This window comes from Clostridium drakei, from assembly GCF_000633595.2.
In the GTDB taxonomy this organism is placed as follows: Bacteria; Bacillota; Clostridia; order Clostridiales; family Clostridiaceae; genus Clostridium_AM; species Clostridium_AM drakei.
Window position 1 is genome coordinate 1 of record NZ_JIBU02000021.1, and the last position, 57671, is coordinate 57671.

General features: G+C 28.2%; 50 protein-coding genes, 2 tRNA genes, 1 other RNA gene and 1 riboswitch (1 of these 54 running past the window's edge). Of the genes, 51 read left to right on the forward strand and 2 right to left on the reverse strand.

From position 1 onward, the window contains the following. Positions 1-383: 383 nt before the first annotated feature. The 3 genes from EG57_RS0211160 to EG57_RS0211170 all read left to right on the forward strand — a co-directional run bounded on the left by EG57_RS0211160 (position 384) and on the right by EG57_RS0211170 (position 4455). Complete coding sequence (locus tag EG57_RS0211160) at positions 384-1118, forward strand: Fic family protein (protein WP_032077295.1); 735 nt, start codon at positions 384-386, stop codon at positions 1116-1118. 198 nt (positions 1119-1316) lie between these two features. After that, positions 1317-1505 (forward strand): hypothetical protein, encoded by a 189-nt coding sequence (locus EG57_RS0211165; protein WP_032077296.1) that lies wholly within the window; start codon positions 1317-1319, stop codon positions 1503-1505. Positions 1506-1548: 43 nt separating this feature from the next. Beyond that, positions 1549-4455, forward strand: coding sequence for a TOTE conflict system archaeo-eukaryotic primase domain-containing protein (locus EG57_RS0211170; protein WP_032077297.1), 2907 nt, complete (start codon positions 1549-1551; stop codon positions 4453-4455). 176 nt (positions 4456-4631) lie between these two features. Here EG57_RS0211170 and EG57_RS0211175 read toward each other — a convergent pair. After that, positions 4632-4718, reverse strand: a tRNA-Leu gene (locus EG57_RS0211175). A gap of 389 nt (positions 4719-5107) precedes the next feature. Between EG57_RS0211175 and EG57_RS0211180 the strand changes: the two genes are divergently transcribed. The 30 genes from EG57_RS0211180 (at position 5108) to EG57_RS0211310 (ending at position 35114) form a co-directional block, all read left to right on the forward strand. Continuing rightward, positions 5108-5800: an iron-sulfur cluster assembly scaffold protein gene (locus EG57_RS0211180; RefSeq protein ID WP_032077298.1), complete on the forward strand. Its 693-nt coding sequence runs from the start codon at positions 5108-5110 to the stop codon at positions 5798-5800. Between the two features lie 21 nt (positions 5801-5821). Continuing rightward, entirely contained in the window at positions 5822-6823 is a 1002-nt protein-coding gene (locus tag EG57_RS0211185) for a GGGtGRT protein (protein ID WP_032077299.1), read from the forward strand. A gap of 542 nt (positions 6824-7365) precedes the next feature. Continuing rightward, on the forward strand, positions 7366-7854 hold the full coding sequence (locus EG57_RS0211190) for a hypothetical protein (protein WP_032077300.1): 489 nt from the start codon (positions 7366-7368) through the stop codon (positions 7852-7854). Between the two features lie 119 nt (positions 7855-7973). Then, the gene (locus EG57_RS0211195; RefSeq protein ID WP_032077301.1) at positions 7974-8234 is read left to right on the forward strand and encodes a hypothetical protein; all 261 of its coding nucleotides are present in this window, start codon (positions 7974-7976) and stop codon (positions 8232-8234) included. 273 nt (positions 8235-8507) lie between these two features. Continuing rightward, on the forward strand, positions 8508-9695 hold the full coding sequence (locus EG57_RS0211200) for an anaerobic nitric oxide reductase flavorubredoxin (RefSeq protein WP_032077302.1): 1188 nt from the start codon (positions 8508-8510) through the stop codon (positions 9693-9695). 115 nt (positions 9696-9810) lie between these two features. Beyond that, a riboswitch (ZMP/ZTP riboswitch) is annotated at positions 9811-9896 on the forward strand. A gap of 146 nt (positions 9897-10042) precedes the next feature. Then, the gene (locus EG57_RS0211205) at positions 10043-11719 is read left to right on the forward strand and encodes a formate--tetrahydrofolate ligase (RefSeq protein WP_032077303.1); all 1677 of its coding nucleotides are present in this window, start codon (positions 10043-10045) and stop codon (positions 11717-11719) included. Positions 11720-12064: 345 nt separating this feature from the next. Next, entirely contained in the window at positions 12065-12202 is a 138-nt protein-coding gene (locus EG57_RS26525) for a hypothetical protein (RefSeq protein WP_161782708.1), read from the forward strand. A gap of 167 nt (positions 12203-12369) precedes the next feature. Beyond that, positions 12370-12699, forward strand: a complete 330-nt coding sequence (locus tag EG57_RS0211210) for a YbjQ family protein (RefSeq protein ID WP_032077304.1) — start codon at positions 12370-12372, stop codon at positions 12697-12699. A gap of 202 nt (positions 12700-12901) precedes the next feature. Further along, on the forward strand, positions 12902-15544 hold the full coding sequence (polA, locus tag EG57_RS0211215; protein WP_032077305.1) for a DNA polymerase I: 2643 nt from the start codon (positions 12902-12904) through the stop codon (positions 15542-15544). A 30-nt stretch (positions 15545-15574) separates the two neighbouring features. Then, on the forward strand, positions 15575-16210 hold the full coding sequence (gene coaE / locus EG57_RS0211220; RefSeq protein ID WP_032077306.1) for a dephospho-CoA kinase: 636 nt from the start codon (positions 15575-15577) through the stop codon (positions 16208-16210). 52 nt (positions 16211-16262) lie between these two features. Next, the gene (locus tag EG57_RS0211225) at positions 16263-16787 is read left to right on the forward strand and encodes a lytic transglycosylase domain-containing protein (protein WP_414629345.1); all 525 of its coding nucleotides are present in this window, start codon (positions 16263-16265) and stop codon (positions 16785-16787) included. A 311-nt stretch (positions 16788-17098) separates the two neighbouring features. After that, positions 17099-17182 (forward strand) — tRNA-Leu (locus EG57_RS0211230). An 11-nt stretch (positions 17183-17193) separates the two neighbouring features. After that, positions 17194-17388, forward strand: a non-coding RNA gene (ssrS, locus tag EG57_RS25845) — 6S RNA. Between the two features lie 804 nt (positions 17389-18192). Beyond that, positions 18193-18924, forward strand: a complete 732-nt coding sequence (locus tag EG57_RS0211235) for an N-formylglutamate amidohydrolase (protein ID WP_052037859.1) — start codon at positions 18193-18195, stop codon at positions 18922-18924. Between the two features lie 509 nt (positions 18925-19433). Beyond that, positions 19434-20651 (forward strand): hypothetical protein, encoded by a 1218-nt coding sequence (locus tag EG57_RS0211240; RefSeq protein ID WP_032077308.1) that lies wholly within the window; start codon positions 19434-19436, stop codon positions 20649-20651. 116 nt (positions 20652-20767) lie between these two features. Continuing rightward, positions 20768-21241 (forward strand): hypothetical protein, encoded by a 474-nt coding sequence (locus EG57_RS0211245; RefSeq protein WP_032077309.1) that lies wholly within the window; start codon positions 20768-20770, stop codon positions 21239-21241. A gap of 108 nt (positions 21242-21349) precedes the next feature. Further along, entirely contained in the window at positions 21350-22162 is an 813-nt protein-coding gene (locus EG57_RS0211250) for a hypothetical protein (protein WP_032077310.1), read from the forward strand. A 9-nt stretch (positions 22163-22171) separates the two neighbouring features. After that, entirely contained in the window at positions 22172-23347 is a 1176-nt protein-coding gene (locus EG57_RS0211255) for an AAA family ATPase (RefSeq protein WP_052037866.1), read from the forward strand. A gap of 173 nt (positions 23348-23520) precedes the next feature. Then, positions 23521-24588 carry a phospholipase D-like domain-containing protein gene (locus EG57_RS0211260; RefSeq protein WP_032077311.1) on the forward strand — a complete coding sequence of 356 codons (1068 nt, stop codon included), beginning with the start codon at positions 23521-23523 and terminating at the stop codon, positions 24586-24588. A gap of 504 nt (positions 24589-25092) precedes the next feature. Continuing rightward, the gene (locus tag EG57_RS0211265; RefSeq protein ID WP_032077312.1) at positions 25093-26220 is read left to right on the forward strand and encodes a hypothetical protein; all 1128 of its coding nucleotides are present in this window, start codon (positions 25093-25095) and stop codon (positions 26218-26220) included. Next, complete coding sequence (locus EG57_RS0211270; RefSeq protein WP_032077313.1) at positions 26213-26677, forward strand: three component ABC system middle component; 465 nt, start codon at positions 26213-26215, stop codon at positions 26675-26677. Before EG57_RS0211265 ends, EG57_RS0211270 begins: the two co-directional genes overlap by 8 nt. Beyond that, on the forward strand, positions 26674-28668 hold the full coding sequence (locus EG57_RS0211275; RefSeq protein WP_032077314.1) for a DUF3732 domain-containing protein: 1995 nt from the start codon (positions 26674-26676) through the stop codon (positions 28666-28668). Before EG57_RS0211270 ends, EG57_RS0211275 begins: the two co-directional genes overlap by 4 nt. A 247-nt stretch (positions 28669-28915) precedes the next feature. Beyond that, entirely contained in the window at positions 28916-29128 is a 213-nt protein-coding gene (locus EG57_RS0211280; protein WP_032077315.1) for a hypothetical protein, read from the forward strand. Continuing rightward, on the forward strand, positions 29106-29261 hold the full coding sequence (locus EG57_RS26530) for a hypothetical protein (RefSeq protein ID WP_161782709.1): 156 nt from the start codon (positions 29106-29108) through the stop codon (positions 29259-29261). Before EG57_RS0211280 ends, EG57_RS26530 begins: the two co-directional genes overlap by 23 nt. Before the next feature lie 38 nt (positions 29262-29299). Then, positions 29300-29920, forward strand: a complete 621-nt coding sequence (locus EG57_RS0211285) for a DUF3841 domain-containing protein (RefSeq protein WP_032077316.1) — start codon at positions 29300-29302, stop codon at positions 29918-29920. Positions 29921-30781: 861 nt separating this feature from the next. Beyond that, positions 30782-31858 carry a hypothetical protein gene (locus EG57_RS0211290; protein WP_152563677.1) on the forward strand — a complete coding sequence of 359 codons (1077 nt, stop codon included), beginning with the start codon at positions 30782-30784 and terminating at the stop codon, positions 31856-31858. A gap of 111 nt (positions 31859-31969) precedes the next feature. Continuing rightward, on the forward strand, positions 31970-32968 hold the full coding sequence (locus tag EG57_RS0211295) for a hypothetical protein (RefSeq protein ID WP_032077318.1): 999 nt from the start codon (positions 31970-31972) through the stop codon (positions 32966-32968). A gap of 297 nt (positions 32969-33265) precedes the next feature. Continuing rightward, complete coding sequence (locus tag EG57_RS0211300) at positions 33266-33802, forward strand: hypothetical protein (protein WP_032077319.1); 537 nt, start codon at positions 33266-33268, stop codon at positions 33800-33802. 286 nt (positions 33803-34088) lie between these two features. Next, complete coding sequence (locus EG57_RS0211305; protein ID WP_032077320.1) at positions 34089-34847, forward strand: ParA family protein; 759 nt, start codon at positions 34089-34091, stop codon at positions 34845-34847. A gap of 3 nt (positions 34848-34850) precedes the next feature. Continuing rightward, positions 34851-35114 (forward strand): hypothetical protein, encoded by a 264-nt coding sequence (locus tag EG57_RS0211310; RefSeq protein WP_032077321.1) that lies wholly within the window; start codon positions 34851-34853, stop codon positions 35112-35114. Positions 35115-35336: 222 nt separating this feature from the next. Here EG57_RS0211310 and EG57_RS0211315 read toward each other — a convergent pair whose 3' ends face one another. After that, on the reverse strand, positions 35337-35657 hold the full coding sequence (locus EG57_RS0211315; protein WP_032077322.1) for a helix-turn-helix domain-containing protein: 321 nt from the start codon (positions 35655-35657) through the stop codon (positions 35337-35339). Between the two features lie 262 nt (positions 35658-35919). Here EG57_RS0211315 and EG57_RS0211320 point away from each other — a divergent pair, with 262 nt between their 5' ends. From EG57_RS0211320 to EG57_RS0211400, 18 genes are all read left to right on the forward strand, one after another. Then, positions 35920-37491, forward strand: coding sequence for a hypothetical protein (locus tag EG57_RS0211320; RefSeq protein ID WP_032077323.1), 1572 nt, complete (start codon positions 35920-35922; stop codon positions 37489-37491). 71 nt (positions 37492-37562) lie between these two features. Then, entirely contained in the window at positions 37563-38423 is an 861-nt protein-coding gene (locus EG57_RS0211325; protein ID WP_032077324.1) for an RCC1 domain-containing protein, read from the forward strand. A gap of 243 nt (positions 38424-38666) precedes the next feature. Beyond that, positions 38667-41096, forward strand: a complete 2430-nt coding sequence (locus EG57_RS25430; protein ID WP_052037868.1) for a cell wall-binding repeat-containing protein — start codon at positions 38667-38669, stop codon at positions 41094-41096. A gap of 915 nt (positions 41097-42011) precedes the next feature. Then, positions 42012-43535 (forward strand): hypothetical protein, encoded by a 1524-nt coding sequence (locus EG57_RS0211335; RefSeq protein WP_032077325.1) that lies wholly within the window; start codon positions 42012-42014, stop codon positions 43533-43535. An 835-nt stretch (positions 43536-44370) separates the two neighbouring features. Next, positions 44371-44895 carry a hypothetical protein gene (locus EG57_RS0211340; RefSeq protein ID WP_032077326.1) on the forward strand — a complete coding sequence of 175 codons (525 nt, stop codon included), beginning with the start codon at positions 44371-44373 and terminating at the stop codon, positions 44893-44895. A 308-nt stretch (positions 44896-45203) separates the two neighbouring features. Then, the gene (locus EG57_RS0211345; protein WP_032077327.1) at positions 45204-46040 is read left to right on the forward strand and encodes a hypothetical protein; all 837 of its coding nucleotides are present in this window, start codon (positions 45204-45206) and stop codon (positions 46038-46040) included. Between the two features lie 2 nt (positions 46041-46042). After that, positions 46043-46906: a DNA adenine methylase gene (locus tag EG57_RS0211350; RefSeq protein WP_032077328.1), complete on the forward strand. Its 864-nt coding sequence runs from the start codon at positions 46043-46045 to the stop codon at positions 46904-46906. Between the two features lie 144 nt (positions 46907-47050). Continuing rightward, positions 47051-47179: a hypothetical protein gene (locus tag EG57_RS27290; protein ID WP_278246465.1), complete on the forward strand. Its 129-nt coding sequence runs from the start codon at positions 47051-47053 to the stop codon at positions 47177-47179. Between the two features lie 354 nt (positions 47180-47533). Next, entirely contained in the window at positions 47534-48664 is a 1131-nt protein-coding gene (locus EG57_RS0211355; RefSeq protein ID WP_032077329.1) for a hypothetical protein, read from the forward strand. A 265-nt stretch (positions 48665-48929) separates the two neighbouring features. Further along, entirely contained in the window at positions 48930-49460 is a 531-nt protein-coding gene (locus tag EG57_RS25435) for a WG repeat-containing protein (RefSeq protein ID WP_052037870.1), read from the forward strand. 1165 nt (positions 49461-50625) lie between these two features. Continuing rightward, positions 50626-51168, forward strand: a complete 543-nt coding sequence (locus EG57_RS0211365) for a recombinase family protein (protein WP_032077330.1) — start codon at positions 50626-50628, stop codon at positions 51166-51168. A 492-nt stretch (positions 51169-51660) separates the two neighbouring features. Further along, positions 51661-52191, forward strand: coding sequence for a recombinase family protein (locus tag EG57_RS0211370; protein WP_032077331.1), 531 nt, complete (start codon positions 51661-51663; stop codon positions 52189-52191). Positions 52192-52263: 72 nt separating this feature from the next. Then, entirely contained in the window at positions 52264-52863 is a 600-nt protein-coding gene (locus EG57_RS0211375; protein ID WP_032077332.1) for a hypothetical protein, read from the forward strand. A gap of 472 nt (positions 52864-53335) precedes the next feature. Continuing rightward, positions 53336-54067 carry a metallophosphoesterase gene (locus EG57_RS0211380; RefSeq protein WP_032077333.1) on the forward strand — a complete coding sequence of 244 codons (732 nt, stop codon included), beginning with the start codon at positions 53336-53338 and terminating at the stop codon, positions 54065-54067. Between the two features lie 153 nt (positions 54068-54220). Further along, complete coding sequence (locus tag EG57_RS0211385) at positions 54221-54802, forward strand: hypothetical protein (protein WP_032077334.1); 582 nt, start codon at positions 54221-54223, stop codon at positions 54800-54802. A gap of 1122 nt (positions 54803-55924) precedes the next feature. Further along, on the forward strand, positions 55925-56854 hold the full coding sequence (locus tag EG57_RS0211390) for a hypothetical protein (protein WP_032077335.1): 930 nt from the start codon (positions 55925-55927) through the stop codon (positions 56852-56854). Between the two features lie 64 nt (positions 56855-56918). Further along, entirely contained in the window at positions 56919-57614 is a 696-nt protein-coding gene (locus EG57_RS0211395) for a hypothetical protein (RefSeq protein WP_032077336.1), read from the forward strand. Between the two features lie 35 nt (positions 57615-57649). Further along, positions 57650-57671, forward strand: partial view of a hypothetical protein gene (locus EG57_RS0211400; RefSeq protein WP_032077337.1) — the beginning only. It continues 647 nt past the right edge of the window; 22 of the gene's 669 nt are visible here — the first part of the coding sequence; its start codon is at positions 57650-57652; the stop codon falls past the right edge of the window.

Sequence of the window (57671 nt, forward strand, 5' to 3'; positions counted from 1 at the left end):
CTTATTACATAGAAATTTTGTCAATAGGATTTTCAATCCATTAATTAAACACTAGTGATATATTATATATATTTGATTGAAACAGATAGCTGTTAATTATAAAAAAGTAAATAAACCTTATCAGAGAAAGTTTGATTTTAACATTTTGGAGACACTGTGTCTGCAAAATTGGATGAAAGTGGGGGTGAAACTTATTAGCAATTCTGGAATTTCAAAAGTTTTGTTTTTATCATTAATATAGTCTTATGTGGTATAATGTGGTTAAAGATATTTATATACACTAGAATTTTATAGAGAATGATAAGTTGGGTTTATTTAGGTATCTTTAAGAAAAAACATTTATTTAAATATATATATAATTTTAATTTATAAAAGGTGATTATATGATTAAAGAAATAGATAGAAAGAAAAAAATACTTGATAGTAAAAGGCCATTTAATAAAGCTGCTGTCAAAAATTTAAAGCAATATTTTGATGTAGACCTTACATACAATTCAAATGCTATTGAAGGAAATACACTTACAATTACAGAAACAAAAGTTATTCTTGAAGATGGTATCACTATAGGAAAAGGTAAATCGTTAAAGGAGCATCTTGAAGTTATAAATCATAAAGAGGCCATTGACTATGTTGAAGATATAGTAAATAGAAATATAGATATTGATCAAAATGTTATAAAAGATCTTCATTATATTATTTTAAAAAGTATAAATAATGAAAATGCAGGAAGATATAGAAGTGTTAATGTTCTCATAAGCGGTAGTAATCACAGACCACCAGAACATTTTTTAGTTCCACAAGAAATGGAGGACTTAATTAAGTGGTATGATGAAAATAAAAATAAACTACATCCTATAGCGCTTGCAGCTGAGTTCCATCATAAATTTACATTTATACATCCTTTTATAGATGGCAATGGAAGATGTGGAAGATTGCTTATGAATTTAATCCTTATGAGAAATGGGTATCCAATTACTGTTATAAGAATGGAAGAGAGAAATGAATATATGAGTGCTCTTGAAAAAGCAAGTGTTGAAAATGATCTTGAAGATTTTATTAATATTATAACTGAAGCTGTAAATAGAAGTTTAGATAAATATATATATATACTTGGATAGAAGAATTTATTCTAAAATAAGTGAAATTGTAGATAAAAATTATATTAGTTAATAACACTTAAATGAAAGCTGTATTTTCGTGTTGATGGATTACTATAAAATAAGTCGTAAATGGCCTGTACTCTTGAAAAAAGAATACAGGCTATTTTAATAAAATCAGTATTTAAACACAAGTGAATAGAGAGGATAGATAAGTAAATGTCAAAAAAGAATTATAATGCTGTGTACGAGGACTATGATTCGGAAAGTGATGAATACTTTTATTATATAGCTGGATATACTTCTAATGGAGTATCGTTTGGAATTACATGGGGAGAAGCTATAAGGGATGGCTTAGTTGAAAAAACTCAATTAATCGAAGAGTCATTTGACGACTTACCATTTTAAAACATATAGTTTTTAATAAAACTAGAGAATCAAGGAGTAAAAAATGAAGTATTATGAACTTTATAATGAATATATAAAGTTGCTAGAGGAAAATAAAGTTTTAAAAATAGAAATAGAGGACTTAAGAAAACGTCTTAGAATAGAGAATTCTGAAGTATGTATGGATAATGAGGATATAACATTAAATGAGAGTGACAATGATGTAGAGATTCCTCAAAGTGAGTGTATACAAATGAATAATAACAGTTCGCCAGAATGCAAAATAAAGTTGTTTATGTCATTATTTAAAGGAAGAGAAGATGTATATGCTAAACGGTGGGAAAATAAAGAAGGTAAATCTGGTTATTCTCCTGTATGCATGAATGAATGGAGGAAAGGAATTTGTTATAAACCTAAAATAAAGTGCTCGGATTGTAAAAATAGAAGATATGGAGTATTAGATATTAGTGCAATTAATAAGCATTTAAGAGGAATAGAAGTTTTAGGAATTTATCCAATACTTAAAGATGATACATGTCATTTTCTTGCTATTGATTTTGATGATGATGGATGGGAAAAGGATATAAATATTTTAAGAGAAGTATGTGAAGAAAAGAAAATACCTTTTGCAATTGAAAGGTCAAGGTCTGGTGCTGGAGCACACATATGGTTCTTTTTTAAAGAAAGTATAAGTGCTGCATCTGCTAGGAAATTTGGAACAGGGCTTCTTACTTATGCAATGACAAAAAGACATCAAATCAAATTTGAATCTTATGATAGATTATTTCCGAATCAGGACACTATGCCAAAAGGAGGATTTGGAAATCTTATAGCTTTGCCAATGCAGCGAAATGTTAGAAGAAATAAAAATAGTGTTTTTATAGATAAAAATTTAGAACCCTATAAAGATCAATGGGATTTTCTAAGTTCTGTTGGTAAGCTCACAAAAGATGAGATTGAGTTTTATATTTCTGAATTTTGTTCTGGCGATGAATTAGGAGAGCTAAAGGAAGATGCAGAGGAAGAAAATAAACCATGGAAAAGAATTAGAAAAAGCTATAAATTGAGTAATGCAGATTTTCCAACTGATGTTCATATTATAAAAGCTAATATGATTTTTATAAACAAAAAGGGATTTTCAAGTAAAACTCTAAACTCTATTAAAAGAATGGCAGCATTTAAAAATCCAGAATTCTATAAAGCTCAGGCCATGAGACTACCAACCTTTGATAAACCAAGAGTTATTTCTTTATCAGAGGAAACATCAGAATATTTATGTCTTCCAAGAGGTACAGAACTTGACCTTTATAAGCTATTTAATAAAAATAAAGTTAACTTTAAGTGTGATGATGAAAGATATATTGGTAAAACAATTTCAGTTACGTTTAATGGAGAGCTTAGAGAAGAACAGGCAGTGGCTGCAGAGGCTATGTTAAAACATGATAATGGAGTGTTATCTGCAACTACTGGTTTTGGTAAAACTGTTATTGGAGCTAAGTTAATAGCTGAAAGAAGGGTAAATACCCTAATAATTGTACATACGCAGCAATTATTAGATCAATGGAAAGAAAGATTAGGTCAATTTTTAGTAATAAATGAAGTTTTAGAGACTGAAAATGTTATTAAAAGAGGACGGAAAAAGAAATCTAGTATCATAGGACAGATAGGAGCAGGTAAAAATAGTTTGAATGGTATTATTGATATTGCTATTATGCAATCGTTGGTAAGAAAAGGTGAAGTTAAAGAATTAGTTAAAGATTATGGAATGGTTTTAGTGGATGAGTGTCATCATGTTTCAGCATTTAATTTTGAACAAATATTAAAAAATGTAGCAGCTAAGTATGTTTATGGATTAACAGCAACTCCAATAAGAAAGGATGGTCATCATCCTATAATATTTATGCAATGTGGTCCGATTAGATATAAAGTGGATGCACGTAAGCAAGCTGAAAAACAGCCTTTTGAACATTATGTTATCCCAAGATTCACTTCTTTCAGAAAGCCTATTTGTCAGGATAAAAAAGAATGGTCAATAGCAGAAATGTATTCTGAAATAAGTACAAGTGAAATTAGAAACGAATTAATTGTTAATGATGTTATAAGCTGTGTAAAAGAAGGGCGAAATCCAATAGTTTTAACAGAAAGAACTTCGCATGTTGAAACTCTTGCTGATGCTTTAAAAGAAAAAGTTCCTAACGTTATTATACTTACTGGAAGAATGTCATCAAAAGATAAAAAAGCTGAAATAAATAAACTTTTAAGTATACCTAAAGAAAGTAATGTGGTGATAGTAGCTACAGGTAAATTTGTTGGAGAAGGTTTTGATGAACCAAGACTAGACACACTTTTTCTTGCAATGCCTATATCATGGAAAGGAACACTACAGCAATATGCTGGAAGGCTTCATAGAATATATGAAAATAAAAATGAAGTTCAAATTTATGATTATGTTGATATTCATGTTAATGTATTAGAAAGAATGTATGAGAAAAGATTAAAGGGGTATGCCTCAATAGGATATTCTGCTAAAAGTGATAGTAAACCCTTTGAAAGAATAAATTCAATCTATAACAATAATAATTTTTTAACTGTATTTAGTAATGATATTTTCTCTGCAAAACATGAGATTATTATATTTAGTCCTTTTATAAGTAAAAGAAGGCTTTTACAAATGCTAAAACTTTTGATGATTGCGATAAAAAACGGTAGTAATGTTAAGGTTGTCACTCGTCCAGAGACAGACTTTAAAGAAAGTGACAAAGAAGCATTAAAAGAAATGCATGAGCTCATAAGAGGATTAGGAGTAGATATTATTTTTAAAACGAATATACATCAGAAATTTGCAATAGTTGATAAAAAGATTGTATGGTATGGGAGTATTAATTTATTAAGTTTTGGAAGAGCTGAGGAAAGTATCATGAGGTTAGAAAGCATAAATATTGCAAATGAGTTATTGGGGACTTTTGAATAAAATAAAAGCTAAGCTAATCTCTTATGCTAGTTAATTATTTTTGACATAATTTACAGATAGAAAAGCCCCAATATAATATGTTAACCTTTCATTAGATTAAATCAAGTATGTGTCTGTATTAAAATAATGAATCAAAAAATAAATAATCCGCACTTTGAAAAAAGTGCGGATACTGATGGTGCCGAAGGCGGGACTTGAACCCGCACGAGTGTGACCTCGACGGATTTTGAGTCCGTTGCGTCTGCCAATTCCACCACTCCGGCAAGCGACAAAATTATAATATCATATAAGTGAGGCATAGTCAAGAAAAATTAAAAAAAGTATAAATGGTTCATGAATTTCATTTGATTATTTTGAGATATATAATATTTATTTAATTTTATGTATTTTTCATACAGGATAATTTTAAAATAGTGTGATCAGATTAAATAAAGAAAGTTTTTTATATTATCATATAAATTTTTATACATAAATGTATTGTTATATTAAGGCATCTTTGCTACAATAGAATTGTTCAATATGAACTGTATTGTACTTGGTGGGAACACAAAAAACCCACTGGGATATAAAAGGTACTAGCAAGGGCAAAATTATAAATTAAGTTTTGGCTCTTATAAAAATAATTTTATCAGTAAGGGAAGGAGAATAAAATATGATTTATTCAACAGAAGTTGACAGAATGTGTTGCGTAGCTAAAGGAGCAAACCACCAATCAGCTCCAATTCCAGAAGAAGGAAAATGGGTGCGTGCTAAAGAGATAAAAGATATATCAGGATTAACACATGGTATAGGTTGGTGTGCTCCACAACAAGGTGCTTGCAAGCTTACTTTAAATGTTAAAGATGGAATAATTCAAGAAGCTTTAGTTGAAACAATAGGATGTTCAGGAATGACTCATTCAGCAGCTATGGCATCAGAAATACTTCCAGGAAAGACTATACTTGAAGCATTAAACACAGATTTAGTTTGTGATGCTATAAATACAGCAATGAGAGAATTATTCTTACAAATAGTATATGGAAGAACTCAAACTGCTTTCTCAGAAGGTGGACTACCTATAGGAGCAGGTCTTGAAGATTTAGGAAAAGGATTAAGAAGCCAGGTTGGTACTATGTATGGTACAAAAGCTAAAGGAACTAGATACCTAGAAATGGCTGAAGGATATGTTACAAATGTAGCTTTAGATGAAAATAACGAAGTTATAGGATATAAATTCGTTCACCTTGGAAAAATGATGGAAATGATAGGAAAAGGAATGGACGCTAACGAAGCTAAAGAAAAGGCTACTGGACAATATGGTAGATTTGATGAAGCTACAAAAGTTATTGATCCAAGACATGAATAATATATAAGGAGGACGTTTGAAATGGCATTATTTGAAAGTTATGAAAGAAGAATTGATCAAATTAAACCAGTGCTTGAAAAGTATGGCATGAAGACTATAGAAGAAGCTAAGGCTGTTTGTGATGAAAAGGGAATAGATGTTTATAACATAGTTAAATCAACTCAGCCAATATGTTTTGAAAATGCTTGCTGGGCTTACATATTAGGTGCTGCAATAGCTATAAAAAAAGGATGTAAAAAGGCTGCTGAAGCTGGAGAAGCTTTAGGAGAAGGCTTACAAGCTTTCTGTATTCCAGGATCAGTTGCAGACGATAGAAAAGTTGGAATAGGACATGGAAATTTAGCAGCTATGCTTTTGAGAGAAGAAACTAAATGTTTTGCTTTCTTAGCAGGACATGAATCATTTGCAGCTGCTGAAGGTGCTATAAAAATAGCTGAAAAAGCTAACAGAGTTAGAAAAGAGCCATTAAGAGTTATATTAAATGGTCTTGGAAAAGATGCTGCTTACGTAATTTCAAGAATTAATGGATTTACATATGTTGAAACTAAATTTGACTACTATACAGGAAAATTAGAAGTAGTTAGAGAAGTTGCTTTCTCAAAAGGCGAAAGAGCTAAAGTTAAATGCTATGGTTCAGACGATGTTAGAGAAGGTGTTGCTATAATGCACAAAGAGGGAGTTGACGTATCAATAACTGGTAACTCAACTAACCCAACAAGATTCCAACATCCAGTTGCAGGAACATACAAAAAAGAATGTTATGAACAAGGTAAGAAATACTTCTCAGTTGCATCAGGTGGTGGTACTGGAAGAACTCTTCACCCAGATAACATGGGAGCAGGTCCAGCTTCTTACGGTATGACAGATACTATGGGAAGAATGCATTCAGATGCTCAATTCGCAGGATCTTCATCAGTTCCAGCTCATGTTGAAATGATGGGATTAATCGGAATGGGTAACAACCCAATGGTTGGAGCTTCTGTTGCAGTTGCAGTTGCTATTGAAGAAGCCATGAATAAGTAATGGAAAATTTGAATAGTTAAAATAAAAGTCCCAACATAATAAAAAAACATCCCAAACTCATAAAAAATTCCGTAAAAAATATATAGATATTAAATAAATGAACGATTAAAGAGCATGAAGGAAATGCAAGAGAAAATCTTGTAAAACCCTTCATGCTTTTTATTTTTTCGTACCTTGCTAAGCCTTGATAATATATTGATTTAATATTTGTAGGTTAATTGGAAATGTTGGTATTAAGTTTATAATTAAAGTATAATAATAATGAATATTTCAAAAATTTCAGAAACAATTTTAATGGGGTATTATGTTGAATTTTAACAATAACAAAATTATATAAATACAAATTATTGTAAGGTGAAAATTAGAAACTTGAAATAAGCAGTAACTATTATATAGAAATGAATGAGAGCAGAACAATTCAACTACCAAAAGAAAAAGGAAATTACATTTATAAAATAGAAGGAATATGGGATGATACCCATTCAACATCAAATATTTTTAAAATAAGTGTTAAGTAAGTAAAAGGGATAGGATGTGATTACATGAGTGCATATTCATTTATAGCAACTGACTACGAAATACAAGAGGTTCATAATTCAAAGGAAAAAATTATTACTGTTCAGGAGGCCATTAAATTAGGATTAAAAGCACATGAATTTATGCCCTGGGAGAATATGAATCCAAATGATACGATATCGCTCTTTGAAAAAGAAGATGATTTATATGAATTGGTTATTACAAAGGGAACTGAATATGAAAAAAATGTAAGGTGGTATACTGACAAACCATTTATTTACTCTGTAAATTTTAAGTATACAGAATTAAGAGCAAAGCAATTGTTAGAATACATAAAGGAAAAACTTAGAAAAGGACATCAATTGGAAATATGGTCAATATGGCTTGATGATAGGCAGAATATTAAACCTACTATATGCAATTATGAACAAGTTTCAATAGATAACTTAAAACAAATGTATGATTGGAATGATGAAAAGCATGTAACTCATGGTTGCATAATAATAAAAAGGTAAAAACTTTAAACATACTGAATAGTAAAAAAATAGACTTCATTATTTCTGCTGATAACATTACCTTCATACATTAGTAATATATTATGGAGTACTAAAAACGAATTAAAGGTGGTGTGATTTTGAAAAACAAATATTTAGTAATCAGATTTATGTGTGGAATAGCAGCAATTGTATTGGCTATGTGTCATTTTATAGGAAAGATAGATAATGAAAAATTAATGCCATTTATTATCATTGATTTATTTCTTTTGCAGATTTTTGATTATAGATCAAGTAAGAAATTTCAATCATATACAAAATATGATGGTTTAAAAATAATTTTATCTTGTATATTGTTTTTTTGGATCATAGTAATAGCAATTTCAATATTCCATACATAAATTATAAACAAGTTTTAATACATATAAAATTTAATATTTTATGTGAAAAATGTGAGAACATGTACAAAAGTGATTGCTGATAAAAAATCAGTAAAATTACCTAGAGTATATGGTTTTTTATTTTGTTTATTTTAGTAGAGGTGAGGTATGTATATTTTAAAGGTAAGTAAATTCTTCTTATAGTGATAGATAAAATATCAATTATAAGCACATAATACTTAAAAAAGTAATTATGCAGTAAAACATGGAAGTAAGAAAGATGGAGGTTTTTATATGAGCTTTAAAATAAATGATACTGTTACTTGGGTTGGAAAGATTGATTGGGAGCTAAGAACTTTCCATGGTGAAGAATACTCTACACATAAAGGTTCTTCATATAATTCATATTTGATTAGAGATGAAAAGACAGTACTTATTGATACTGTTTGGCATCCATTTGCTAAAGAATTTGTAGCTAATTTAAAAAAGGAAATTGATTTAAACAAAATAGATTATATAATCATGAACCATTCTGAAAGTGACCATAGTGGTGCGCTTTTAGAGCTAATGAAGGAAATACCTAATACCCCGATTTATTGTACTAAAAGTGGTGTGAAAATATTAAAGGGACATTATCATAAGGATTGGAATTTTATAGAGGTAAAGACTGGGGATAGTCTAAATATAGGTAGAAATAAACTTACATTTGTAGAAGCAAGGATGCTTCATTGGCCTGATTCAATGTTTACATATTTATGCGGCGAAAATATTTTATTTAGCAATGATGCCTTTGGGCAGCACTATGCTTCTGAATTGATGTATAACGATAAGGTTGATCAAGGTGAATTATTTCAGGAGGCAATAAAATACTATGCTAATATTTTAACGCCCTTCAGCAAATTTGTTGTAAAAAAAATAGAAGAAGTAATAAGTCTTAATTTACCTGTCAATATGATTTGCACTAGTCACGGAATAATGTGGAGGGATAATCCGCTTCAAATAGTCAATAAGTATATGGAATGGGCAAAGGATTACCAAGAAGATCAGATTACAATAATTTATGATACAATGTGGAATGGCACAAGAAAGATGGCTGAAGCCATAGCAGAAGGAATAAAAAATTCGAACAAAGATGTTGTTATAAAGATCTTTAATTCATCTAAAAATGATAAAAATGATATTATTACCGAAGTATTTAAATCAAAGATGGTACTTGTTGGTTCATCAACAATAAATAACGGAATATTATCTTCTATATCTGCAATATTGGAGATGATTAAAGGACTTAGTTTCAAGGGAAAGAAAGGGGCAGCCTTTGGTAGTTATGGTTGGAGTGGCGAATCAGTAAAAATTATTAGTGAAGAATTAAATGAGGCTGGTTTCGAAATAGTAAGTGAAGGAATAAAAGAATTATGGAATCCAGATGAAGAGGGATTAAGTAAATGCAGAGAGTTCGGAAGTAATGTTTTAAAAAAAATATAGGAAAATATTTATATTTATTAATTGACATAATTAACATTATCATTTAATATTAAGATACAGTGATAAAATTTATAATTACATGTTTATTTAAGCAGTAATTTTTATTTTGAAAATTTAAGAGTCGCACGACTGGCGGAAGTGGAGTTTACCACAGGGAGTGTGATTTATAAACTATAAATGTCGACCGCCTGGGCAAATTTGTCCAGGCGGTTTTACGTTTTTCGTTAACTGTTGGACATCTTTAATTAAATTGGAAGAGAAACTTTTTATAAAGTTAAACTATCTTCTTAATGTTTAATACAAAGGAGATAAAAATAAATAAAAATTAGAGATGGGGGTAATTTAAAATGGGTTTTAAATCAGACATTGAAATAGCACAGGAGTGTAAGCCACAAGACATAAGAAATATAGCTGCAAAAATAGGTATTTCTGAAGATGACATCGAGCTTTATGGAAAATATAAGGCTAAAGTAGATTACAACTTATTAAAGAAAACTCCAGGAAAAAATGGTAAGCTAATTCTTTGCACAGCAATTAATCCAACACCAGCAGGAGAAGGAAAAACTACTACATCAATAGGTGTAGCTGATGCTTTATCAAAATTAGGTAAAAATACAATAGTTGCATTAAGAGAACCATCACTAGGACCAGTATTTGGAGTAAAAGGTGGAGCAGCAGGTGGCGGATATGCACAAGTTGTTCCAATGGAAGATATTAATTTGCATTTTACTGGTGATTTCCATGCAATAGGGGCAGCTAACAATTTATTAGCAGCAATGTTGGATAACCACATATATCAAGGAAATGTGTTAGATATTGATCCAAGAAGAATAGTTTGGAGAAGATGTGTTGACATGAATGACAGACAATTAAGATTTGTTGTTGATGGTATGGGTGGAAAAGTTAATGGAGTACCAAGAGAAGATGGCTTTGATATTACTGTTGCTTCAGAAATAATGGCTATATTCTGTTTAGCTAGTGATATAGAAGACTTAAAAGCTAGACTTGCTAGAATAGTCGTAGCATATACAAGAAGTGGAGAACCTGTAACAGCTGGACAGATAAATGCTCAAGGTGCTATGACTGCATTACTTAAAGATGCATTAAAACCAAATCTGGTTCAAACTCTTGAAGGAACACCGGCATTTGTTCATGGTGGACCATTTGCAAATATAGCCCATGGATGTAACTCAATAATGGCTACAAGAATGGCTACTCATTTTGCAGATTATGTAGTTACAGAGGCAGGTTTTGGAGCTGATCTTGGAGCTGAAAAATTCTTGGATATTAAATGTAGAATGGCTGGATTAAAGCCAGATGCAGTTGTAATAGTTGCTACAGTAAGAGCATTAAAATACAACGGTGGAGTACCAAAAGCTGATTTAAATAATGAAAATTTAGAAGCTCTTGAAAAAGGACTTCCAAATTTATTAAAGCATGTTGAAAATATAACTAAGGTATTTAAATTACCAGCAGTAGTTGCAATAAATGCATTTCCAACTGATACTCAAGCTGAACTGAAATTGGTTGAAGATAGATGTAAAGCTCTTGGAGTAAATGTTAAACTATCAGAAGTTTGGGCAAAAGGCGGAGAAGGTGGAGTTGAAGTTGCCAAAGAAGTAATAAAATTAATAGAAACAGAAGAAAACAACTTCCAATTTGCTTATGATGCAGAAATTCCAATAAGAGAAAAAATAAAAGCTATAGCTCAAAAGATTTATGGTGCTGATGATGCAGTATTTACAGCACAAGCTGAAAAAGAAATTGATGAATTAGAGAAAAATGGATTTGGTAAAACACCAGTATGTATGGCGAAAACTCAGTATTCTTTAACGGATGATCAGACTAAACTTGGAAGACCAACAGGCTTTAAAATAACCGTAAGACAAGTAACAATTTCAGCAGGAGCAGGATTTGTTGTTGCTTTAACTGGAGCAATAATGAAAATGCCAGGACTTCCTAAAGTTCCAGCAGCTGAAAAAATTGATGTTAATAATGATGGAGTAATAAGTGGATTATTCTAATAATCATGTTGTTTTATAACTTGAAGAGTTAATATAAAAAGTGAGAAGCCAATGTTTTAGTAATATTTTGTGTACTGAAGCATTGGCTTCAATTTATGATAAAGATATAAAAAAGCAATATAATGTCAATAAAAAATATTGCATTTAAAATAATATTCTAAATATTTTCAATATTCTTTTAAAAAGGTAGTGACATTTCTTTATAAAAATATTATAATGATATTATAAAATAACAAAAAACATATGTAATTTAAATATTAAACAAAAGGGGAAACCTTATACTATGATTTTTTGGAACTAAACTATTTGAAATGCATATTAATGGGTAAAAGGGGAGTGGTTTTCATGAAGAATATTATTAATGAAAATAAAAAAGATATTCAAGTTACTAAAAGAGATAAAAAAGCAGCTAAAAAAATAAGGAGAAGAGAATCACATAGATTCCTTTTCGATATGGTTAGTGCTCTATTTAGTAGAGGTTAGAATTTTAAATACGGCATCAGCAGAGGTTTTTCTGCTGTTTTTTTATGGAGATTTAACACTTCCAATGATATACTTAATTTGTGATTTTATCAAGTAGAATTTATAATATCTATTTTAAAAATTTAAGTTGTGGTTTAAGTTAAAATTAAGAAAGGGGAAATAATGATATGGATAAATTAATGGTAACAACAGCATTTGATATAGCGGGATATAAGATTATAGAAAATCGTGGATTAGTGAGAGGCGTAATTGTTCGTTCAAGAAGTGTTATAGGAAACATAGGAGCTGGACTACAAAGTCTTGTAGGAGGAAATATATCTTTGTATACAGAACTTTGTGAACAAACCAGAGAAGAGGCATTTGAACTAATGATGGAGCATGCTGATGAAATGGATTCAAATGCCATTATTGGAGTCAGATATGATGCCAATGAAGTTACACAAGGAATAACAGAAGTTTTATGTTATGGAACTGCAGTTAAAGTAGAAAAGGAATAATTAAGAAAGCATCTGCATTTATTTGTAGATGTTTTTTTATTAGAAATATGGGTATTATTAAAATAAAAACAAACTTAATTTAATAAAATATTAAAAAAAATAGAGAATATACTTGCTAAGATGATATAATAAAGAGATTGAGAAAATGGAAAATTGAAATTAGTTTATATAGATAAAAAAATTAACAAATTTGGAGGGTCTTATGTCTAAAGAAAAGTTATTAATACTTGATGGAAATAGTTTAATGAATAGAGCGTTTTATGCACTGCCACCGTTAACTAACTCTCAAGGACTACATACTAATGGAGTATATGGTTTTGTAACAATGCTTTTAAAAATGAGAGAAGAAATTGATCCTAATTATATAGTTTGTACGTTTGATAGAAGTGCTCCTACATTTAGACACAATGAATATAAAGATTATAAAGCAGGTAGAAAAAGAATGCCAGAGGAGCTTGCAGAACAGTTCCCTGTAGTAAAAAAGCTATTAAATCTGCTTTCTATAAGTATGTTTGAAATTGATGGATTTGAAGCAGATGACCTTATAGGAACCCTTTCTGTATATGCAGAAAAGAAAGATATAGAAGTTTATATAGTCACAGGAGATAAAGATGCGCTTCAATTAGCAACAGATAATGTAAAAGTTGTTATAACTAAAAAAGGAATTACAGAAAAAGAGATATATGATAAGAGTAGAATGATTTCAGAATTTGAAGTTACTCCAACTCAATTTATAGATGTAAAAGGTCTAATGGGAGACAAATCGGATAATATACCTGGTGTCCCAGGGGTTGGTGAAAAAACGGCATTTAAGCTTATAAAAGAATATGGAAGCATAGAAAATGTATTAAATAATATAGATAATATTAGTGGAAAAAAAATAAAAGAAAATTTAATGGAGTATAGTGAACAGGCAGTATTTAGCAAGAAGCTAGCTACTATCATGCTTAATGTTCCTATAGAAATAGATTTAAATGAAATAAAATCTAAGGAAAATTATGATGTAGAAGGTGTAAAAAATTTATTTATAGAGCTTCAATTTAAATCACTTATAGATAAAGTAATAGGTGAAAAAGAATTAAAGGAAGAAATTGAAAAAGAAGATATTAAAGTTGACTTTAAAAATATAAGTAATATAAAGGATTTAAAAAAGTTTAAGGAAGACATAATTTCAATTGCAAAGGATGAAATTTTATACTTAACTTTTAAAATTATAGATGGCAATATTTACTCAAAAAGTTATATAGAAAAGATATTTTTAAATATAGATAATAGAAATTATGTAATAGAAATTCAAAAAATATATGAAGAAGATAATGAAGAGACATTAAAATCCCTTAAGGATATATTTGAAAATGATAAAATAGAAAAAGTAAGTCATAATGTAAAAGTTCCATATACTGTATTTAAGAAAATGGGAATAAACTTTACTAGTGTAAAATTTGATACAGAAATAGCTGCTTATTTAATTGATTCTTCTAGAGGAGAATATGAATTAAATTCTATTATACAGGATTATCTTAAAATAATGCTTCAAGGAGAAGAAGATGAAATCAAAGTAAAGGAAACCTCTCTTTTAAAAGATGTTTTTGAAATTCTGAATAAACAAATAGAAAAATTGAATATGGAAGAACTTCTATATGAGGTAGAACAGCCACTTACATTAGTTTTAGCATCTATGGAATATGAAGGCTTTAGGGTTGATAGTGTAAAATTAGATAAACTAGGAGAAAAGTTTAAGATAGAAATAGATAAGCTTAAGACGGATATATATGGGTTGGCAGAAGAAGAATTTAATATTAATTCACCTAAGCAGCTTGGAAAAATATTATTTGAAAAACTTGATTTACCTGTAATTAAAAAGACTAAAACGGGATATTCCACTAATGCAGAGGTTTTAGAACAGCTTTTAGATAAACATCCTATTATAGAAAAAATAACTCATTATAGACAGTTTGCTAAGCTTTATTCTACATATATTGAAGGATTAAAAGCTGTAATTGATAAAGATAGAAAGATACATTCTAGTTTTAATCAAACAGTTACTACTACAGGAAGATTATCAAGTACAGAACCTAATCTTCAAAATATACCAATAAAGTATGAAATGGGTAGAGAAATAAGAAAAGTATTTGTACCTGAAGATGAAAATTCAATAATACTTTCAGCAGATTATTCACAAATAGAACTTAGAGTACTTGCTCATATAGCTGATGATGAAAATTTAATAAGTGCTTTTTTTAATCATAGTGATATTCATACTAAAACCGCATCAGAAGTATTTAAAGTTCCTATAGATCAGGTTACTAAACTTCAAAGAAGCAATGCTAAGGCTGTAAACTTTGGAATAGTTTATGGTATAGGTGACTTTAGTTTAGCTAAGGATTTAAAGATATCAAGAAAAGAAGCTAAGAATTATATAGATACTTATTTTGAAAGATATCCAGGTGTAAAAAGGTATATGGATACTGTTATAAAGCAGGCAGAAGATAATTTGTATGTAACTACTATAATGAATAGAAGAAGGTTTATACCTGAAATAAAAAATTCTAAAAAGATGGTAAAGGCTTTCGGTGAAAGATTGGCCATGAATACACCTATTCAAGGTAGTGCTGCAGATATAATAAAGATGTCTATGGTAAATGTATATAATGTTCTAAAAAGTAAAAATTTGAAGAGTAAAGTAATACTTCAAGTGCATGATGAACTTATTTTGAATGTATATAAGGATGAATTAGAAGAAGTAAAAGAATTAGTAAAAAATCAAATGGAAGATGTTATGAAATTAAAAGTGCCTTTAGAGGTTGATGTTAATGTTGGAGATAATTGGTACGAGGCAAAATAAGTTTTTTAAATACAAATGGGGTGGTGACTTATGCTTAAAATCGGACTTACTGGTGGAATAGGAAGTGGAAAAAGTACCATTTCTGAAATGTTTAGAAAAAGAGGATTTAATATTATAGATGCAGATATTGTAGCTAGAGAGGTATTAAACAAATATCCTGAAATTATTTGTGGAATAAAGAAAAATTTTGGAGAAAGATTTGTTGATGAAAATGATAAACTAAAAAGAAGAGAATTAGGTGATTTTATATTTGCTGTACAAGAAAGAAGAAAAAAATATGAAGAGATAATTATGCCTTTTATTATAAAGGAAATCTTTTATATAATAAGTGAATTGGATAAGAAGGGTAAAGAAGTGTGCATACTTGATGCTGCTACCCTAATAGAAAATAATTTACACAAGTACATGGATATAAATATACTAGTTTGGGTAGATTCTTCAACACAACTTGAAAGAATTAAAAATAGAGATAAGTTGCCACATAGTGAAATTCTCAATAGAATAAATTCACAAATGTCTTTACAAGAAAAAATTAAATTTGTAGATTATACTATAGATAATTCAAAAAGTTTAGAGAATACAGAGGAAGAATTAAATATAACTTTAAAAGAGATTGTCAGAAATTTTAGGGGGGTGAAGTGCCTTAATAAGTTAGGCACAAATTAATTTGAAAGGAATTAAAAGAGCAATAGGTTTTATAGCATTAATTGTATTATTAATGAATGCAAAAAATATAGTTAAATACTTTTATCCATTAAAGTATGTAGATAGTATAGTTAAATATTCCTGTAAGTATGAATTAGATCCCTATTTAGTAGCGGCAGTTATAAAAACTGAGAGTAATTTTAATAAAAATGCAAAATCAAATAAAAATGCCTATGGACTTATGCAAATAACTCCAGATACAGCGAATTGGGCAGCTGAAAAAATGGGTGTGAAGAATTTTAAAACAGATATGTTGAATGATGCTGATTTTAATATAAATATGGGATGCTGGTATTTAGATAATTTAAAGGATGAATTTGATAACAATATGGATTTAGTGTTGGCAGCATATAATGGAGGAAGAGGTAATGTTCAAAAGTGGTTAAAGAGCTCACAACATTCTTCTGATGGAAAAAAACTTCACTACATTCCTTTTAAGGAAACGGACAAGTATGTTAAAAAGGTTAAAGTAAATTGTAATATATATAAATATTTATATAAGAATGATAAAAAAATGCAAAAATATAATAATAATTAGTTCAAGTTTTGTATTTAACAATTGTTAAAAACAATTTATTGACGAAGATAAGAACAAATAGTATAATAATCATAGTTGCAAAAGACAAATAAGTATGCAGGAGTGGCGGAATAGGCAGACGCGCACGTTTGGGGTGGCGTTATGTTATTGTCACTTTTGAATTTTAATATTGTCAATTAAATAAAATGCGGGGATGGCGGAATCGGCAGACGCGTACGTTTGTGAGTAAGCATACTCTGTGATAGAAATGTTAAACAGCTTTAATAGGCATGTTGACAAAAATTATAAATATGATAAAATGATATAGAAATGCGAAGGTGGCGGAATGGCAGACGCACTACTTTGAGGGGGTAGCGAGTAACATCATGTGGGTTCAAGTCCCATCCTTCGCACCATTAAAATTGCATAATTTCTGGAATATTTGTGAGACTCTATAGTTTGAACCTACATTACATTAACGGGAGTTCGACATTTAGCTGTGGATATGTACTTTCTTGTGAGACCTTTTGACGGCTTTGAGAGCGATAGAAACATCTGTGAGGGCACCAACCTATCGAAGAGATAGGTGTCAAAATTAGGGCGGCGGTATTTCGGATTTTAATTTAAAAGCAAAGGGAGATTTAATCTCTCTTTTTTATTGTTTATAAATATGAAAATTCCAAAAAACTTTGATCTTGATCTACACAGTGAAATTAAATAATTGATACGGATAAAAATGTTTTGACTCAGTTAATCTAGTTATTAAATTATGATTAAATAGGTACTGAAAATCCTAGTATAAAACCGAACATTCATTTTTAAATTTATGAAAGTTGCTTTTTATCTTAGAAAAAATCTAGAAACTATTCATAATGCAATTACTTTATAAAAGGCTATCTCTATGTATGTAATAATCGCATGGAGTATAGCTTTTTATTTTACAACAAAATCAGAAATTGAAGATATAAAACATTATAAGTGAGGATAAAGATCAAATGATTTTTCAACAACAAATTAATGATGTAGTTGATATATTCAGATCTCATAGATGAGCTTAATTGCTGATACCAACAACACTAGCAATTCAGGCATTTCAAGCAAAAATATACAATTTATTAAACAGTGACATATAGATATTGTTGCATATAGTATAATTTTGATACGTTATCTGTAAAAATAGAAAGCTATAAAACTGCATAATTACAAGGACTAAATAACTTTACCTAAGACTTAGATATCACTTTTGATACGGATAAAATATATAAAAAATAGCCTTTTTATTCCCTAAGAAGGACGGTATAATACCATACAAAAAAATGTATTTGAGGAAATATAAGTATATAAAATTTCTACTATAAACTTTGAGTTAAATTAAAGATTTATAGTAGCAATTTATAGATTTTATAAATCCTTCTAGGGAGGAAAAATGGGAAAAGTTATACTTCATATACCACATAGCTCTATGCTAATACCTGATTACATAAGAAAGGATATATTGCTAATTGATTCTGAACTTAAGGAAGAAATGGAGTTAATAACGGATTTGTACACAGATTTGATTTTTAATGGTAAAGATGTTGTAAAATTTGAATTTAGTAGATTTGTATGTGATGTTGAGAGATTTGAAGATGATAAGTTGGAAACTATGGCTAAGCTTGGGATGGGTGCCGTATACTTAAAAATACCATCAGGTAAGGAACTTAGATATTTTGATAACGTTAAAAGAAAGCATATAATGGATAACTATTATAAAATACATCATGCTAGGCTTGAAGCAATGGTTAATGACAAGTTGGATAAGCATAATGAATGTTTTATACTTGATTGTCATTCTTTTAATCCCAATACTAATTATGTACAAATGCAAGGAGTGCCAGATATCTGCATAGGCGTAGACAATTATCATACTTCAGCTAAAACTAAAGATGATGCAATTAGTATATTTCAATCTTTGGGGTATAGTGTGAGGATAAACAATCCTTTTAGTGGTAGCATAGTACCTATGAATTATTACAATAAAGATAAGAGAGTAAAATCTATGATGATAGAATTAAATCGTAGAATATATATTAAAGGTAGAACCGAAATTGATGAAGAAGGCATGCAAAGGGTTACTTCTGCATGCAATCAAGTAATAGATTCAGTAGAAAATGAATAATGTAATTGCTTAAGGTAATTTGATACAGATAAAATAATCTTTTGACCCAGTTAACCCAATAATTGAAATTGCCTTAAAGTATATAAAAAATATTATAACTGAGCCTGACATGTGCTTTGAAACCATGTGCTTTGAAACAATGAAAATAATTTCTAGAATTCATGAATGGTTTTAAAATACTACTCTTAGTATAATGACTTTTTCAAAGGCTATCTCAATGCATGGATTAATTGCATTGAGTATAGTCTTTTATTTTGAACATTTCAGAAAGTTTTTGAAAATAAAATATTATAGTAGTAAGAGAGTAAGGATTAAAAGCATTTTTTCAATAAATTGATAGTGTAGTTATAAGTTAAGTATTTGCAGATTAATTAGTAAATGTTAGTATTGATATATAACAATTGGATAAAGTTTATGTAATATCTGGGGTATTAGATTAGGAGACACTATGTATATGTATTAATCAATCCTGCAATGTTATAGAGAGATTTAAAATGCGGAGGTTAACTATGTCAGAAAAGTTATTAATAGCGAGATATAAGGATGGTTTTGTTCAGTATTGTGAATACCAGAAATCAATTCATGAAGGAAAGCTGTATTGCCCATTTTGTGATACTCCAATTAGAGTAACTTATAATATAAAGGGATTCTTCATGGCTTGGAAAAATGAGGGTGGACATAATTGTGGTAAAGCAAGAGAACAAGCCAAATATCTTGATGCAGATTGGAAGGGCAGAAAAATAACAGAGATTTTACGTAATGAAGGAGGCGAATTAGAAATAACCATTGATATTAACACCTTGGTGTATTCAAAAAGAAAAAATATAGATGGTACGGAAAATAATATAGATGGTTCATTTAATGAGAAAAACCAGGATGTTTTTCCAATCTGTAAAGATAGAGAAGAAGTGTTTAGGGATGTTGTAAGAAGTGTATACCAAATGAAACGAATCTTAGAGAATAATGAGCAAGAGTTTTTAAAAAAACTTAAGTTTAAATTTAGGACAAGCGAAGGGGTAGTTTCTTTAAACGATATAGTATTTAAGATACATGAGTTAAACCATAATATTGTTGGGAAAACAAGATTCGTTATGTTTAAGGTAAATAATAGTGTATTAAACAATGAAATTTTATATATTAATTCTTATAGTGCAAGAGGTGTTAATTTAACAGCTAAATTGAATTACCCATATAATAAAAATCCGTTTAAGAGATTGCATGGTGAATATGTCATAGCCTATGGCAAGATTACGTATTCAGAGAAATCTGGTAAATACTTTGTAACACTAACGAATGATTTTCAAATAAGAAAATTGAAAGAAGATGTTGGCGCTGAATTTTTTGATGAGATAGAGTTTGAAAAATATGACTATAAAGCATTTGTTAAGCCAGAAAGAACTAATGAAAGCATAAATAAGAATGTAAATAAAGTTTTAGAAAACAAAAAAGTAGATAAAATAGAAAAAAAAATAAATAAAACTATTACGAATAACAATACCAATACAGGAATCAAAACTAATTATGTACACAAAAGTAGCTTAGTTAACGATAGCATTGACAAGTCTAAAATTAATAATCCAAATGATGTTAAAATCAAGCAATTAGAAAAATTTGAACAAAATATCAATTATAAAAGAGAAAATTCACCAGTTTCTGAGCCAAATGTAAATTCAGGTGGTTTTATTTCAGGGGTAAAGAGACTACTAAAAAATCTTATTGGTAAATAATTAATAGTAGTTTTGAAGTGCATCCAAAATGTTAGACACACATATCATTTCTAATTTGATAAAGTAAATAAATCCTAAAGTGGATCTGAAGGTAAAAAGGATAGGTGAGATAACAAATGAAAGAAAAATTACCACAAAACATACAAAATTTATTAATGGAAATTGGAGAAAAATCGGTTCTCTTTAAGCTGTTTTTGTTAACTAAAGAGAATCCAGATTGGGAAGTATATTATAATTTAAATGACACTGGATATGACCTCATTTTACTAAAAAAACAAACTTCTAAAAGAGTGAGAATTGAAGTTAAAACTAGACAAAGGTTATATACTACTTCAAATGAAAAGAAAAAGAGAATTGTGCATTATACAATTACTAAAAATGAGTATGAAAATAGCGATTTTATTATAGCATATTGGTTTGAAAAGAATTATTACTTCATAGTGCCTATTTCAGGATTAAGTGAAACAAGTAGTAATGGTGTACCTGTTTATAAGTTTATTGTAAGAGAAAAAGTAGATGGAGATATTGACGAAAATAGCAAGCAGTATCTAGATAAGTGGGGATTACTATTGAAAGAAATGAATAAATAGTAATATTGAATTTTTATTTGTAATATTATTTATTTTTAGGTTTAATGATTACTATCTTAAGCTATGTTTTTTAAAACAAATTTATTTTTAAAGTTAAGGAGAAAGAAAATGTTTAACATTTATTATATAAATTATGAAAAAGCATTTGAAATATCTATGTTAATTGATAATAAAATACAAGAAAAAAGTGATGTAGAAAAGAATATAGTAGGCAAACTAAACGGAAAAGCCTCATTGAATACTGATAATATAGGGAATGTTCCTTTTTTAAATAAAATTTTTCCTAAAGCTGGAGTGGATTTTTCAGGAGAAGGTAGTAGAACGAAGAAAGTAGCAGACTCTTTTAAGGTAGTATCTACAAAATCTACAATTCTTGATCCAATATATAGAAAAGCAATTGAAGCTAAAAAGTTATCTGATAATAAAATTGGCAATTTGATAAAGATTAGAAACGTATCATTAGATATTACTAATGAGAAAGAAATACTTGCAACTAAAAGTTTGTTAAGTGGTGTTTTGAAACAGATTCCTATAGATGAGACTGGAGGGATAGATATTACAGGACTTTTAGAAGTTTTATTAAAGGATTCTTCTTATATATTTTCAGGAAATTTTAAGGATGGCACTATTACATTCAAGATACCAATGAAAGTAGAAAATGAAATGGAAAGTCAATATAATGTAACTGATTTAGAAATAGGACAAGTTACACTTATTGGAGTTTATAGAGGGATATATAGTAAAAAGGGTATTGATGGGAAAATTAATAGGCTACAAAATCTTTCCAATCTTTCGAAGCCTAAATTGGATGATAATATTGAAACTGAACCTGAAAAAAAAGATGATGATAATGGAAATGAGGATGAAAAGACTCACTTTATAGATGTAATTGCAATTATTCAAGAATTAACAATTAAGTAGGTGATGTATATGAAAAAAATAAACATTTTAGAATATGATAGAAAAAACATGAAAAAAATAGAAGAATATATTAAAGAGCATGATTCGGAGTTAGTATTACTAAATGGAAATCCTATACTTAATAAGTTAATGGAAAAAAAACAGACTATTATATTAGATGAAGATTATTTTTATGATATAACTCCAATTTTGATATCTAATGAAGGTAGAAGTGAGTTATGGGCTACAGAAATAATTGGAATATTAAATTTAATTGCAGAACAAAGCGATTTGTCAATAAAGTATATTGTTGACAAACGATATTCCAATGATATAAAGGAAATTTTATATCATTACATTGATAGAATTGACACCCTAGAAGCACATATAGGAATAAAAGATAACAATGTATTTAACATTGCAGATATAAATGATTCTAAATTTAATGAATTAAAACAGATTTTTAAAAATAGGCTTTTTGGAAATGCTCATTTTCAAGAAAGACTATTTGAGGAGTTACAAAAATATAGATTATTTAATAAAATAGATGAACAAAAAGTTTTTTCTGTATTTATATGTGGTAAATCTGGAATAGGGAAGACTGAGACGGCAAGAATATTACATCAATTTTTGGCACCTAATGAAAAATTTATTAAAATAAATTTAGGAAATTATGGAGATAAAAATGCACTAAGTAGTTTAATTGGAAGTCCGAGGGGATATATTGGAAGTAGTAAAGGTGAGTTATCAGATAAAATTTTCAAAAGTAAATCAAAGGTAGTTCTTATTGATGAATTTGAAAAAGCTGAAACACAAGTACATAATTTTTTTCTTGAATTATTAGAAGATGGTAAGTTTACAGATTCTTTAGGAAGAGAATTTGATTTGAATAAGTATATTATTATTTTCACATCTAACATTAAGGATGAAAATGTTGAAGAGAAAATGTCGGCTGAACTTAAATCACGTTTTAATCTAATGTATAGATTTTCTTCAATTTCAGAGGATGCTAAAAAATCTTATATTGAATATAAAAGTAATTATTTTTTAGAAAAAATAAGATCTGAGATTGGTATTGAATTTAGTGAAAAAGAAATGAAAGAGATCAAAGACATAGATGTTAAAAAATATGATAATCTTAGAAACATTAATAAAGAAATTATGCTTAGAATATCTAATCGATACAAAAATAAGAATATGGAATAGAAATTGAAGAGAGTACAAGCTATTTGCATTATTTTTACATGTATTAAGTTTGTATGAACATTGTTTTTGAAAAGTAGAGAATATGGTCGATCTAAAGAAAATATTAAGTAGCTTAAGCATGGGCTTATTATAAAACAATAGCACGATTTTTATTTAATCTAGTGGAGGTAATTATGATTAATAAGATTAAAGTTTCTGATAATGCAGAATTGATTTTTTCTAAAGATGAGTGTGGATATAATGAGGTAATAAATGATTTAAAAAATGCTAATATTATAAAAATTGTAACCTTTAATATTTCAGCAGAGAATTCGAATTTGTTAAATGAAATAAAAAAACTTAAAGATACTACTCAAGTAGAAGTAATTAGTAATATACCAAATAGGTATGCAACTTATTATTCAGAAGCAGCAAGAAAAAGAGCCAAGAAAAATATAGAATCTTACACAGAACAGTTGAATCCAGAAAAATTTTCACCTATGGTTTCAAGCTATTTTAATTTTACTAATCATAGTAAAATAATATTAACAGAAAATGTTGCATACATTGGCTCAGCAAATGCCTCAGATGAAAGTAATAATAATTTTGAGGGAGGGGTAATAATAAAGGATAGAAAGATTATAAGTGAGATAATTAATACTACTATTCCAATGATAAAAGAAGATTCGATAGAATACTATGGAAATGAAATATCAAGGTATATAATTTTAGTATTAAATTTACTAACAAGAGTAAAAAGAATTAAAGAGCAATTCCATTTTAGTTTTTATAAAGTAAATGATCATAGAGGAGCTGATATCGAATATTATGATAGTTATAATGCAGATGTATCTCCAATATTAATCGAAGAAATTGAAGGTATTATGTATGAATATGAAGATATAATTAATGAATTACATAAAAATGGAGATATAGATATAGATGATATTAAAAAAAATAATATCTCACATATAATAGATATTATTAGCGAATTAATAGATTTTTCAAATTATGATGTTCAAGTAAAGTCAAGTGAATACTTAGAAGAATATTCATACATTGCATATGAAGAAAACTTAGATGAATATGCACAGTTAGCATTTGAGAGGGCTAACAATGAGAAAATAGAGTTAGCAGATGAAGTTGAGAATACAGTTATTGAAATAGAAAAGGAATTAGATTGTGTTTTTGAAAATATTAAAAATTTATATGATTGTATTATTGAGTATAAAGAATTAAATGAAAAAATAGATAATACTTAGTGTTTACAAGATAGAAAAGACTCTCCAGATAAATTGATTATTAAAAAATGTTGGTGTGTTGATTATCTTTATGATAATAGATGTGTAAATAGGGGAGAATCATTAAATTAAATATTGTTTTAGACGCAGTAAATGATAAATTTAGTAAGTATGAAGATAAAATTCTTAACGAAATTAATGCTGTATATAATTCATTTGATATGTAAATTAAGAGGGGTAAGTTTATAGCTTACCTTTTTCATTTGTTATAAATTAAGAAGGGATATTTAAAATTTTGTAGAATATTACATTTAAGTATATTTTTTAAGAAATAAATACAAAGTTGGACATTAAAAGTTATATTATTGTAATAAAGTAGCTGAGTAAACATGAAAATAAGTTTTTGGTAAGTGTATGCGGAGTAATAATGTAAATAATAGTATCAATAAAATTAATGTCTTATCAAGATGTACTTTAATTTATGTAAGTAATTAAACTTAAATAAAAATTTTATGGAGGAAAATAATGGCTGACACAAAGCTAAGAAATGATGCTTCATCATCAACAGATGGAACAGTTTATCAATTTTATGTTGCATTAAAATATGCGTTTGAGCTACCAATAAATAAAAAGTTATTTATTGAGAGATTTGGTGACGTAACTATAGAATCTGTATCTCAAATTGAAGTGAAAAAATATCAAGAGAATTTAACAGATTCACATGAAAACCTATGGAATACTCTTTATAATTGGTTAGATTCAAAATTTATTATAAACGATATTGAAGTATTAATGTTGCTAACTACACAAAGTATCGGACCAAGGTCTACTCTAAAAGATTGGAATTTAAAAGACTCGAATCAAAAGTTAAAAATATTAGAGGAAATTTATAAAAAATACTTAAAACAAAAAAAGAGGGATAAGTCCAAAGAGGAATTAATGAAAAATGTTCTAGAATTAGAGAATAGAAAAAGACTGGAAACTGTCCTTAGCAAGTTTATTATAGTTGATTCGACTCCTGATGATGTGGAACTATTTAATCAATTATGTATGAAATATGCACGATTTATTCCTAAAAATAATCAAGATAAATATATTAAAGCTTTGTTAGGATACGTTATATCTCCAAAAGAAAAAGGTAAAGATAAATGGGAGATTATGTGTTCTGCCTTCGATACTGAATGTCAAGAGTTAGCTGGAGTATTTGTTAATGGTACAAACCTATTTCCAAGAAATACATGTAGTGAAATTCTGCAATATGATAAATATAAGGAGCATTTATTTGTAAAAAAGATTAAAGAAATTAATTATCATGAGGAAATAAAAACAGCTATTAAAGAATATGCAGAGATACATTCATTAGTTATTAATGAATTCTTAAGGCGTCAAGTCTGTAAAAAAAAATATGATGAATATGAGGATGAAATAAAAAAAGATTATAAGCGTTTATATCGAAAAGCATGTAGAAATGTTTCGAGTGGTAACTTCATAAAAGAATCGCAAAATTTTTATGATGACATTATGACTGAAAGTGCCCCACAATTTATGAATTATATAGATACTCCAAAAACATTTAGAAATGGAATACTCCATATAAATGCAAATGATACTAAAGAAGATGTTAAGTGGAAGTTAGGTGTTAACAATGGCTAGAGCAATAGATAGCATATATTCGATTATAAACAATCCATTTAAGTTAATGGAATTAATTATAAAATTCTATTTTCATTGTGAAAACAGAGATAACGACATATTATTGGCATATCTTATACTACCTTTAACTTTAAATGAAGATAGCAGAAAGAAACTCAAAAATTTAAATAAAAATAGTGATTTATTTTCTCTAGTGAAAGATACAAACAGTATTATTGGTTTGGAGTTAATGATTGAGGAATATAAAGATATTACCAATAAGTGCATACAATTAGCTATATCAAATGGATATTTGGAATTGAGAGATAACAGAAGTCTTGTTAAGACTGATAAGATACTGCAAAATAATTTTTTTATTAGTAATGAAATGAATAGGGCCATAGAAAAGTTTGCTATGATTATTAAATCCATAGATATTGTTTCAATATATAGGATACTTGGAGTGAAGAAAATATGAATACTTTTGTTAAATATATTGGTGTGATTGATTATAAAGATAAGGTACACTATGTCAGTTTCAACAGAGGCTTAAATATAATTACAGGAAAGTCATCAACAGGTAAAAGCGCAATAATTGAAATATTTGACTATTGTTTAGGAAGTTCAGACTTTACAGTACCAGAAGGTATTATAACTAACGTATCAAAGTTATATTTTACAGTATTAGAGATGAATGGAACTAATTTAATAGTAGCCAGGAAACCTTATAGAGAAGATAAAAAAGTTTATATAAGAACAACAAATGAAATAGATATGGAGAAAATTGATAGTCAATATTTTAATGAAAATTATTTTATTAAGGAAAAAGACTTTAAATTGGAGCTAGGTCACTATTTTGGTATAGATATTGATGATACAGATGTTGATTTACAAATACGTGAGAATAAAGGGCAAAAAAGTCCAAGACCATCTGTTAGAAATTTTATGTCATTTATATTGCAACATCAAAACTTAGTTGCTAATAAGCACTCTATTTTTTACAGATTTGATGAAAAAGAGAAAAGAGATCAAACAATTGAACAATTTAAAATTTTCATGGGAATGGTAGATCAAAACTATTTCATACTTATGCAGAATTTGAACGATCACATACGTTCTTTAAAATCACTTGAGAGGCAAGAAGAACGATTGTTAAATTATGAAACAATATTGAAGGATAAATTGAAAAAGAATATTAACAAATATAAAGTAATAACCGGCAAAAGCTTATTTGGAGAAAGCATTGAGGCAATATTTATAAATCCTCAAAAATATTTAGATTTGTTATATGACTTTAATGTTGATATTGATTACAATGACACAACTTATTCAAATACATTAAATGAACTGAAACAAAAGAGAAATGAACTTGTTATAGAAAAAAGAGAGTTAGAAAATAAAGAATATAAAATTGACACATCGATTGAGTCAATTGAGAAATACAAAAAGGATATGAACTCACTTTCTAAATTTAATTTTGAGCAGCATTCAGAAAGTATTTGTCCATTTTGTAAGTCTAAAAATAAAGATTTACAGCAAACAATTAATGGTTTAGCAGATGCTTTCGATTGGTTAAATGTGGAGTTAGAGAAAACTCCATATCTTTTAGACTCATTTGTTAAAGATAAAGATATAATAATGAAAGAAATTAAAGAGAAAGATGAATATATTGATTCTATATCTAAAGAGATATATGAGATTGAATGTGTAATTAATAAGTTAAGAAAAAAAGAATCATTAGAAAAACAAGCACAAAAACTTTTGCTGAAAATTGAGAGTATGATTGAAGAAGTATTAAGTAGTAGGGAAAACAATATTGAGAATAGAAAAGAGAAAATCAAATCTGAAATAACAACTATAGAGAATGAACTTAAAAATAAATATAATGTTGAGAGTGAAATTAGTAAGGCTGAACGAAAAATTAATAAATATATGAATAGCATTGGTAAAAAATTAGATTTTGAGACTGCGTACAAGCCTATCGATTTAAAGTTTAGTTTGGATACTTTTGATTTATGGCATGAAAAGGAGAATAAAAAAATATTTCTAAGGTCAATGGGGAGCGGTGCAAACTGGTTATATAGCCATATATGTTTGTTTCTAGCCTTGCAAAATTATTTTTCTATTAATTCTAAATGTATGATACCGCCAATATTGTTTCTAGATCAACCAAGTCAGGTTTATTTTCCAAGTGCTATTGATTACTCGGAATCATTTGACTATAAAGATTTATCAAATGATCTTAATAAGAGTAATACTGAAGCAGATGAGGACTTACATTCAGTGACAAATCTTTTTAATGTATTGGAAGAACATTGCATAGAAACCTACAAAAAATCAGGTATTGACCCACAAATAATTGTAACTGACCATGCTGACAACTTAAATATGAAAAATAATAATTTTGAAGAGCTCGTTGATGGAAGACGTTGGAGAAAAAGAGGATTTATTTATCCAATACCTGAATAATAATTTTATTTTCTTTATTAGTTAATTCAATTTAATAAAAGGCTTATTGCTACTAGTAATGACAAGTTTATATACTTTTAAAAAAGAGATATTGCAAAGTCATATTTTGGTAAATGTGTATGCGATATTGAGAAAAATTAAAATTATAAATTATAGGTAAATTAGGAAGAAATATGTTCATGTAAAAACACTATTAAATGAAAAATATAGGAATTTTATGATAGTACGGCTAAAGGAGTTGATCTAGTTGAACTTTACGGTAGTTTTTAAATCAGATGAGAGTCAGATATATACTTATGGACTTGTTTTTGTACCAACAGTATGTTGGATTGATGGTGATTGTAAAGATAATATTCTATTTAATTCTAGAGATATTGATTATAAATTTGGGTATGTTAAAGAGCTTATAAAAGCTGTAAATGAAAGAAATAAAAATAATGGAGCTTTTTGGTTACTTTGAAAATTTAAAGAGAGAAGATAAAAAATGTGTGGTAGTAGTAAATAATGTTGGTCATGGAGATATAGGTGTATTAGAACTATTAATCAAAGACTTGCATAATGAAGGGTTTAAAGCACAAGTTATATATATTTAAGATAGCAGCAATCCTGTTGTTTTTATTGGGAGACATTTATGAAACTGTGGACAATACAAAATTTTAATTTATATGAAAAATTTAAAGAAACAAAAAGTTTTAATGCTGATGAAAACTATGTTTGGGATGATATCATTTTTCAGTATAAATGGATGGTAGAGCAAATGAAGAAGAGAATTGGTCTACCAACTTCAGAAAAAATTAAATACCCTATATGGGCATGGTGCCAATGGAATGGTGTTAAGCAGAAAAGGCCTGATCTAAGATATTCAGCACACTTACCTAAAGGAACAAATGGGGTACTTCTAGAACTAGAAGTAAATGATAAAAGCGTTTTGCTTTCTGATTTTGATGATTTTAATGGTGTGCTAAATTATGGGTATTTAACCGATACAGAAGAAGAATATGATAAATTTTATAATGAACTTGAAAGATATGGAGTTTGTCATGAAGATTTATATAATTTAGATAAGAGTTCAAATCTATTAAATCATTATAGAGCAAAACTTTATGATAGTTGGGAAAGAATATTTGATTTAGAGCGTGATATTGTAGACGAAAGTTGGTCCGGTAGAAAAGAAAATCAATCTATACAGGCTACATTATGGGAAGTAAAATGGGAACAAGTTATTTCGTGTAAGAAATTTGTAGCAAGATAGACACTATGGTAACTACACAAGGAATAAATAATGAAAATTATTCAAGTAAATAACTTAGATGATAAAATTATACAATAGTATATCAAAATAGGGGTAGAGCTAAACAAAATTTAATAAAAGAGCAATACAATAAACAGATGTAAAGGCAGTTATTCCTAATTCTGTTTATTTTGTTTGTAATTAAAAATTTGATATTATTAATGAAATTTCAAATTCAAGCTATTCAAGCAGTTCAAAGTTAAGAACTTTTAAATCTTTACCTATATAGTAATAAAAAATTCTGACTTAATTGCAAGTAGCTGTACATTTATAGACTCTAATTCAGCTAAATCAGAGATTTTAAGAGAAAAACATCAATATAATATAAAATAATAATACAGAATAGTTTTGTAAGTAATATATACAAGAAAATAATATTATAAAATAGCAACAAGCAAAAATAATTTTAAGAAAAAGCTTTTATTAATAGATAGTTCAATTTTATATAGTAGTTTCTAATAACTCGTGAAGAAGATATATTTTTCAGTTACTATTAGCACGGAATAGTAAATTTTATTTTACACATTTAATAATTTTTGTAGAAAAAAATTATTAAACACAAGCAAAAGATAATAATGTTAAAAAAAGAAAATTTTTAATAATAAGTTTGAGTAGAAACAGCATTTTGAAAAATTGAATAATATGGCATTAGAAAGAGAACTTATTCTACACTCGTTTAAAAAAGCAACAGTAGCTATAATGTGAATATGATACAATATCTTTTAGTTAAGTTAAAACAGTAATATAATACTACTTAGAAGAGATTATATTCATTAGTTTAAATTATATGTAAAAGGATTGAGTAAATTGGAAAAATGTTATTTGGATTCAATAAAAAGGCATATATCTTTCAAATTTAATAATTTAAGATTAGAATCAAATTTAAAGAGCAGACAGCATCCTATTGAGGAGATTTTATATGCTCTTGAGCACCCGGATTTAGCGACAGGTGTGTATCAATACGCATTAATAACAGCAAAAGCAATTTATAATATAGATAGAGAAGATAGATTTAAAACTTGGTTCAAAAGAAAATGGAGAGAAGCAGAAAATAATTATAATAAAGCTATTAGTGTATTAAGTGAATACAGAGCACTGTATTATTTACTAACAACAATGGAAAAAATTATTCCTATACTAGATAATGAAAAAATACCAGGCAAAGAAAATGATAAATCTCCTGATTTTAGGTTAGAAACAAAAAATAGTGAAAAGATTTATTTTGAAGTTTTTACACCAAGAATAAAAGATTCAGTATCGAAAGAAATCAGTAAATTTTTTAATGAATATAGAACTGAAGACAATAAAAAAATAACTGTTGAGACTATAGCATATAATCCTGTATATGGGGAAGAAGATGAATGTAATAGGGCTAAGATAATTAAAAGTAGGATTTTATCCAAGAAAAGTCATGCTGGACAGGTTTGCCCTAATGCAATAAATATATTATGGATTGATTTAATTGCACCTATATGGAACTATTCTAAATCGGCTGCCAAACCGTTTATTGTTAACAATTGTAAAGGAGAAATATTTATAGGTACTAATGGAATTTGGCACGCATTCTATGGAAATGAAGGAACTAAAATAATTAAAGATAGAACGAGCTTGAAGTATATCACTAAACATGACTTTATAAATCAATCTTTCAAAGGGTATTTTTATGAAGACAAGTGTAAGTGGTCAGGAGTAATTTTAGCATTCGATGATGGAATTGTTTTTTTTCAAAATCCAGTAGCAGAATATTCAATAACAAAAGATCAGATTAAATATTTATCTAGAATAGATGGATTTGATTTTTCATTAAGTTGGATTAATATTGATGATAATTATTTATTGAATAGAGTTGAAAATATAAAAAAGGAATTAGAATATATGTATAATTTAAATGAAAAATAGAATTTTAAAGTATTATATTATTCAAATAAATTTTATGGTATTTTTACATAGTATTTCAAAAATTATATAAGTTATAAATTAATTAAATATTAATAATATGGAGGTATACATATGGATATTAAAATTACAGTGACAAGTAAGCCTGAATCAGATGAGTATCTTAAAATAATTTATAACGGAAAAAAATACGCTTTAGATGATTTTGCTAAAAACTTTCAAGATGAAGAAGATAGATTTAAACTGGACAAATTATCCGAAAACTGCCAATTTCAATATAAAGGAAAAGTATTTACTTATAAGGAATTATGTTTTGAAATCAATATGTTTTGCGATTCCTTACCATTATTGTCACTATACAATTCTAAAATATATCCAATTGAAAAAACACAAATTTTTTGCATAGATAGAGACTATTATGCGGCTGGAAAGCTTGTAGAATCTGCTGAAAAACAACTTATGCTTGCAAGGTTTGCTTTAATTAAGGCACAATGCATTATAGATTATAATGTAAATACTAGTTGGATATCAGGATATACTGGAATTTATTATTTTAGAAGTATAGAAGTTAACAATTCAATAATGTGGTATAATAACGTTTTTGATTCAATAATGCAGATTGTCTTTATAGCATTTGGTATATATAAGAAGCATCCGCAATATAGTGAGGATCTTGATTATCATAAAACTCTTAAACTTTGCGACTATATTTTTCTTAGCAAATATTATGGAAAGAATAAAAACATTCCTAACTTTAAATTTCTATGGAAAATTATAAGTAAAGCACATACTGGAAATAATAATGTAAATCAATGGGCTAATTACATTAAACATAAGGGTGGAATAAGCTTTAAAGGAATTACAGCAGATGATCCATTTAGCATTATGGTAAAAAATCCAGATGGTGAGTCAATCAGCGATACTTATTTTGAACCACTTCAACTTGACTTAGATGAAGTGGTAGAAGAACTAAAGAATTCTCATTTGATTCTTTGCAATGTACTTGAAGAAATAGTCGATTTTATTGGCTTTGAGAAGGTTCAATTTATCAATAATGGAGACAAACTTGTTATTCCAGAAAAAGAAGCGTATAAAAAAATTATAATAGATTAAAAAATAATACCATATCATTCATTGAATTTTAAGGTGTTTTTATGTCATAATACAAAAGCCAAGTCTATTTATCGCAACTCTACGATAAATAGACTTTTTAAATTATATAAAGATTTTAAAAGTAACATAATCTAGGCAATCTACCCAATCAACCCAACCAATAAGAAATCTCTCATATCGAGTCTAATACATATTATTCTACAAAATAAATTAAAGCAAGTACAGAAAAGTTTTATTTAAGATAATTTGGAAGAGTGGATTTATATATGTATCAATAAATAAGGAGATGAGAGTTTTATGAATGTAAGAATATTTGCAGTTTATAACAGCAAGAGAGTAAATGAGGGAGGAAAAACGTATCATATAAATTTTGTAGCTGCTGATGCCGAATCAACTGAGGAAGAGATTAAGATAGTTTTAAAAGAGCACACCGATAAAATTAATATTGAGCATGCAAGGAAAAATAGACTTTATGTTAAGCCTGTGCAATCTTTAGATGTTGCAAATATACTTGCGAATTTTGATAAGAAAATAGAAGAACCAAAATTATATATAATAGATGTAGCAGATTACATGGATATTACAGATTTTATTAATAGTAAAGAAGTAATAATAGCTGCAGTTAGAAGCAAAAAAGTAGTTTTAGGATATAATGATCCAATAAGTTTAGTGTATGATGTTATACATCGTACGAAAGAACCTGAGTTTTATGATTTTAAGATGCAACTTGTTTCATTCCTTGAGGATATTTCTTATGATGAATATATGGCTGCACTAAAAAATATACCTTATGTACCAGGTGAAGAATATAGTGATGTAGGAGAATGGTTTTAAAGTGTGCTAATTGTAGAGCGTAAATTAAAGCCATGTTTATGATGATTTCAAAGAAATTCAAACATTTCAAGCAATATTGAAGAGATATTTCAATGGTAAACATATTTATAGATTATGTTTTTCTGAAGCCATAAATTATACCTTTATTATAGATGGATTCTATAATAGGGGTATATTTTTATTTTGAAATAATGATTTATTAGCTATTAGAAATACGCTGACATTACTCATATATAACGCTATAGTATTACATAACTTAAAAATTATAAAAGCGAGGTGTTATCAAATGTGTAAAACTATAGCAATAGCAAATCAGAAGGGGGGAATTTGCAAAACGACTTCAACATTCAACATATCTGTTGCTTTGGCGACAATGGGAAAGCAGGTTTTAATGATTGATTTTGATCCCCAAGCAAGCCTGACAATATCAGCTGGTCTTGAACCTTTGAATTTAGAGCATACTGTATGCGATATTTTAAAGAAAAGTTCAGAATCTGTAACTAACTGCATTTATAAATTCAACAATATTTCCAATTTATCAATCATCCCTTCAATTATAGATTTGGCTGCATTAGAGATGGGCATGCAAACTAGAACCGCAAGAGAGAAGATATTGGCAAGAGCATTGGATTCCATAAAACATAGTTATGACTATATATTTATAGATTGCCCGCCACAATTATCAATTCTTACAGTTAATGCATTGGCTGCGTGTGATTATGTAGTAATACCTTGTAAAACTGACTATTTGTCATATAGGGGTCTGGAACAGCTTGAAAATACTATATCGGATTTAAAGAGACTTGTTAATGAAAATGTTGAAATACTTGGAGTTGTTGCAACTTTATACGAAAAGAACGTGAAAGATCATAACAATATCCTTAATTTATTGCATAAGAAATATTCAGTGATAGGAGTAATTAAAAAGACTGTAGAAGCTGTAAAAGGAATATATGAGGGTATTCCAGTTGTTCTAAGAAATCCAAAGGCGGACATTTCAGTTGAATATGTAAAAATAGCAAATGAAATCTTAATTAGGGGGTAGGGGATGAACTTGCAGGACAGAGAAGAAAATAGAAGAAATAACAGTGTAGTTGGAGCACTAATAAATAATAATGATGCAGAAGTTAAAGAAAAAGAGGTGTTTAAAGCCAAATCATACTATTTATCGGAGGCATTGTATAAGGCAGTAGGATTAAAAGCGGCTCTGATAGGTGTAGATAAAAGTGCTGTTGTAAGAGAAGCTTTAAACATATATCTAAAAGATATTTTAGAAAATTTGGAACAATTAATGAAGTTGAAGTCAAAATAGGTGTCTTGGTTAAGGCACCCATTTTGTTTTTATGTTACTAAAAAATTAGCATGTATAAAAGTTATTGGTTATTAGCTTATACGTTAAAGCAATACACTAATAAAAGTTTTTAGGAGAGTATAATCTTGGAGGATATATTCCCTTTAAATTTTATGCAGATAACTTTTAAGCTATTATTATTTTATATTTACTAAAACTTTAAGTCAAATTTTACAAGTGAATTTATCGGAGTTTATATTTATGTTTTAAGAAGCGAATATATTCATCAACTTCCTGTTTTCCTTTCTCAGGCAAAGACATATATAATTTAAAAGACTGCAGAGAGTCATTGTAGTTTTTTATCTTTGAAGAACCAACAAGATAATCTACACTTACATCTAAAAAGTCAGCCAGTTTTATAAGTGATTCAGCATCTCTTAAAAAATGTTTGCCACTTTCATAATAGCTAATCATCCTTTCGGTTACGCCAAGAAGTTCCCCAATGTTAGCTTGAGTTATCTTTTTTTCTTGTCTGAGTTCTTTTAACCTCTCTCCAAAAGACATTTACATCACCACCTAAAATTGATTGTACAAAAATATTTCTATAGACATGCTTATTTAGAAGTATTATTTCTGTAAATACTTTACTAAGAAGGTATGCTTCTGTATAATTGTGAATTAAGAAATGATAATTCTGAAATAAGAGTTATTTTTATGAAAATAAATAAGTGTATGGAAGTTACGTTTTAGTTGGGGGTGATATATTAAAACAAAGGATATAACAAACAGGCTATCAATAATAAAATTGTTTTAGGGGGAGAAGATTTTGAAGAAGTGTACAGGCATTTTAACAATTGTATTGTTTCTATCAATGATATTATCAGTAGGAAGAATGGAAGTGAGAGCAGAGGATAATAAATCATATGAAATGATGAAGGAGTATTATAATGTTGCAAATACTATTGTTAATGGTGATGATAAAGGTAGTAAAGGAATTGGTATATACACATCAGGTGAAAATAATTCAAAGAATGCATCAGGACTTGCTTATGCAAATTTAATAGATTTTGATGGTAATGGAAACAAGGAATTGTTTTGTCTTTATTTGAGTAATGGTAGTTATGTGTATGAAGTTTGGGGATTTGATGGTAAGGCATATAAAATTCAATCTGCTAAGGATACTACTTTATATCCACTTAGGGAAAATAAAATTGTAAGTTTGTCAACAGTTGACAATAAGACATATCTACATATGTATGAAAAGTCATGGGGTAGAGGTTCTTCTATAGATCAAATTACAACAAGAGATGAATTTTATACAGTTAAAAACAAGCAGTGGGTTGAAATAGAAAGTTTAAACTCCAAACCAAAGCTTTCTGAAGGTAAAGATTCAACTCAATTAAATGGAAAAGATGGTTCAATAATTTATACAGTTGAAAAAGATAACGAAACAAAAGAAATGACAAAGTCAGAATATGAAAATGATTTAAATAAATATTCAGGCGGAACCAAAATAGATTTAATATCACTTGCTCTTGGTGGGGCTGGTACTGTTGATATAGGAGTGGATGTATCCCAAGGAAACAAACAACTTGGGGATTTTTTAAGCAACTTAAATGGAATGGCAATGGAATCCTTAGGGTTAAAAGACATTTATAGTGCAAAAACAGATGAAGATAAAGATACACTTAAAGAATTTATGAATAACTTTGTACCAAGTTATGGTTGGCATGTCAATAGCTTTGATACAGACAATTTTACTAAAGGAAACATTGATGACCAAATAGTATTCTACTTGTTCAGGTATGGCAGTATGAAGAAAGAGATAACTGGAGTAAAAACGGAGACTAACAGCGATACAGGAAAGGGATGTTGGGTAATACCACTTGACAAGTTGAATGCAAATTCTGAAAAACTGTTTGGAGCAAAGATAGATGTAAATAATAAAAATGTTCATGATGGAAATTATTATTTATATATAGGTAATGACGATGAAGGTGAAGAATCAGGAAAAGTTGACAATCAAATAGCAAACTTGTATCAAATAGCAGAAAATGTATATTGCCTAAACTTGAAAATATTTTATTCATATTCCCATAAACAATTCTACAAATCAGGGTATGCAATTGTGAAAGAAGTTACAGTTAATGGAAATAAAACATTTCAGCTTCTAAAATACAGTAATGATGGTGATATGCTGACACCAGAGCAACTTCAATCGTATAAGAAACAATACAATTCTGAAACTAAGGTAACTAAAAGTGCATCATCTGCTACAAATAATAATGTAGGTAGTAAGTCATCTGGAAGGGTTGCTTATCTGATAATTGCAGGAATATCCATACTAGTGGTAGGGTATGGAATATATTATAAAACCAAAGGAAACAAAAAGAAATAGAATATATGCATCATTATTGAATGATAAGTATTTAAAATTTTTATGTTTTATATAGAAAAGAGGAGTAACTTATGAAAAAAATTGTAATTTTTATAATATTTTTAATTCTTCAAGTTATTGCATTGTCTGGTTGTGGTTATACCCAACATGCTGAGTTGCCAAATAGTAATACAAAGTCTTTTGATGATACAAAATATGGATTTGTTCAATATTTAAAAGACAGGGATGGTAAAGTAGTATATGCATTAAATAAAAATAATGACTTGTATAGTTATACTACAAATAAAGAATCAAGTGGAAATGACAAACTGGTTTGCAATCTATTATTTAGTAATACAGGAGGTATAAAGCAATATTCACTAAGCGATAACCAAGCTGTATTGACCAATAAGGGAGACTTATATGTAATGGGAAACTGCATGGCTGGTGGAATTGGAAATAATCTTATTAAGATAATGGATAATGTAAGCGAATTTAAAGTTGATAAAGGAATTTATGATATTCTTGCACTGACAAATAACAGCAAATTATATGGTTGGGGTCAAAATAGGTTGGGCCAGATTGGTAATGGAAGCAGTTCAAATACTGATTATGCAAATGAAGTGAAACAACCATATTATATTATGGATAATGTCAAAAGTTTTTACATAGGAGACGATGCACGTACAAGCTATTATCTTAGTGCAGCATTAACAAACAATGGGGAATTATATGTATGGGGATTTGACAAGAAGGTATCAAGCAAACCGGATTTTGAAAAATCAGTGGAACGTAAAATATTTACACCAGAAAAACGATTGGATAATGTAAAAAGTTTTGAAGTAAGGTCAGATGGATTGGCAGCTTCCACAGGATCTGGAGAGGTTATTGTAAATGAAGACAAGGGCATGAAAAAACAATATGATGATAAATATGGAGATAACAAATCTTAAAGAATAATGTTAATTACGAATGCAGCGAATTTACATATGAATATTCGCTGTATTTTTTATATAAATACTTTGAAAAGAATATATATTTCGGTTAAAATTAAATTATAGAAGCTATGCTTCTGAAAAAGGGGTAATTATAGCATAAAAGAACAGTTCAGGTATTATATATGCTTTAAATTATCCAATTGGTATAAACCAAACATTTATACTAATAAGATTAATTTGAAAATGGGGGGACTTTTAATGTTAAGAACAAAACAAAAAGTATTGAGTGTAGTATTGACTATTTCAGTAATGACAGGAGGTTTAACAACTTTTGCTAAAGCAGATGCTTTGACTACTTCCCAATCACAATCTAGTAATAGTAATGTTACAACAACTAGAATTACTGGAAGCAGTAAGTATGGTACAGCAGATGTCATTGCAGAAAAAGGATGGACACAGGCAGATACGGTGGTTATAGCATCAGGGGTAGATTTTCCAGACGGATTATGTGCAGGTCCTATTGCAAAGAAATATAATGCACCTATTTTACTGGCAAGTGCAACTGGGCTTAGCGATGAAACACTAAGTGAAATAACAAAACTAAAGGCTAAAAAGGCAGTCATAATAGGGGGCGAGGGAGCAGTACCTTCAAGCACAGAAACTCAACTAAATGGCATTGGTATAACTTCAATTCAAAGAATAGGTGGAACTGACAGATACAATACATCTGTTTTGGCAGCAGAACAGCTTGATAAGCCTTCAGCAGTAGTTGTAACATCAGGTGAAAATTTTCCAGACTCCCTATCGATTTCAGCAATTGCATCACAACTGGGAATGCCAATAATAATAGCTTCAAAGGATGGTTTGTCAGATGAAGCAATATCGTATATAAAGAATAGTGGTGCAACAAAAACATACATAGCAGGAGGAAATGGGGTACTGTCCAGTTCAATAGAAAATCAGGTGCCAAATCCTACAAGGCTGTCAGGAGAAGATAGATATGCAACAAATTTAGCTGTATTAAACCAATTTGCTTCAAGTTTAAAATTTGAGAATGTATATCTTGCTACTGGAGATGATTTTGCAGATGCATTGGTAGGTTCAGAATTGGCAGCTCAAACACAATCGCCAGTTGTGCTAACAAACAATAGTTTAACATCTGGCATATCAAAATATCTTGCAGAGCATATGCAATCCAGTACAAAAGTAGTGGCAATAGGAGATAACAATGCTGTAGCTGACTCTCTTATAGAGAAGGCTATGAATCCAAGCGTAGCTTCAACAAGTGATACTGGTAATGATACAGCAACAAGTAATAAAAATAGTACAGATGCGAAAATGGCGAGTTGCAATACTTCAAATACTTTTGATAAATCAGTATATAAATTTATTCCTGGGATTGATGTAACCAATATGGATAGTTCTTCAACCATTAAATATAATGATACAAGAATGTTGATTACCGAAGAAGGAAAGTTGTATAGCAATAATTCAAGTTTAAAATTAAAAAGATCTACTAGCAGTACTATAAAAGATGGTTCATCACAATCTGCCAAAATAAATGCAGTATTCACAACAGAAGATAATAAAAAATATTATGAAGATGCAAATTCATATATGTCATATTATGGTGGAGCAATAACTATAGCATATCAGGGATCCTTTTTTACACCAGGTGCTAATAATAAATTAAATGATTATTCTAGTAGGACTTGCAAATCTAATATAACTAAAAATAGTGATGGAAATTATGAAATAGCAAGTGAGGAAACTATAGGAGACACAAGTGGAGTTAAACGTACACAGAGCTATAAAGGTATATACAATGTTAACGACCATTCACTTAAAATCAGCAATAACAGTGGTATTTCGTTTTCATCAACTATTACAATAAAGGACTTTCCTTGTCTAATATTTGATGGGATAAGAATTGGTGAAAAAGAGTTTTCTTATCTGGATAGTGTTGATAAAGCTTTTTCTAAAGGATCAGATAACTATAATTATTTAAGAAGCCAGATTGCAGATATGCAAAGTAATATTGATGTAACTTCCATGCTGTCACAGTGTAACAATGATACAACTGTCTTTGACAATTACGTATGCAGAATATTGGATGAATTTCCTGAATATTATCTGTATGAATGTTCTACTGATGTTTCAAATGGAGAAGCCACTTTAACAATTACTTATTCGGAAAAAGATCAGGTTAAGAAGATGAAAGAAAAGCTTGATTATATTCTACCAAAGATAACTAAACCTGGAATGACAGATTATGAGAAAGAAAAATTTATACATGATTATATTGTACTTAATACTGAATATGATAAAAATGACAAAGGTCTTACAGAATCAAATGAAAATTATACAGCCTATGGGCCTATTGCAAATGGGAGAGCAGTTTGTCAGGGATATGAAGCAGCGTTTGAATTTTTATGTAAATTAGCTGGTTTGGATTGTATAGAGGTAGTAGGGAAAGTGAATAATGCAAAATATGATAATCATGCATGGAATATTGTTAAAATAGATGGAAAATATTATCACGTGGATACTACTTGGGATGACACTGAAGTCAATAATGGCATAGGATATGATTATTTCAATATAGATGATGCAACAATGTCAAAGGATCACTCATGGGATAAAAGTCAGTATCCTGAATGTAAAACTTCACTAGGTAAAACAAATTAGAAAAACTATATATTGAGACTTTAAAAAATACTGATAAATTTAATTGACTTGTAATTCTATAAGTTGACTGAGTTTATCAGTTTTATATTTTAAAATAAAGTATAGTTAATATGTTTGATAACGGGCTAATATCACAAGACTTCATAATCAGAGAAATTTTAGAAAATCAACAAGTTTTATTTATATTGGAGAAGGCTGTTAATTTATAAAACACTTATATTTTATATAGATATAATCAGTAAGAAAGTATTTTTATTTAAAACAAATAGCTATAATTGTAGAGCTGGAATATATATAATGAAGGAATTAAAAATAGAATATTATTGATTAAACAGAATGAAATCGGATAGATGAAGTTAATCGACAAGACAAGCAATAATGGCAATTGGAATTGTATAACTAAAGATATTTATACAAAGATATATCTTGATATTAAAACATATATACAAAGTTTCAACTAATTCAAGCAATTCAAGCATGATGCAACAAAAGTCGGATTATAAGATATATAAAATAAGCATTCTTTGCAGAAATCCTCCGAATTCTAGCTTTCAAGGGCGTTAAGGAGTATTGTTTAATTAAATCATGATAATTTAAAAACACAACTATTGTATTTAAGATAATATGATTATAAATGATAAAATGACAGTTGATGCTGCAGTAAATGCTCCATTCAACCCAATTTTGGTTAATGAATAAATTAAATCTGTTTTTTAAAGAAGCTATTTAAGTTTGATAGTATAATAAATTTGACAGCTAGATTTTACAAGGTTAAGTCTAGATATTTTATGCTTGATATTACAAGTTTTTTAATATGTTTGTATGAATGGAAAAAGCTTTTATTGGAAATATTCTATCTTTTTGCTTTGAGATTATGATACTCTATAATAAAAACAGCAAAAGGGGTAGATATTTATGCATAAGCGAAGTGAATTTGATCGTTATACAGGTGAAGAGGCAATAGATAATATCTGTTATGAATATAGTCTGTTCCAAATAGGCACATTTCAATATCCAGAGGCAGGAGTAAAAGAGCATGTTGAGGCGTTTTGGAAGGAATTATTTAAGATAATAAACAAAGTTATCTTTGAAGGAAAAGACACTGAAGAATACATAGATATGGTGAAAAATAAAACTGATAGAGAAGACAATGACATTGAAGACGAAGAAACAATTAGAAATAAAGTTAAACGTATATTTGATGTAACAGCAACTTATAGACAGGAAAAGGGTAGAGTTAAAGAGATTCAATTTACTGTAACACCTTTAAAAGCTTTTGATCTGAATGTACTTTATAAGGAATTGAAATATACATTTATCATAAAGGCAGAAGAAAATTTTTCAAAGGATTTCTTACGAGAAATAATAGGATGTACAGTTGACTACTGGTATAATAGCTTACTTGCTGAAAATTTGATTGAATTCAATCAGGTTATTGATGAAATTATTATGCAGTATGAATTTAATAAATCAAAGGAAGAATTTATAGGTATACTAGGAAAAGGACTGGAAAAGCTGAAAGTAAAATTTAAAATAGAAAATAGAGAAGTAATAAAAAATTTTGATGATTTAATGGATTATAATGGTGAAGATAAAGTTGAACCAGTAGTAGATATTATAAATATGATTATGAACAGTATAAAAAGTTCGGGGTATAGTAGCGTGTCTGAAAAAGATAGCTTAAGTAAAGTGAGAAAGGATGCCAGAGATGGCTTTATCAATGAAATATTTGACCAGATTCGTATAAATAATTATATTGACAAATTGCAAGAAAACCAGTATAAGCTTGTTGAAATATTTGCCTTGTTGAGAGAGGTTTCTGACATTGTAATTAAAACAGTAAAAAGTCTGAAAGTCAAACATTGCAATATATCTTTTGGTTTGGGAGAAGGATTCTTGGATGTATCAGAAGAATATGCAGTCATAGGATTATCAGAAGATGTAATCAAGGATTTGAGTACACTGGCATTGTTTGATGAGTTTGTGGAAGAAAGGGTCGAAGCATACAAGGAAGACCTACTTAATGCTGTTTTTACATATAAGCAGCCATATGGAATCATTAAAGTAAAGCCTGATAGATCAATGGTGCCAAAAGAATTGGGGATATACTCTATTGAAGCTCTACATAACCTTTTCAAAAAGTATACGCATAGAGATATTAATTCTAGTAAAGCCAGAATAGGGGTAGCATATTATGAAGATAATTATGAAGATAAAGATATTTTTGCTGTTATAGAAAAAATACCTGTAACTGAAAGAGAAGCAGAGGAAATTTGTGAAACTGATGATTGTTTAATAATGGACAATATAAAACCTTCAGTAGAAGAGAAGAGAAAAGGTAAGACCAAGATAAAAGTGATATTTAAAATAAAGCCTTATGATAAGAAAACCAACGATTATGTTGATATGAAATTGAAAGATATATTAAAAACTGAATAAAAAAGTTTATCAAGAAACATGGATTTATCCATGTTTTTACTTTTTTGTAAACATTGAATGTGAAGAAGTAGATACTTTTTTTAATACTCTGGATGTATAAAATATGCTTTTAGAAACAAGAAAACGTTTTCTGAAATTTTTATAATTTTTTTTATGGAAAAGATATTGTTCAGAGATTACTGAAACAACTAATATAGAGAGTTCTTATTCAAAGTCATATCAAAATATAAATTTCAATTTGGAAATTAATTTTATTGTAGAATCTAGACATAGCAATTGATGAAAACAAAATTTAGTTAATGGTCTTTGAAAATTTCATAAGTACTAATTTAAAAAGGGGTAGATTGTGGAAGAAAAGAATTGCATCGATTGGATTAAAGTAAGATAGAGCAAAATTTTTAAATATTTTTTAAGTCATTACGAACAGATTACATAAAAACACACTTTTGGGATTTTTCTATAAAATAAGATTAAGTTTGGATGTAAAAAACAACACTTTTAGAGCAACTCCAGACAAGTTAAGAAATTTAATTAAGTAAGTATTGAAACGCAACTATAATAAAGACATAGCAAGCGAGAAAAACATAAAACAAAGGGTCTTTGAAAAATGAATATGGTTTAAAAATTAGGTTATGAACTTATGTTAGGAGAAATAATGAAAAGAGTTTTGGAACTTAAAGAGTTTAGAAAATCAATAAAAACTGATGATACTTTACTGCTAGATATTTTGGAAAATACTGAGGTAAGTTCTTAGTAAGGCTAAATTTATTTATTAGAAATTATTAGATCCTAAAAATAGGAACAAAATATAAGAAATCATGGAGGTAGATTGAAAATGATTAAAAAGGAAGAAAAATTAGAAAATATTGAGTCAATAAACTTAATGGAGTTTTTAAAGAATATCCCATGTGGATATATGGTTATGGATAGTGTCGATATAAATGGAACAGGATATAAAACTACAATTTTTATAAAAACACAAACAAAACTGATTAAAAGATTGGGATATTCACCAACTATTGAGATAAGAGCTGGAATTTTAAATATAGATAGTATACCAGTATTAAATATACAATTACGTATAAATATGAGTGATAGATTGCATTTTGAAGGATTTCTTAATTATATGACAGAAAATGAACTGCCTGCATTCAAAGACTTTTCCACGATTGATAATATCAATTTGGTATTTGTTAATGAAAGAATGGAAATAGTCACTATAGTTAAGGTAAAAAATGATATTAAAGAAGACTTCAAACGGTTTTCTGAGATTGCTTCACAAAGCAAAACTTGGAGTATGTCTGATTTTGATGAAGCAAAAGCAAAATTAATGAATAGATATTCTGTTATTGAATTATGAGACAAGTTTAGAAAAAACAGCTAAAAAGATGATGGGGTATTTAGATTCAATTTATAAAGAAAAATGCAATTACATAAAAATTTTAAAACAGTTTTTTAGAGTTAATAGCCTTTAGGTGAAAAAAAGAACACTTTTTATACAACTGCTGAAACAAATCCTGAGAGTTTGAATACTAAATACACCACTTTTTTATGAACTCACTACTTTTTATAAGTTAAGGAGTTAGGCAAATCTGGGTTATATTATAATAAAACCATAGAAGTTGAGCCAATCAACAAGAAAAAAGAATGTGAGGAGGATAAGTTATTATGAAAAATAAATTAAATATAAATAAAGAAAATAATGGAGGGGAAGCAATTATGAAAAATAAGAGTATTGAGGTATTAACAAATAATTATTTACCAGAAGGAAATAATATGGATATAGTAGATAAAGCTAAAAATTTAGTTAAAGATGTTAAAAGTTTTGAGGAAATTGAAAAAAAGCGTGTTTTAGAAATCATGAGATTTAGAGTATATAGAGGGGAGTGTAAAGGCTATAAAAATGGAACTCTTTTAGTAGAAACAACATTCTTAAAATGTACTAATGGAGAGAAATTAATAAGACCTTATAAAGAGGTAAAAAACAACCCTAAAAGTTTCTTAGATGATTTGAATGATTATGTAATACTTATCAATACATCAATAGAAAGTATCATTGAATGTATTGAAGATACATATATACAATCAATGACAGAATATAAGGAAGATGTTTTTGGAATTAAGGCTAAAGCACTAGGATTTTATAATGACATAATAATGTATAAAGAAAATAATCCAGAAGAGTTTATCTACTTGCAAGAATGTGAATTTAAAGGAAATATGCATAAAGGATACTATATTGATGAAAATACTTTGGTTATTACTAAGAAGTTTCTAAATGATAAAATATTTAAACAAGAAGATATTACTGGTGAACTTGTGGATATTAGTTCAAATAAAAAGGGAGAAATATTAGAGATTTTTAAAGAAATGGGACTAATAGTATGTAGGTATTCTACTAGAAAGGATGTAGATGTACGTTTTACAACTGAAAAGAAAGGTGAAAAGGAATATGCATATATTTTTAAAATAGACAAGTCATTTTTATCAAGGGAGGTAGCATAAATATGGGCAAAAAAGCGTTAAATCCATTAATTAGCCCAGGGAGTAAAATGTGGGCGGTTGACATATACAATCCCATTATTCTAGATTGTGCCAGAAGGCACAATCTATCCACATACATCGAAGGGTCGGGGGCAGCAGCTAGAATGCTTGTCAACCTTGAAAGGGGTATTTTTAAGAAGAGAATCTATAATGAATGGGAATATGATTTTTGTTGTTATTTTGCAAAGCTATCAGATATACATGAAACAAGGTTACTAATTAAGACTATAGAGGAATTAATAAATAACTTTAGCCCAGAGGATCTTTTTGAATTATGTGAGAAAATTATAAAAAGTGAAGAGTTAAAAATTTTAGATAAAACTTTAGTAGCTGCAGTAGCATTTATTCGTTGTTTTAGTACTTATCGTGCGAATAGAAAGAGTTTCTATGCGGATATATTTGAAAGAAATATAATAAGACCTAAAAGATATTTAAAGTTATTAGAATATAATAACGCACTACAAGATATAGTGGTGACTAATACAGATTGTTTTAATCTTGCAAGAGAATATAAAAATAATGGTGACTTTTTCTATTTTGGGGATCATCCTTACTGGGGCAGCAAAGTATATGGAGGAGAAGCAGATTGGAATGATAACCGATATATAGAATTTGTGGAAATAGCAAAAGAGAATAAAATGAAAATGATGATATGTGATACTAAGAATCCGTTTTATGATGAACTAGTTCAATATTATGGTTGGAGCAAATATTTTATCAAGTATAAGCATAATAATATGGGAGATGAACCAATGCCAGAACATATTTGGGTAAATTTTGATATTCCATTATATCTATTACCAGAAGACACAAAAAAGGTTTTATAGTACAAGCTTTAATGGAAATTCACTCCAATTCAAGCACATCAAGCAAGTGGTACAGTAATATTGAGCATTTAAAAAAATTCTAGAGCTAAATTATCAAGACAAATTGTAAGAATATTAAAAATAAGGAAAGAGGAGATGTTAATTATGGAATTTAAAGTTATAGGTGAAGTTGAAAATTTGAGTGTTAGTTATTATGAAAGAGGGGTAAGCGTAGTTGCAAAAGAAGGTCTTATAGGCTTGGAGGATAAGCATGGGAAAGTAATTATTAATTAAGAGTACAATGCACTAGACATTGAGGATGAAGGTGTTGTAGCCGCTAAATGTAAAAACTACATACATGTTTATAAAAATGGGTTGCTAGCGATAGTTTTGGTTCATAAACTTGGCACTAATGAGTGTCAGGTAATTGGAATAGGTGAAGGATTATTACCAATGCTTAAGAAAGAGATAGTTAAAAGGGGAACAGTATAAACTATTTCCTTTATAAAATAATTCAAGGGAAAATTAAGAAAATTATTAAAAATGCTTTTTATTTTGGAGTATTTTAGAGATATATTCAATACAGGTATAGGAATCATTAATGCTTTATGATGGATTAATAGAAAATAAAAGAAAGAGGGAATAATCATGATAAATTTTAAAAATTCAAAGATTAATCTTAAAGAATATATAGGTTTTGAAGAAGATTTAAGTGATGTGTTAAGAGATGATTTCTCAGAAGAGGAACTAGCAGAATTTTCAGCTGAAACATATGTAATGTTTGAGGAAGCTGTAGAGATTTTGAAAAAGCCGTTTGACCTATTAGATTTTACAAATTTATTACGTAGTATATTGAAGGTAAGTTGGGGGTATTCAATAGCTCTTTATAGATATAGTTCACCTTTCTCATATAAAAATCTAACCGATATGTATATAAATATTAGGCGTTATAAAAGATGTGGTAATATAGAAACAGAATATACACCAATTGATTTATTTGTATACACTTTAATATTTGATGTTAATGTAACATTTGATGAAATAAATGCTTTAGTTAAAGAAATAGCAGACTGTCAAGTAGAGATATATAGATCAATAAAAGGAAATATTGCTGATTTTTCAATGAGACAAATTATAACATATGCAATTGAAGGAGCTAATAAATGGGGTATAGTATATATTTCATACGATGAATCTGGGAATGTTAAGTATCTTCTAAATACAAGTTCAGATATGTTTGCAGACATATGTATTAAAAAGCTGAAGGAGTATTTAGATAATAATATACCTACAATTGCTGATTATAAAGATAACTTAAACTCATCAACAGTATCCTTGGAAGAACTTGATGAAATCTTTGGTAATACATTGTATATGGAAGAAGTTTATAACGAACGAGTAAATAAAAGTTGTTCTAAATCAATTAGAACAACTTGGTTTAGAGAACCTAAAGATTCGATGACTAAAGAGGTGAAGAGTCTTGCAAAAGATATGATCATGGGTGTTAAATTCAATGGTTATCATAATGGTGAATATGGAGTTTATGAGGACAAGTATGATTTTTATAGATATACAAGATTCCAAATGGGAGAGGAGCGAGATCTTGAAATACAGATATTTCATATTGGTTGGAACAAATATGAAATATCTTTAAGAAGTTTAAATAATTCGTATATAGATTGGCTTAAAGTGGTAACACTTCGTAAATTAAAAGAAATATTCTTGATGCTTAGAAAACCACGAGAATCCTTGGAAGTGTATGTTAGGGAAAATGTATAAGGTATATGTATAGCAAGAGAATCTTATTAAGGGGTAAATAGAATTAAAATACACAAAATGAGGGAGTCACAGTATGTGGCTTCTTTTCCATTAGTATGAAGTATGTAAAAGCTGCTGAGTTAAGGATAAGAAAAGAATTGTAGAAATTAAAGAAAAAGCTTTTTATTTAACAGTTTTTTATGGAAATAAATTATGAATGTGGCAAGCAAAAATTTAATGAATGAATTTAAGTTACAGATTTTTTTAAAGAAGGGAGGTTAAATGGATGATTGAAAGTTTAGGGGAAATTTTATCTAGTAGATTTAGAATAATATATGAAGGGGAAGATTATTTTAGTAGAAAGTATGGTTTGGTAAATATGAAAGGTGAGGAGATTTTGCCTTGTATATACGATTGCATATATAATTTTGATTTTTATAATAATATGTTGACTTTAGAAATAGGTGAAAAATATGGATGTGCAACTAGTGAAGGTAAAATAGTAGTTCCTGTAGAGTATGATTATATTCAAATGCACAAATGTGTAGTTGCAGCTAAAAAAGATAATAAATATGGTTTTTTCAATCTGTCTGGTGAATTAATAATTCCTTTTGAATATGTTGATTATATAGAATGTGAAAATATTTTATATATGGATGATAAAGAAACATATTATTATGGAGTAATAAATCCTAATATTGATGAAGTTACGTATATTCAAGAGTCAGATATTGTTATGTGTGAAGATGGCATAATATTGGCCAAGTTAGGTGACAAGTATATTTATTATCATGGTTGTGAGCAAATGATGATTTAAATGATGAAAATTCTTGTGGAGAGATATGGGCAATTGAAGGCTTCAGTTTTTATTATGTAGTATAAAAGGTACTTTAAATATATGTATATAAAAATCAATTATAAAGTGAATTTAGCATCAATAAGTTAGAAGGATATTAAAACTTTTCAGATATCTTATGTAAGTGAATGGTTATAGCCACATGTTATATAAAAATATCAGAAGTGGTAGCAATAATATCACCAAATACAGAAATAGAAATAACGCATGAATGTAAAGTTACTATTAAAAATGAAGTTAATAATATTAAAATTTTTTAACTTAGATATAGATATTTAAAAAGTTTTTATTAATTTCATTTTAGTAAAAAGTAAGTTGAATCTTAGTAAAATCAAGCATTACAACATATAAGAGGTTGAACTATATAAAGAGAAATAATATAGTTGTATCAATAGATATTGGTTAAAGTATGAAGAAATGCAGTGCTTGTAAGTAAAAATACTAATGTTGTTAGAGATGATATAGTTTCAATCTAAAATTGTATGAATTATTTATTAATTTAATTTTATGGAAGAATAGACTGTAAGACAAGAGAAATCAAAGTACTATACCAAACTGAAAATATTATTGTATAAAGTTAAATGATAACTGATAAAATAAATGATTGGTGTTTAAGATATTATAATATTTATGATTTACAGCTTAAAGGGATTGACAATGGCTTATATTCTAAACCTTATGGTAGGATTTTTAGATAATTATAAAAGAAGAGTAGATAACATCTACTCTTAATTAAGTGGTGATATTTTATTATTAATTTTTTCTTTACCTTTAAGAGGCGCCCCTGAAAATTAGAGGCTATGCATTGTACTTTATAACGATAAATGCATATGGATAAAATGGAGTTACAAAAATAGTAACCTTTATTTTATCGAACCATTTAAAGGACATAAAATATCACCATCCTTATTCAATTATAGTGGGCATGCCAATACAAAAATACAATTGCAATGATACTACTATTATATGTTAGAATTAAATACATTATGTACTACTTTGAATGAAAAATTTTATAAAAAGATAATTACAAAAAAATTTAGCAAGTTAAGAGAAAAATTATATTTAAGAAAATTTTATAGACTTAAAAGATAATAATTAACTAGATATATGAAAGAGGTGAGGGGAAATGAATTATGGCTATATAAGAGTTTGCAACTTAAAAGAATTATTGGAATTCAAAGCAAGGTCAAATACAGATATTATAATAAGTGAGTTGCTAAATTTAAATAAGACAAAGAGTTCAAGCAATGTAGAATTCGAAAAGTTGATAGAAGTTGTAAAATCTGGTGACAAAATTATAATTAAAAGTATAGAAAATGCTTGTAGGATTACCAAAAATTTTGATGGGTTAGAAGATTTGTTAAAATTGATTGATACTTGTAATAAAAAAGGGGTAGAGCTGATTTCAGAGGAGGATGAAAATATTGATGTGCTAATAACTAAAGCGGGCAATTCTATGATTTCAATGTTAAGAAAGGTTATAACTGTAACAATAAATAATATTAATACTAATAACAAAAATTCTAGAACCATTAATTATGCAGATAACTTCATGTCAGTTTATCATGACTATAGGAGTAGAGCTATAAGCAGTGAAGTTGCTGCGGAAAAGCTAGGAATAAGTTTAGGGACTTTTTATAAACAAGTATATCTATTTGAAAGTGCGTGAGTTATTTAAGAATATGTATAACAGAAAACTGTGGGAATTTTAAGAGCTATTTTGGGAAGCACTAGGTATTTAAAAGTGTTTGTGAAAATGACTCTTAATTTTTTTGTTTTTAGATTTTGTATATCTTACAGTACTTTTTTATGTAAGATATCAAATTCGATCAAAAAGGCTTACAAATCGATTTTTATATATTTACAGGTACTTTTACTTTACTAACTATTAAATTGTCACAAAAGGCTTCAAAAGCTTATTTTAACATTTGTATATTTTTGTAAGTTGTACAAATGCTTTTAGTAAAATAATGGATATAAATTCGCATGATTTTAATCGAAAATATTTTGGAAAAAAGTTAAAATATTTTCCACAAAACCTTGATGTTAAAGGGATTGTACGGTATCATTACAACAAAATAAAGCATTAAGTAACTGGGGAAATTTAAAGAATAATTTATTTTAAAGAATAAAATTATAAAAACTGTTAGGAGGAATGAGTGTGATTTATGCTTATATTCGCACAGGAAAATTAAAAGATATTGAGTATATAAAAGAAATGTCTAAGGCAGATATTGTATTAATTGACCTTGTAAGCGAATGGGGTACTTCAGAAAATAATGAATTTGAAAAGCTTGTTGATTCATTAGAGGAAAATGATACAGTTGTTATAAAATCTATTGATAACCTAGTAACAATGAGTAGAAAAACTCAATTTTGCGATATAAATGATTTTATCTCATTATTCAAATTGTGCAGGAAGAAAAATATAAAGTTGATTTCTTTAGAAGATAAAAGAGGTATGGATCTACTTGATGTAGATGCTTATAAATTAATTTGTTTAATAGAGGAGGGGATCAACAAAAGAATGAATTTAACTACAAAGTTAGGTAGACCATCAAAATTTCCTAAATGTTTTCTGGAAACTTATTATAAATTCAGAAACAAAGGAATAAATGCATATGAAGCTGGAAAAGAACTTGGGATAAATTATAAAACATTTTATGTATTGGTAAAGGAATTTGAGAGTTAAGATGATAGCAATGTAAAAGCAAGTAAGGCAAAAGAATTTAATGTAAAGGAATTATGATATGAGGTGAGTTGAATGTTAGATGTGTTAAATATAGAATTTTTAATGGCATTAAGAAGAATAAACGTTGATGGTATAGAAGATATGGTAAAAAGTATACTTGGAAATAAAAAAGCTGTAGTTGCAGAGTTGATTTATAATAAGGTAAATTTAGGAGATGGGTTCTATTTTACACACAGGTTAGATAAGGATATTATTGTAGACACAAATACTGGCAATGTATATAGAATAGACAATAATAGGTATCAATCGGTTGTATATTATAATGAAGTGTCAGTTAGAGACAGAAGAACTGGTGAGGTGCAGGAAGTATTGAAAAATGGTGTTCTTGATTTTGGAAATGTGAAAGTATCAAGTTCATATACATTTGTAGGTGGAAATAATTATTATGCAGTACCGTTTGATATTCCTTATCGAATTAATGTTAGAGTTCATACAATAATAGCAGGAATGACCTATAACTATGATGTATTAAATGCCATGGGAATCAAAAGAAGCAAAGATATTCATCATGAAAAGAGATGGAAATTAAACAGTGACAATTCAGGCAAAAATTTGGAGTTGATAACCATAAAAGAGCATAAAGAAAGGCACAAAAAGAATAAATATGAGTAGGTGAAAATTTGGTTAAAGTGAAAGTCAATAGCAAAAATAGTATAAGTATTGAGTATGAATTATAGAGATGTACTTCCAAGTTATGAGTGAGGTGCATCTTTAATTTTTTTATTTAAAGAGCTTTGTCCCAAGTATGCTTTGATGATTAATGTTTTAGAATGGCTAAAAAGGAATAGAAAAGCAAGAATTATTATAGAAATATTGAATGATTATGAAGATAAAGTAATAGTTAAGAGGTACATAAATTTTGTATCAAATTAGAAAATAAGTGGCTCAGTATTTTCTAGTTTAACGGTATAATGAAACATCTAAAAATTTTAGAGCTAAACTTTATTTTATTATATTTTATAGTGTTAGCACAGCAAGATACAAGATTAAGTATTTTAAGATTTGAATAGCTGTTATTTCATGTGATCTTTACATCTTTGTATTGCAGAAAATCTTAAAAGACTATACAAAGGAGGTGGTATGGATGCTAATAATTGGTGATATTCATGGACAATTAAGTATACTCAAAAAGTTACTCGAAAATGTAAAAGATGATAATATTTATTTTGTAGGTGATTTGATAGACAGGGGGATACATGGGGTAGAAACATTACAATATGTTAAAAACAAGAAATATAAGATAGTATTAGGAAATCATGAAGCTATGATGCTAAAATATCTAGAAAGTAAGAAAGAATGGGATAAACAATTATGGTTTGATAACGGAGGTCAGGAAACATTATTTGCATATAATCAGTTATCGGATCAAGAACAAGGAGAAATATTATGTTTTATAAAGAGGTTACCATATTATTTTTATATTGATGACATTGACATCTTAATTAGTCACTCAGGGGTAAATGCTAATGCTTATTTTTTGAAGGATTCAGACGCTAACAAAGCTGATTTAAAAACTCTTTTAAATATTCAGGAACCAAAGGATTATTTGTGGTCAAGACATGAAGAATTTATTTTTAACGACAATCTTAAAGAGTATAGTACAGTTTTTGTTGCAGGACACACAATAACAAAAAAGATAGACTTTTTTATTGATGAACCTAAAGTTTTAAGATTTGATAACAGGTTTTTAATTGATTGTGGAGCTTTTAATACTGGAACATTAGGAAGTATTAAAATATCTGATAATAATGTAAAAGCACACTACTACAGTGATGAAAAAGGCTACTATGTAGAAGATTTAGGAAAGTTAAGATAATGTTTGATACTGTTGAATTTATTGTGGTTTATGTATTTTATATTGAAATGGGGTGCATATATAAAAATATTGTATCAAGATCTAAATCACCTTGATTTTATAGTAAAAGGGATTCTTAAAAACAAAAATTAAATTTAAGAAAGGAAAATAGAAATGGAGTTATTTCAAGTAACAATATTTAATTATGTCCTAGGAAGCTTGGGAAAATTGGCTAGAGAAGTCTATGTCACTAAAAAGCAGGCTGAAAAATGGCTGAATAATATAATATCTGTAGGGGAATATTCAGCTCCAGTAAAAGAATATTTAGAGGTTTTGACTAAAGAAGGTAAGAATGAAGAGTCTTATGTATATGGTATTCCTTTTGCAGTGCCAGTTGTTAGTGAAGTAAGACACAAGGTTGTTACTGGTGGAGAGATTTACTGCATGGATTTTTGCAAGTGCTCTAGTTATGAAATTGATTTTATATATTTCAAGCATGACAATAGGTTTATAAGAGCAGCAAATGTAACTATGTATAATGTTGAATATAAAATTGCAGGAGAATACAGATGCATTGAAGACTTTTATATTGAGGCTATGTATAAGTACACTTATGCTTTAGAGGGGTATAAAAATAAATTGGAATCGTGTATTTATCTACCAGAAAAAGAATTTGAAAATGAAAAAGAATTTGAGGATGATTATTTGCATCCAAGTGAAGTAGATTTTAAATACATTTGGTTATATTTGGTATGAGAATAAACATTATTAATATCAGGTTGTTTTTGATGGCCAAATTTCTTTCAAACAGGCTTTCATGGCTATTCAAGGATATTGGGAGGCATTTACCGGGTCACTAAATAAAAAACCTTTACAAAAGGCTTATATGATAATTTAACTGTATTTTTGTTTTTATAAAATTACTGAGAATTTTTAGGGATATTCTCAGTAATTTTTTATTTTGATTTAATGTATCTTTATAAATTTATTATCATTTTAAAATTAGCTATCTTTATAATTTTATAAAAGAACCAAGAATCAGAATTCTCAAAACTAATATTTTTATAAATTCGTATTGTTAAACAGTGATTATATTAGCATCTTTATAAAATTGATTAGATGCGGTTAGTAATATTCCAATACTTTTATAAGAATACTTTAAATAACTTTAATTTTTATGGATACTTTATAAAAATATCTAGGATGAGAGAGTATTTTAGTACAGTTTTTATAAATCAGCAATTATGTATAAGTAGTGGTATCAGCCTATTTGTAAATATAGATACTTCAATCTTATCATTTTTAAAGAAGTTTTATAAGAATAGATATAATGTCATGAAACTGTTAATGCATTTTTATAAATGATAAGGATGTTTAATAAATGCGCTTAGGCAAACATAATTTATATCTTAGCAAGTTTATAATGATGAATAAATAATTTCAATTATGTTGATTTATAGCCATTTGCTTGATTTTTATATAAGATTTATTTGGAAAGTGTTGACTATATTAATTTTTGAAAAGACTATTAAGTCAATATAGAACAATTATAGATATTTTAAAAAAAATACTTGATGATAGAGTTTTTTATGGAGTCAAAAATATAATAGTCATAGCAGTAAAATAAGTAAGTAACTCTAAAACTATGATTTATAAACTTAATGTAGCTATAGTTTTTAAAAATAAAGTATCTATTTTGAGATTAAACTTTAAAATTCTTAGAAATAAGGGACAGTAAGTTTTAAGAACTATGATTTTTGATTTTTAAATCATGATTTTAAGATAGTTGATTTAACAAACAATTGAATTATGTTTATATAATATGATTTGGCATGAATCTTATCCATTTGATTTATTTATGAGAGGAGTTGATGAGAAATGTTGATTTCAAAGAAAATTAGCAGGGCTTATGACACTGTAAAGCTTTATTTAGAGAACGGTGATGGCAGTACTTTATCTAATGGGTATCTTGAACAGTTAAGAAATGATATTAGAGAATATCATTCAAGAAAAAAAGACGATGACTTTTTAAGGCAAGCTTACGAAAAGGAAGTTAAGCTAATGAAAATTCATCTTGAAAAGCTTAACGAAATGCAATCTGATGAAGAAAATATTGAATATGCAAGAGAGATGATAGATTTAATAGGAACAAGGCTTCTTTGGCATAGAAAGTTCAGTTTGTTGAATGAAATTTTAGAATATGTTGTTAGTTTAAGATGGGTGACTAGAGCTGAATCTAAGAGTAGGATGAGGATACTTATAGAAACAGGTTACAATTATGAAACTACAGCTAAAAGATTTAACGTTTCAGTGCATTCTGTCAGAGCAATGGCGTCTTATACACTAGGTAACTTGGAAAAAAAGTTAGGTAAGGACACTATAGATATACTTATGAATGGAGAAGTTGAGAAGGCAGAACTTCAGTTTAGGATTGGAACAGGTTCATTTGTAATGAATGAAATATTTGTTAAAGGGGTATTCAGATTAATTCCAGAAGGCCGGCAACAAGGAAATATGAATCTTCTGGAGTGTTTTGAAGAGCTTAAATATTTAAAATCTCTTACAATATTGGAGGTAAGAAAAAAGCTATCAGCTTTGAAAACAGAAAAATTAGAGCATATAATAGGGATTTTTGAAAGTAGTGACAGCAGATATGTGTATGAAAAAGCAATAATTTATAGATATCTTAATGGTAATATGAATGAATTAAAATTGAAAGAGCTTCTGGAAGAATTGGAAGACGAAGATATTCTAAAGAAGAAGTTTATGGAAATAAGTGAAGATAGTAAAGAAAAATTGGAGCAATAAAATAAATTTTATATATAATTATGCTCAATTATTATGAGTTGAATAATAAAAAGAGGTGATTGCAGTGACAATTTTTAAAAGAGTCTATTCAAATTGTTCTTTGCTGAGCAACAAAATAAAAAATGGACAAGGCAGTGAACTGGATCAGCACAAGCTAGAAGCTTTAAAAGAAATTGTTTTATACTTTGAAAGCTTAAAGTATGTAGATGATCCTAATTCTAAGATTAAGGTAGGAATGTATTTTGAATTAGTAAGGAAATATAATAAGGGAATATATTCCAAGATGACTAGAGAGCTTTTTAGAACAAAAAATAAAGCAGATGATGAGGAGTATAAAAGATATCTTAATTCTGTACAAGCATTAATCTGTTATACATCTAAAAATCTAGAAAAGAAATTTGGTGAAGCAATAGATTTAATTGATAGTGGAGATATTGAAGAAGGATTAAATAAGTTTAGAAACAGTACTTGTGATAGAAAGATAGCAAAAGGGGTATTGAGTTTATTCCCTGCAGCGAAGAAAAATGAAAATCTTAAAGTAAAAGATTGTGGGGCTGGACTAATATTTATTGGTTGTTTTATTGCTGAAATTTTAAGAAAAGAAATTCAATACTTAGATACTGAATTGGAGTACTTGAGATATGTTATTGAAAGTCCAGATGCAGATCCAGCGGAAAAGCAATATGTTAATGATTTTTTGGACAGCTGCGCTGGAGTTATACCTTTAATTCAAACTATGATAAATAAGAAATTGCAGTAATAAAATAGTGATTAATGAAAACAGGAGTGATAAATATGGCAGATACCAAAATATCTG

Excerpts from the sequence above, each read along its gene's own strand:
- EG57_RS0211160 (WP_032077295.1), top strand. The coding sequence starts at position 384 with ATGATTAAAGAAATAGATAGAAAGAAAAAAATACTTGATAGTAAAAGG.
- EG57_RS0211165 (WP_032077296.1), top strand. The coding sequence starts at position 1,317 with ATGTCAAAAAAGAATTATAATGCTGTGTACGAGGACTATGATTCGGAA.
- EG57_RS0211170 (WP_032077297.1), top strand. The coding sequence starts at position 1,549 with ATGAAGTATTATGAACTTTATAATGAATATATAAAGTTGCTAGAGGAA.
- EG57_RS0211180 (WP_032077298.1), top strand. The coding sequence starts at position 5,108 with ATGATTTATTCAACAGAAGTTGACAGAATGTGTTGCGTAGCTAAAGGA.
- EG57_RS0211185 (WP_032077299.1), top strand. The coding sequence starts at position 5,822 with ATGGCATTATTTGAAAGTTATGAAAGAAGAATTGATCAAATTAAACCA.
- EG57_RS0211190 (WP_032077300.1), top strand. The coding sequence starts at position 7,366 with ATGAGTGCATATTCATTTATAGCAACTGACTACGAAATACAAGAGGTT.
- EG57_RS0211200 (WP_032077302.1), top strand. The coding sequence starts at position 8,508 with ATGAGCTTTAAAATAAATGATACTGTTACTTGGGTTGGAAAGATTGAT.
- EG57_RS0211205 (WP_032077303.1), top strand. The coding sequence starts at position 10,043 with ATGGGTTTTAAATCAGACATTGAAATAGCACAGGAGTGTAAGCCACAA.
- EG57_RS26525 (WP_161782708.1), top strand. The coding sequence starts at position 12,065 with ATGAAGAATATTATTAATGAAAATAAAAAAGATATTCAAGTTACTAAA.
- EG57_RS0211210 (WP_032077304.1), top strand. The coding sequence starts at position 12,370 with ATGGATAAATTAATGGTAACAACAGCATTTGATATAGCGGGATATAAG.
- polA (WP_032077305.1), top strand. The coding sequence starts at position 12,902 with ATGTCTAAAGAAAAGTTATTAATACTTGATGGAAATAGTTTAATGAAT.
- coaE (WP_032077306.1), top strand. The coding sequence starts at position 15,575 with ATGCTTAAAATCGGACTTACTGGTGGAATAGGAAGTGGAAAAAGTACC.
- EG57_RS0211225 (WP_414629345.1), top strand. The coding sequence starts at position 16,263 with ATGAATGCAAAAAATATAGTTAAATACTTTTATCCATTAAAGTATGTA.
- EG57_RS0211235 (WP_052037859.1), top strand. The coding sequence starts at position 18,193 with ATGGGAAAAGTTATACTTCATATACCACATAGCTCTATGCTAATACCT.
- EG57_RS0211240 (WP_032077308.1), top strand. The coding sequence starts at position 19,434 with ATGTCAGAAAAGTTATTAATAGCGAGATATAAGGATGGTTTTGTTCAG.
- EG57_RS0211245 (WP_032077309.1), top strand. The coding sequence starts at position 20,768 with ATGAAAGAAAAATTACCACAAAACATACAAAATTTATTAATGGAAATT.
- EG57_RS0211250 (WP_032077310.1), top strand. The coding sequence starts at position 21,350 with ATGTTTAACATTTATTATATAAATTATGAAAAAGCATTTGAAATATCT.
- EG57_RS0211255 (WP_052037866.1), top strand. The coding sequence starts at position 22,172 with ATGAAAAAAATAAACATTTTAGAATATGATAGAAAAAACATGAAAAAA.
- EG57_RS0211260 (WP_032077311.1), top strand. The coding sequence starts at position 23,521 with ATGATTAATAAGATTAAAGTTTCTGATAATGCAGAATTGATTTTTTCT.
- EG57_RS0211265 (WP_032077312.1), top strand. The coding sequence starts at position 25,093 with ATGGCTGACACAAAGCTAAGAAATGATGCTTCATCATCAACAGATGGA.
- EG57_RS0211270 (WP_032077313.1), top strand. The coding sequence starts at position 26,213 with ATGGCTAGAGCAATAGATAGCATATATTCGATTATAAACAATCCATTT.
- EG57_RS0211275 (WP_032077314.1), top strand. The coding sequence starts at position 26,674 with ATGAATACTTTTGTTAAATATATTGGTGTGATTGATTATAAAGATAAG.
- EG57_RS26530 (WP_161782709.1), top strand. The coding sequence starts at position 29,106 with ATGGAGCTTTTTGGTTACTTTGAAAATTTAAAGAGAGAAGATAAAAAA.
- EG57_RS0211285 (WP_032077316.1), top strand. The coding sequence starts at position 29,300 with ATGAAACTGTGGACAATACAAAATTTTAATTTATATGAAAAATTTAAA.
- EG57_RS0211295 (WP_032077318.1), top strand. The coding sequence starts at position 31,970 with ATGGATATTAAAATTACAGTGACAAGTAAGCCTGAATCAGATGAGTAT.
- EG57_RS0211300 (WP_032077319.1), top strand. The coding sequence starts at position 33,266 with ATGAATGTAAGAATATTTGCAGTTTATAACAGCAAGAGAGTAAATGAG.
- EG57_RS0211305 (WP_032077320.1), top strand. The coding sequence starts at position 34,089 with ATGTGTAAAACTATAGCAATAGCAAATCAGAAGGGGGGAATTTGCAAA.
- EG57_RS0211310 (WP_032077321.1), top strand. The coding sequence starts at position 34,851 with ATGAACTTGCAGGACAGAGAAGAAAATAGAAGAAATAACAGTGTAGTT.
- EG57_RS0211315 (WP_032077322.1), bottom strand. The coding sequence starts at position 35,657 with ATGTCTTTTGGAGAGAGGTTAAAAGAACTCAGACAAGAAAAAAAGATA.
- EG57_RS0211325 (WP_032077324.1), top strand. The coding sequence starts at position 37,563 with ATGAAAAAAATTGTAATTTTTATAATATTTTTAATTCTTCAAGTTATT.
- EG57_RS25430 (WP_052037868.1), top strand. The coding sequence starts at position 38,667 with ATGTTAAGAACAAAACAAAAAGTATTGAGTGTAGTATTGACTATTTCA.
- EG57_RS0211335 (WP_032077325.1), top strand. The coding sequence starts at position 42,012 with ATGCATAAGCGAAGTGAATTTGATCGTTATACAGGTGAAGAGGCAATA.
- EG57_RS0211340 (WP_032077326.1), top strand. The coding sequence starts at position 44,371 with ATGATTAAAAAGGAAGAAAAATTAGAAAATATTGAGTCAATAAACTTA.
- EG57_RS0211345 (WP_032077327.1), top strand. The coding sequence starts at position 45,204 with ATGAAAAATAAATTAAATATAAATAAAGAAAATAATGGAGGGGAAGCA.
- EG57_RS0211350 (WP_032077328.1), top strand. The coding sequence starts at position 46,043 with ATGGGCAAAAAAGCGTTAAATCCATTAATTAGCCCAGGGAGTAAAATG.
- EG57_RS27290 (WP_278246465.1), top strand. The coding sequence starts at position 47,051 with ATGGAATTTAAAGTTATAGGTGAAGTTGAAAATTTGAGTGTTAGTTAT.
- EG57_RS0211355 (WP_032077329.1), top strand. The coding sequence starts at position 47,534 with ATGATAAATTTTAAAAATTCAAAGATTAATCTTAAAGAATATATAGGT.
- EG57_RS25435 (WP_052037870.1), top strand. The coding sequence starts at position 48,930 with ATGATTGAAAGTTTAGGGGAAATTTTATCTAGTAGATTTAGAATAATA.
- EG57_RS0211365 (WP_032077330.1), top strand. The coding sequence starts at position 50,626 with ATGAATTATGGCTATATAAGAGTTTGCAACTTAAAAGAATTATTGGAA.
- EG57_RS0211375 (WP_032077332.1), top strand. The coding sequence starts at position 52,264 with ATGTTAGATGTGTTAAATATAGAATTTTTAATGGCATTAAGAAGAATA.
- EG57_RS0211380 (WP_032077333.1), top strand. The coding sequence starts at position 53,336 with ATGCTAATAATTGGTGATATTCATGGACAATTAAGTATACTCAAAAAG.
- EG57_RS0211385 (WP_032077334.1), top strand. The coding sequence starts at position 54,221 with ATGGAGTTATTTCAAGTAACAATATTTAATTATGTCCTAGGAAGCTTG.
- EG57_RS0211390 (WP_032077335.1), top strand. The coding sequence starts at position 55,925 with ATGTTGATTTCAAAGAAAATTAGCAGGGCTTATGACACTGTAAAGCTT.